38 protein-coding genes are annotated in these 54,381 nt (G+C 34.1%); 30 read left to right on the top strand and 8 right to left on the bottom strand.

What is annotated here, in order from left to right:
- From ERL59_RS16870 to ERL59_RS16860, 3 genes are all read left to right on the top strand, one after another.
- Positions 1–2,620: non-ribosomal peptide synthetase (locus tag ERL59_RS16870; protein WP_160647413.1), on the top strand; the 2,620-nt coding region annotated here is incomplete at its 5' end.
- A 35-nt stretch (positions 2,621–2,655) separates the two neighbouring features.
- On the top strand, positions 2,656–3,501 hold the full coding sequence (locus tag ERL59_RS16865) for a 3-hydroxyacyl-CoA dehydrogenase family protein (RefSeq protein ID WP_160647412.1): 846 nt from the start codon (positions 2,656–2,658) through the stop codon (positions 3,499–3,501).
- Between the two features lie 23 nt (positions 3,502–3,524).
- Entirely contained in the window at positions 3,525–4,664 is a 1,140-nt protein-coding gene (locus ERL59_RS16860; protein ID WP_160647411.1) for an acyl-CoA dehydrogenase family protein, read from the top strand.
- Between the two features lie 74 nt (positions 4,665–4,738).
- Here the strand turns inward: ERL59_RS16860 and ERL59_RS16855 are convergent, their stop codons facing one another.
- Genes ERL59_RS16855 through ERL59_RS16830 form a run of 6 tightly spaced genes read right to left on the bottom strand, consistent with a single transcriptional unit; the run spans position 4,739 to position 8,362 of the window.
- Entirely contained in the window at positions 4,739–5,248 is a 510-nt protein-coding gene (locus tag ERL59_RS16855) for a DUF4178 domain-containing protein (protein WP_160647410.1), read from the bottom strand.
- Between the two features lie 19 nt (positions 5,249–5,267).
- A complete protein-coding gene (locus tag ERL59_RS16850; RefSeq protein WP_160647409.1) occupies positions 5,268–5,657 on the bottom strand; it encodes a DUF350 domain-containing protein in 390 nt (129 codons plus the stop codon).
- Positions 5,654–6,310 (bottom strand): hypothetical protein, encoded by a 657-nt coding sequence (locus ERL59_RS16845; protein ID WP_160647408.1) that lies wholly within the window; start codon positions 6,308–6,310, stop codon positions 5,654–5,656. The genes ERL59_RS16850 and ERL59_RS16845 overlap by 4 nt, the downstream gene beginning before the upstream one ends.
- A gap of 1 nt (position 6,311) precedes the next feature.
- On the bottom strand, positions 6,312–7,505 hold the full coding sequence (locus tag ERL59_RS16840; RefSeq protein ID WP_407925732.1) for a glutathionylspermidine synthase family protein: 1,194 nt from the start codon (positions 7,503–7,505) through the stop codon (positions 6,312–6,314).
- Positions 7,498–8,136 carry a hypothetical protein gene (locus ERL59_RS16835; RefSeq protein ID WP_160647407.1) on the bottom strand — a complete coding sequence of 213 codons (639 nt, stop codon included), beginning with the start codon at positions 8,134–8,136 and terminating at the stop codon, positions 7,498–7,500. Before ERL59_RS16835 ends, ERL59_RS16840 begins: the two co-directional genes overlap by 8 nt.
- 16 nt (positions 8,137–8,152) lie before the next feature.
- Positions 8,153–8,362, bottom strand: coding sequence for a hypothetical protein (locus ERL59_RS16830; RefSeq protein ID WP_160647406.1), 210 nt, complete (start codon positions 8,360–8,362; stop codon positions 8,153–8,155).
- A gap of 337 nt (positions 8,363–8,699) precedes the next feature.
- Here ERL59_RS16830 and spoIID point away from each other — a divergent pair, with 337 nt between their 5' ends.
- The 20 genes from spoIID (at position 8,700) to ERL59_RS16730 (ending at position 39,742) form a co-directional block, all read left to right on the top strand.
- The gene (spoIID, locus tag ERL59_RS16825) at positions 8,700–9,713 is read left to right on the top strand and encodes a stage II sporulation protein D (protein WP_160647405.1); all 1,014 of its coding nucleotides are present in this window, start codon (positions 8,700–8,702) and stop codon (positions 9,711–9,713) included.
- Between the two features lie 72 nt (positions 9,714–9,785).
- The gene (locus ERL59_RS16820; protein WP_160647404.1) at positions 9,786–10,511 is read left to right on the top strand and encodes a M23 family metallopeptidase; all 726 of its coding nucleotides are present in this window, start codon (positions 9,786–9,788) and stop codon (positions 10,509–10,511) included.
- Positions 10,512–10,816: 305 nt separating this feature from the next.
- Positions 10,817–11,089 (top strand): sporulation transcriptional regulator SpoIIID, encoded by a 273-nt coding sequence (gene spoIIID / locus ERL59_RS16815; protein WP_160647403.1) that lies wholly within the window; start codon positions 10,817–10,819, stop codon positions 11,087–11,089.
- 179 nt (positions 11,090–11,268) lie between these two features.
- Positions 11,269–12,270 carry a rod shape-determining protein MreB gene (mreB, locus tag ERL59_RS16810; RefSeq protein ID WP_160647402.1) on the top strand — a complete coding sequence of 334 codons (1,002 nt, stop codon included), beginning with the start codon at positions 11,269–11,271 and terminating at the stop codon, positions 12,268–12,270.
- Positions 12,271–12,297: 27 nt separating this feature from the next.
- Positions 12,298–13,230, top strand: coding sequence for a flagellar hook-basal body protein (locus ERL59_RS16805; protein ID WP_160647414.1), 933 nt, complete (start codon positions 12,298–12,300; stop codon positions 13,228–13,230).
- 17 nt (positions 13,231–13,247) lie between these two features.
- A complete protein-coding gene (locus ERL59_RS16800; protein ID WP_160647401.1) occupies positions 13,248–14,114 on the top strand; it encodes a flagellar hook-basal body protein in 867 nt (288 codons plus the stop codon).
- 195 nt (positions 14,115–14,309) lie between these two features.
- Positions 14,310–14,549, top strand: coding sequence for a DNA-directed RNA polymerase subunit beta (locus ERL59_RS16795; protein WP_160647400.1), 240 nt, complete (start codon positions 14,310–14,312; stop codon positions 14,547–14,549).
- An 86-nt stretch (positions 14,550–14,635) separates the two neighbouring features.
- Positions 14,636–15,160, top strand: coding sequence for a CDP-alcohol phosphatidyltransferase family protein (locus ERL59_RS16790; RefSeq protein ID WP_160647399.1), 525 nt, complete (start codon positions 14,636–14,638; stop codon positions 15,158–15,160).
- Between the two features lie 190 nt (positions 15,161–15,350).
- Positions 15,351–15,806, top strand: a complete 456-nt coding sequence (gene fabZ, locus ERL59_RS16785) for a 3-hydroxyacyl-ACP dehydratase FabZ (protein WP_160647398.1) — start codon at positions 15,351–15,353, stop codon at positions 15,804–15,806.
- Positions 15,803–17,530: a phospho-sugar mutase gene (locus ERL59_RS16780; protein ID WP_160647397.1), complete on the top strand. Its 1,728-nt coding sequence runs from the start codon at positions 15,803–15,805 to the stop codon at positions 17,528–17,530. The genes fabZ and ERL59_RS16780 overlap by 4 nt, the downstream gene beginning before the upstream one ends.
- A 17-nt stretch (positions 17,531–17,547) precedes the next feature.
- On the top strand, positions 17,548–19,560 hold the full coding sequence (locus tag ERL59_RS16775) for a DUF5693 family protein (RefSeq protein WP_160647396.1): 2,013 nt from the start codon (positions 17,548–17,550) through the stop codon (positions 19,558–19,560).
- Complete coding sequence (gene csaB, locus ERL59_RS16770) at positions 19,536–20,711, top strand: polysaccharide pyruvyl transferase CsaB (RefSeq protein WP_160647395.1); 1,176 nt, start codon at positions 19,536–19,538, stop codon at positions 20,709–20,711. Before ERL59_RS16775 ends, csaB begins: the two co-directional genes overlap by 25 nt.
- Complete coding sequence (locus ERL59_RS16765) at positions 20,712–21,473, top strand: WecB/TagA/CpsF family glycosyltransferase (RefSeq protein ID WP_160647394.1); 762 nt, start codon at positions 20,712–20,714, stop codon at positions 21,471–21,473.
- A gap of 43 nt (positions 21,474–21,516) precedes the next feature.
- Entirely contained in the window at positions 21,517–22,617 is a 1,101-nt protein-coding gene (locus ERL59_RS16760) for a glycosyltransferase family 4 protein (RefSeq protein WP_160647393.1), read from the top strand.
- Between the two features lie 244 nt (positions 22,618–22,861).
- Positions 22,862–26,923, top strand: a complete 4,062-nt coding sequence (locus ERL59_RS16755; protein WP_160647392.1) for an S-layer homology domain-containing protein — start codon at positions 22,862–22,864, stop codon at positions 26,921–26,923.
- A 350-nt stretch (positions 26,924–27,273) separates the two neighbouring features.
- Positions 27,274–30,096 (top strand): Ig-like domain-containing protein, encoded by a 2,823-nt coding sequence (locus tag ERL59_RS16750; protein WP_160647391.1) that lies wholly within the window; start codon positions 27,274–27,276, stop codon positions 30,094–30,096.
- Between the two features lie 412 nt (positions 30,097–30,508).
- The gene (locus ERL59_RS16745; RefSeq protein WP_160647390.1) at positions 30,509–33,442 is read left to right on the top strand and encodes an Ig-like domain-containing protein; all 2,934 of its coding nucleotides are present in this window, start codon (positions 30,509–30,511) and stop codon (positions 33,440–33,442) included.
- A gap of 610 nt (positions 33,443–34,052) precedes the next feature.
- A complete protein-coding gene (locus tag ERL59_RS16740) occupies positions 34,053–37,976 on the top strand; it encodes an S-layer homology domain-containing protein (RefSeq protein ID WP_160647389.1) in 3,924 nt (1,307 codons plus the stop codon).
- 191 nt (positions 37,977–38,167) lie between these two features.
- Positions 38,168–38,662 carry a hypothetical protein gene (locus tag ERL59_RS16735; protein WP_160647388.1) on the top strand — a complete coding sequence of 165 codons (495 nt, stop codon included), beginning with the start codon at positions 38,168–38,170 and terminating at the stop codon, positions 38,660–38,662.
- Between the two features lie 117 nt (positions 38,663–38,779).
- Entirely contained in the window at positions 38,780–39,742 is a 963-nt protein-coding gene (locus ERL59_RS16730) for a cell wall hydrolase (protein WP_160647387.1), read from the top strand.
- A gap of 37 nt (positions 39,743–39,779) precedes the next feature.
- On the opposite strand, the gene ERL59_RS16725 is transcribed toward ERL59_RS16730, so the two are convergent.
- Complete coding sequence (locus ERL59_RS16725) at positions 39,780–40,058, bottom strand: hypothetical protein (protein ID WP_160647386.1); 279 nt, start codon at positions 40,056–40,058, stop codon at positions 39,780–39,782.
- 2 nt (positions 40,059–40,060) lie between these two features.
- Entirely contained in the window at positions 40,061–40,330 is a 270-nt protein-coding gene (locus ERL59_RS16720) for a hypothetical protein (protein ID WP_160647385.1), read from the bottom strand.
- Between the two features lie 181 nt (positions 40,331–40,511).
- On the opposite strand from ERL59_RS16720, the gene ERL59_RS16715 reads away from it, so the two are divergent.
- The 7 genes from ERL59_RS16715 to ERL59_RS16685 form a co-directional block, all read left to right on the top strand.
- Positions 40,512–40,997 carry a GNAT family N-acetyltransferase gene (locus ERL59_RS16715; protein ID WP_160647384.1) on the top strand — a complete coding sequence of 162 codons (486 nt, stop codon included), beginning with the start codon at positions 40,512–40,514 and terminating at the stop codon, positions 40,995–40,997.
- A 794-nt stretch (positions 40,998–41,791) separates the two neighbouring features.
- Positions 41,792–47,479 (top strand): S8 family serine peptidase, encoded by a 5,688-nt coding sequence (locus tag ERL59_RS21460; protein WP_160647383.1) that lies wholly within the window; start codon positions 41,792–41,794, stop codon positions 47,477–47,479.
- A gap of 141 nt (positions 47,480–47,620) precedes the next feature.
- Positions 47,621–47,827, top strand: a complete 207-nt coding sequence (locus tag ERL59_RS16705) for a hypothetical protein (protein WP_160647382.1) — start codon at positions 47,621–47,623, stop codon at positions 47,825–47,827.
- Between the two features lie 12 nt (positions 47,828–47,839).
- Entirely contained in the window at positions 47,840–52,645 is a 4,806-nt protein-coding gene (locus tag ERL59_RS16700; protein WP_160647381.1) for an RHS repeat-associated core domain-containing protein, read from the top strand.
- Positions 52,645–53,403, top strand: coding sequence for a hypothetical protein (locus ERL59_RS16695; protein ID WP_160647380.1), 759 nt, complete (start codon positions 52,645–52,647; stop codon positions 53,401–53,403). The genes ERL59_RS16700 and ERL59_RS16695 overlap by 1 nt, the downstream gene beginning before the upstream one ends.
- A 362-nt stretch (positions 53,404–53,765) precedes the next feature.
- Positions 53,766–53,945 carry a hypothetical protein gene (locus ERL59_RS16690; RefSeq protein ID WP_160647379.1) on the top strand — a complete coding sequence of 60 codons (180 nt, stop codon included), beginning with the start codon at positions 53,766–53,768 and terminating at the stop codon, positions 53,943–53,945.
- A 256-nt stretch (positions 53,946–54,201) separates the two neighbouring features.
- On the top strand, positions 54,202–54,381 hold a 180-nt coding region (locus tag ERL59_RS16685; RefSeq protein ID WP_160647378.1), incomplete at its 3' end, for a hypothetical protein.

Below are 54,381 nucleotides of genomic sequence, written 5' to 3'. Positions count from 1 at the left end.
AGCGACAATTGCACGGATGGTGCAGCACTTTCAAGTGTTATTGGCAGGGATTGCAGCGGATCCAGCGCAGCACATCGGAGAACTGCCGTTATTAACAGCAGAGGAACGCGAAGAGATGCTGGTGAAGTGGAATGATACGGAGCAAGCATTTCCACGTGATGTATGTGTGCATGAGCTCTTTGAAGCACAGGCAGCACGCACGCCAGAAGCAGTGGCGGTTACGTTTGAAGGTGTATCGTTAACTTATAGGGAGCTGAATGAGCAGGCAACCCAGTTAGCAGTATATTTGCAACAGCGTTTAAACGTAGGACCAGATGTACTGGTTGGCGTGTACATGGAGCGATCGTTAGATTTGATCGTTAGTTTTCTTGGGATATGGAAAGCAGGAGGAGCTTATGTTCCGTTAGATCCATTTAATCCTAGTCAACGTCTATTGCATATGGTAGAAGACAGCAAGGCGAAGATCATATTGACGCAGCGACATCTACAAGGGAAGTTAACAGTAGGGGAAGATGTTGTAATGATCAATATGGATGCAGAAAGTAGGAAGAAAGTATTAGAGAAAGAGCGAGGTGTACCACTAATAGAGCGTAAAGTTCAGTCACATCATCTTGCTTATGTGATTTATACTTCTGGTTCTACAGGACGCCCAAAAGGAGTTATGGTCGAGCATCGTCATCTTTCTCATTTAGTATTTGGCCATCAACATACGTACCATATTACTGAAAAGGATAAAGCTTCCCATCTTGCTGGATTAGGATTTGATGCTTCGGTAATCGAAGTGTGGCCTTATTTAACCATAGGAGCATTGGTTGTTCTAGTAGATGAACAAACACGTCTTTCTCCAGAGAAATTGAGAGACTGGATGGTGAAGGAAGAGATAACGATAGGTTTTGCGCCTACACCGCTAGTAGAACTAATGATAATGTTGGAATGGCCTGCAGATACTTCATTGCGATATCTCATGACGGGAGGAGAAAAGCTTATCAAAACTCCCCCAACGGTTCTATCTTTTAAATTGATTGACCACTATGGACCAGCAGAAACGACGGTGATAGCAAGTTCCAATGAGGTAAGTTCAGGAAGGGCAAATAAAGCGCCTACTATTGGTAGGCCAATATCAAATGTACGCATATACATTTTAAACAAGCATTTGCAACCTGTACCGATTGGAGTGCCAGGGGAAATTTGTATTGAAGGCCTCGGAGTATCTCGTGGTTACATTAATCAAGAGTTAGAAGATCAATTTATCGCTAGTCCATTTCATACAGGTGAACGATTGTATCGAAGTGGAGATATTGGTAAGTTCGCAATAAATGGAGAGATTGAATATATTGGACGAATAGATGATCAAGTGAAGATGAACGGGGTAAGGATTGAAAAAGGGGAAATAGAAACGGTACTGCATCGTCATGATCAAGTAAAAGAGGCAGTTGTGATTGTGCGAGAGGATGACGATATAGGGAAGAAGCTAGTAGCGTATGTGGTAGTAAATGAGCCACAAGAACATATGGATCATATACTGCAACATTACATGGCAGAGCGGTTACCACAAGTGATGGTACCTTCTCTATACGTGTTCCTGGATGCACTACCAATAAATGCAAACGGGAAAGTAGATCGAAAAGCACTGCCTGTACCTAAAAATAGCAGCCAGGAAGATATTGTATGGCCTCAAGATACTATTGAGTGGAAATTAACTCAAGTTTGGCAGGAGTTTTTCCAACAACAAAACATTAGTATAAGAGATAATTTCTTTTCATTAGGAGGGCATTCTTTACTTGCTTTGCGCCTACTCTCAAAAATGGAGAGGGTATTTGGAGTTGAATTTCCACTCCAGTCTATTTTCAACATGCCGACAATAGAACAACTTGCAAATGTTATTCGTAAGAATGTATCTTCGTCGTGGTCTCCACTGGTAAAAATGAAAGAAACAGGTTCCAAAAATCCTTTGTTTATCATTCATGGTGGTGGCGCAAGTGTTGTACCTTTTATGGATTTTGCAAATAAATTTGATATGGATCATCCCATTTATGGACTTCAACCTCTTGGATTAGAGAAAGGACAAGAGTCACATACATCGATTGAGGAGATGGCAGTATATTATTTAAATGCTATGCAAAGTGTTCAACCAGAAGGTCCATATTTAATTGCAGGCTGGTCAATAGGGGGTATTGTGGCATATGAGATTACGCAACAATTGATAAAACAAAAGCAAAAGATAGATGTATTAGCTGTTTTGGATAGTTTCTTTTTGGATCCTGCTTCTGTTGACATGAAAGAAATAGAGAAGAAAGCTCATGCTGAACTCAATGAGTTTGAGTATTCGAATATAGATGAAGATGGCCATCTTATGCAGCGATTATTAGATTTAAAACTTTCTCATATTAAAGCACAATTAATTTATAAACCTGAGCCATATCGTGGGAGCATTCATTATTTTCAAGCAGAACATCACGATGATAATATGTTAGAGAAAAATAACAAGATATGGAGTAATCTTACTACACAGCAATTTAAATATTCTCATGTGCCTGGTGATCATCAATCTATGTTTAATGTAGTGACAGAAGACGGTCTTAGAGCACAATTACAAAAAATCATTCAGACTTTAAAATAATCGATGAAGATAAATGTTTCATGGGAGGTTGAAAAATGAAGATTGGAATTATTGGAGCAGGTGTAATGGGAATAGGTGTAGCCCAAAGTGCTGCTGAAGCCAATTATAACGTAACTGTAATCGATCTGACGGAACAAATTTTGCAGCATGCTGAATCTTTACTATATAAAAATATTAAATTTAATTCACTTTTCCAAAAACAAAAAACGATAGAAGTGCAAGATATAAAGGACAAAATAACGTTTTCAACGGACTATGATTTACTGCAGGATGTCGACTTGATCGTTGAGAATACAACAGAATCTTGGGAAATAAAAAAAGAAGTTTATAAAAAATTAAATCTTATATGTAAAAAAGATTGCATTTATTTAGTTAACACATCATGTATCTCGATTACAAAAATTGCTTCTATCATGCATACACCATCAAATGTAATTGGTGTACATTTTATGAACCCTGTACATTTAAAACCAACAGTGGAAGGAATAAGGGGTTATCATACAACAGAGGATACAATTCATCGAACAAAGGAATTTTTAAGCAGTATGGGGAAAGAAATGGTCTTAGTGAATGACTATCCTGGTTTTGTTTCTAATCGAATATCCCATTTATTTATGAATGAAGCCGCCTTTGTAGTTCAAGATGGTGTAGCAGATCCTAAGGAAGTAGATGAAATATTCAAAAAATGCTATGGACACAAAATGGGGCCGCTTGAAACTGCAGATTTAATAGGAATTGATACAGTTGTCAATTCATTAGAAATATTATATGAAAGCTATCAAGATCCTAAGTTTCGATGCTGTCCACTTTTAAAGAAGATGGTAGATGCGGGATTGCACGGAAAGAAGACAGGGGAAGGTTTTTATAAATATACAATATAACTAGGAAGTTAGGTGTGGGATAAATGCTATTCGAACTTAATGAAACACAACGGAATAATAAAAAACGCTTTCGTAAATTTGTTAATGATGAGATTATACCTGTCGCTGGTCAACACGATAGACTTGAAAAAATTGATGAGATTGTCATCTCAAAAATGAAAGAAAATAGATATTTAGGATCTATGATTCCTGAAGCTTACGGTGGTTTAGGAATGGATATGATTTCTTTAGGGATTTTAAATGAAGAGATTGGTAGAGGGTGTGCCTCTGTTCGAAGCATGCTTACCGTTCATGGTATGGTTGCGCTAGCAATTCTTAGATGGGGCACAGAGGAGCAGAAGCAATATTGGCTGCCTAAAATGGCTGCCGGTGACATTATAGGTGCTTTTGGCCTGACAGAGCCAGACGTTGGTAGTGATGCGAAAAGTATTAAAACAACGGTAGAGATGACCGAAAATAGATACATTTTAAATGGAACTAAAAAATGGACGACGATGGGTCAAATTGCAGATATATTTCTTATATTTGCTCAATTTGAAGGAAAACCTGGAGCGTTTATAGTAGAAAGATCTAACGTTAATTTACAAATAACAGCAATGCATGGTTTATTAGGGGCAAGAGCTTCTATGATAGCAGAATTAAATTTTAATGATTGTATCATACCAGAGAACAATCTGATTGGGAAGGTGGGAATTGGATTATCACATGTAGCATTTTCTTGTTTAGATTACGGAAGGTATACGATAGCTTGGGGGTGCATCGGAACTGCACAAGCTGCTTTAGAGGCAAGTATAGACTATGCTGGTAAGAGAGAGCAGTTTGGAAAAAAGATTAAAGAAAATCAGCTTATTCAAAAAATGATAGCAGAGATGTATGTGCAAGTAAAAGCAGGGCGACTTTTATGTTATCAAGCGGCATCGTTAAGAGAAAAAGGCGATCCCGATTCTATTATGGAAACATGGGTTGCAAAGTATTTTTGTTCTACTATGGTGAATAAAGTAGCAGGTGATGCTGTTCAGATTCATGGGGGGAATGGATGCTATAACGAATATGATGTTGAGCGATACTATAGAGACGCTAAAATAAATGAAATTATAGAAGGTACAACACAAATACATGAGATTTTAATATCCAAACATTCATTCAGTAAGATTAAAGTGTGAAAATTGAGGTAGGGGGCTAACACAGCCCCTCCTACTCTATTATTTGTTTGAGGATTCCTAACTTATATAAGCAATTATTCCTTCCCTTGCAATATATCTATGTCTCCAGTGAGAACATCCTCGCCCTCATAAAACATAAATCGTCCATCTTGCCATTCGATTCGTAAATATTTTCGATCATCTGATTGGAATATCCAGACCGATTGTTCACCTGCACTTGGAAAAGCAGTGTTTCCCTGTACACCTGATCTTCCACTATATTGTTCCTCAAGATAATATGTTGTCTCTTCTAAAGTAATAGTTGAGGGAATCTCATGATAGGAATCCAACCTTCCATCTATTTCAGTAAATAAAATAAACGTAGGTTTATCACGTTTCTCAGTGTATAAATATTGAATGTCTCTTCCATCTTTTAATGTAAGCATGGCTTCATTACGCATGAAATTTGTTGTTTTTCCTATAATTTCATACATGACTAAAGAAACTTCTACAAAGTCCCCAGGAACCACAGTATGAATTGTTTTTTCAGGTCTAGGAGCTTCAGGTTTTTTCATTAGATTTGAAATTCGTTTAAATAAACTCATCTTTTTCACCCTTATTTTGTTAAATGATCAAGCTGCTTACTGCGAAGCCAATACCTAGATATACAAATGCAAGCAATACGCCTATAGCTAGATTTCCTTTTTGTAAATGTTCAGAAAGCTTTAAGCCGGGTGTAACCCAGTCAAATATATAATATGTCATTAATAAACAAAGGTAACCAACTAAAAACCATAAAGACATATGCAAAATGGATGTATTTGTGTAAGCTGAAACACCTAAAATAATAGCTGTACCTAAGAACTTACCACCAAAGGCTAATCCTACAGCAGTATTTCCTTTTTTTAATTCATCTAAATCATTAAAAGGAGTGATTAAACTAAACACAACCATACCTAACAACTGAAGTACAGCAATCACAATCACACTAATCAATAAATCTACTATTATCACTCTACCCACCCCCGAAATTTGGCCATAGCCAAGTCATAATTCGTATAACTATGAATTTCTTCTAAATATACTTCTACTGTCTTTTTCTCTTTTAGCGAGTTATATCTTTCTTCATCAATTGGTTGTTTAATATCGTGTCCTGTCGGTAAAGTAAGAATTGCAAAATATCTATACTCTCCTTCAAACTCAGTTTTATATACACCAACCAAATCCACTTCTGTTTTAATTTGAACTTTTAATTCCATTAAATCTTTTTCAGCTGTTTCTAACGATTTATATGACTTAATGCCTTTCCATGATGATAAATGAACCTGATTACTCCCATTTTCTAATACGTCCATCTGTGCATTCATGTATTGAAGGGTCCATATTTTATCTCCTGTAGCATAATTCTCATCGTTAGGTAATAGTAAATTATCTGGTAAAACGGTCATATCTCCACCGATTAGATCTCCCACAGTTCCTTCTTCTACTCTATAGTCCCAAGGTAGAGTGTTGTTTGTATTGGTTTCAGCTTCTGAGACTGTTCCAGAACTGCTGGAAACTGGATTGGTCTCAAATACTTGTGAATCATTATCAAATAAATTCCCGATAGAATATAACGCTCCAAAAAGAATCAATCCAAAAATTATAAATAGTAATATCCGATTCAAATTATCTCACCCCCATTGCAATAAAATGACTGGAGTTTCCTGTGATTAATCCACCTGCACGGCCGAGTAATCCACATGGTTCCCCGTTGATTATAAAAACACCTGTTAATAAATGAAATGCTCCATTATGCATTTCTAATTTTGGTAAATCAATGCGTTTTTGATATACTCGGTCAAACAGAACGCTAGTATCGTATCCTTCTTCATCTTGTGTTTCTAGTGTGCCTTGATGGTCATATAAACGAACGGACCCACCCTCACGTCCAAACATGGATTTAGATACATAGTTCCCATCAAAAATGGGTTTGTTATACGTTGGCAGCATATATTTTTCAATACATTCATGTTCTTCTTTAGTAAAGATTTCAGATTCTAATTCATGGAGCCCCCATATAACCGCCTGTAATCCTTTAGACTGTAGAATAATAGCATGCAAGGAATTAAAAACCTCTATGTTTTTGGATTCAATGGAGTAAGCTAAAGCTTCTCCACCATCATCAACCGCCATCCATTCTTTCGGATACAATGCAAACATACTGTTAATACGGTTTAGCTCTTTATCTCTAACAACACCCTCGTCTACGGACAATTCTAATGTGTCAATACATTTAGCTTCTAATCCACTATGTTTAACAAGCATATCGATTGTACCTGAATCTTCTAAATGCTCTCCATAAGCGATACACGTAGCATAATCTGGCTTCTCTTTCTCCCAGGCTAAACGAATTTGCTCCTTCATGGATACATTAGGTGAATTTAAATCATATTGTTCGCAAATCCATGGGGTGACAACGGAGGACTCAACATAACCAGTTGGTGTATCCGCATTGAGCTCAAACAATTTAATCTCACCTTGCGTAGTAATTGAATAATCAAATCGAGCATATCTACTTAATTCCTCTGCTCCATTAGGAAGTAATAAGTCTAAACCATCCCATAATACCTCAGGGATAGAGAGTAAGGCATATAAATCTCTTTTGCCAAACGTAAAGCGGGCAGCTTTATCAAAAATCGTCCATAATTGCTGAGAAGCAAATTTAATTTCATCCCATATCTGCTGATCAATGGATACGACTTGATCTATCCAATAATGGTCCATATCTCCCCATGTAAAACCTAATTCCTCAAGCTCTTTCATTCTTTCTTGACGATTTGGATGAGGTGAGCCAACAACATGATATACAGCTTTATCCACCGAAACTTCCTCCTGATTTGCTTGAAGAGCTTAGATTACTGGATTTATTTCCAATGCTTCCTGATGAAGTAGATGTACTTTTATTGCTACTCCTCTTTGTAATCGTCCCTTGGCTGTTGGTCGTTTTTGGTCTAACAGAAGAATTGACAACAGGTTTATTTTGAAATTTGCCAGAATCATATGATTTAGGTTTGTACGTTTGGTTTGTTTTAGGATCATAAACAGGTCTTGAGTCATACCACCCTCTAGTTGAATAAGAACGTCCACTATTAAAGATTAAGTGATATAATAACAAATCGTCCCATCCAAAACCGTTATTAATGTATACTGGTTGATTACTACTTCCTGATTCTGATTGAGCTTCATTCGTAGTCTCTCCTTCGGACTGTTCTCCCTCTGGTATCACTAAAGGAATATTCCAGTCCATATTGGCATCAAAATATTTTTTGACATCTTCTGAGGACCACTCCACAAGCTTCGGTTCAGCACTGCCTGTTGCATCTCCTTCTGCATATACAAACGGTGTCAGAGCTAAGTTTGCGACAAGAGCAATACCTAATGTTGTTGATAATGTTTTTAATGGTTTTCCTTTATAAAATAATTTGTCTGTCATCTTTTGATCTTGCTTCATGCCGTTCACCCCCCTTTTAAGGTTTTTTTGAAGCGATGACTAATATTTCTAGAACTTCTTCATCTATGTTTAAGCGCCCTTCTACCATTTCATACTCAATTTCCTTGATGGTAATGTAATTTGCATGCTCCAATGATTTAAGAAGAGGCTCGCTCCAAGAACGTTCATCTAATTTACTCAATTCTCCACTTTCTAGTTTTTCATATATAATCACACGAGTACCCAACCTTTCTTCACCTCCTTAAATAACATACCACATTCTCATTCATTCAACATACGAACCACCCCAAAAAGTGAAGTTATACTTTGAAGTTTAAACTTAATACTTTCCGGGACCTCGAAAAACACTAACTTCTGCGAGTTAAACCATCTTTTTGTTTTTGAAAACTGAACTTTATGATCTTATAGTATTTTTCTTCTTATTAAAACACATACTTATTATTACGTCACAGACACAAATAGGTTTCAATGGTAAATGTTGAATTTGACTTTCCAGTTGTAGTTCTATCCTAGTAATTGTCCACATATGATAGTGGTAGTTTTGGATTATCGGAGGGAAGTGCATGAATATTCATCGCTATATTTTGTGGTTTGTTTTGTGGGCAGGTGTGCTTTTGCTCGCTAGTTTCATTATTCCTGTCATTCTAGTAGATAATGATGAGAATTCCAACAAGAAAATTACACAGGATGAACGGAATGGAATCATAGAACAAGAGAATCCAATATATGTCCCCATTTATTTGACAAATGAGAAGAAGATTGAAGTACTTCCACTTGAGAGGTACGTTAGAGGAGTGATTGCTGCAGAAATGCCGATTGATTTTGAACTGGAAGCTTTAAAAGCGCAAGCGATAGCGGCTAGAACTTATATAATTAGAAGAATGGTAGAACAGGATTTTAGTAACGTACCTGTTAAAGGAGCTTATGTCACAGATACAGTTTCCCATCAAGTCTACATATCTGAGGATAAGTTGAAACAAAGATGGACAGGAGACGTTTATGAAAAAAATATGGAGAAAATCAATCGAGCCGTTATTGAAACAAGAGGCCTAGTAGCGACTTATGAAGATCATCCAATAAATTCTACTTTTTTCTCAACAAGTAATGGTTACACGGAAAATTCTGAGGAATATTGGAATATAGAGCTTCCATATTTACGGAGTGTACAAAGTCCGTGGGATGCTGAGATTTCACCTAAGTTCAAAAATACAATGGTGTTATCTTCTAAGGAATTTTTTAACAAATTAAACATTAATCCTGTACAGCCAGCTTCTACAGGTCAATCGTTGTTTAAAATATTAGAATGGACAGAAGGACATAGAATTAAAAAAATAGCGATTGGAGATGTGATTTTAACAGGTAGAGAAGTTCGAGAGAGATTAGGTCTTTCATCCTCACAGTTTGAAATGAAAATGATAGATAACCAAGTTCAAATCACTTCTTACGGTTATGGACACGGGGTTGGCATGAGTCAATGGGGAGCTAATGGAATGGCTATGGAAGGAAGGACTGCACAAGAAATTTTATTATATTATTATCAAGGAATTGAAGTTCAGAGAGTGAATCCAACTCTCTGAGACAAAAAATCTAGTAAACATAGGTATAAAAGTATATCATCTGGCAACAATGATTGCTGAGGTGATGTATCTATGAATGATAATAAAAAAGAGAATCAGCATGAACAAACTCCTGAAAATAAAGAGGGAGTTACAAATGCTCAAGCTGGATCATGGAAAAGGTTTTTTGGTAAGAAGTGGGCATTCCCGGCCATGTATATGGCAGCGGTTGTTTTAATTGTCAGTTTCATGGTATATTTTCAAGCCAATGACGAAACTAGTTTAACAGAATCAGAGTTAGGATTAGAAGTTTCAGAAGAAAATCCGTCTGAAACAGACTCACAATCAGGTTTAGATGTCCCAGTTAACTTATCAACCGAATCTATTGCTTGGCCAGTAGAGAACAGAGATGATTTAGAAATTATTCGTCATTTTTATGATGAGAATGGCGACAATGAAAGCAAACAAGCAGCGGTTGTTGAGTTTGATGGAACGATGACTCCAAGTGTAGGGATTTCTCTATCACATCCTGATGATGAATCTTTTGATGTACTAGCAGCTTTAAGCGGAAAGGTTACTAGAGTCGAAACAATTCCAGTTGCAGGAAATATAGTAGAAATTACACATGAAGATGGTTTGAAAACAGTATATCAAAGTTTAACTGAAATACAGGTTGAAATGGATCAAGAAGTTGAACAAGGAGATAAAATTGCAGAAGCAGGAACAAATGAGCTTGATAAAGATTTTGGGGTTCATTTAGATTTTGAAATTTATCAAAATGATGAAGCAATAAATCCAGAACAACTTATTCAAGGCTAATTTTGAACAACTGAAATTGAGGAACTTTAAAAAACCTAATTTCCATGAATGAATTGTAAATCCCATTTTAATAAATGGGATTTTTTTTATTGAATAAATTTAATTTTAATTCATTAAGTATTGATTTATTTCCCAGCTGAAAATTTTTTAAATATTTTTGTTAAAACCTCCTGTATTGTTTAACTTCAGCACTAAAATGATCCTGTTTTGTAAATTTAACAGCTTGTCAAGCTTGTATTCAAAGAATATCTAAGTTATCCCCTCATATAATGTACCAAACTAGTTCGAGTAGGGAGGCGAGGGGAGTGCACGATTACATCAAGGAGCGAACCATTAAAATTGGTCGTTGCATTGTGGAAACCAAGAAAACGGTTCGTACGATAGCTAAGGAATTTGGAGTTTCAAAAAGTACGGTGCACAAGGATTTGACAGAAAGACTGCCCGAAATTAACCCGGATTTGGCCAACCAAGTAAAAGAAATTTTAGAGTATCACAAATCAGTTCGTCATTTAAGAGGAGGTGAAGCGACTAAGATCAAATACAAAAAGAACAAAACAAAGTCCGCCTCAACTTCTTAGAAAATTACGCAATTATAAAAAAGTTTATTAAAAATGAGAAATATGCAGGAATTATATGGATCTATATCGAAAAAAATAAATAATAATTCAAAACAATGATTGTATTTTCCGATATATCTAAAAAGTGTAATTTTTATTATAAATCTTTGAACTAATTCTATAGGGGGAAAAAACTATCTATGTTCAATAAAGATATCGGTATAGATCTAGGAACTGCAAATGTTCTCATTCATGTTAAGGGGCGTGGCGTTGTTTTAAATGAGCCTTCTGTAGTCGCGGTAGAAAGTGAAACGAAAAAAGTAATTGAAGTGGGGGAGCCTGCCAGAAAAATGGTAGGTAGAACCCCAGGTAATATTATTGCTATTCGACCATTAAAAGATGGTGTCATCGCTGATTTTGAAATTACTGAGGTGATGCTCAAAGGTTTTATTTCACGAATCGGAGGAAGGAAATGGTATAGTCACCCTCGGATTTTAATTTGTGCGCCAACCAACATTACTTCTGTTGAACAAAAAGCCATTAGAGAAGCAGCACAACGTAGCGGGGCTAAGGATGTTTTTCTTGAGGAAGAGCCAAAAGCAGCAGCTATTGGTGCTGGTATGGATATTTTTCAACCTAGTGGAAATATGGTAGTGGATATTGGGGGAGGAACAACAGACATTGCTGTACTATCTATGGGAGATGTCGTTGCTTCTTCTTCTCTTAAAATAGCAGGGGACAAACTGGATACTGCGATCATGAAGTATGTAAAGGATAAATATAAAATATTGATTGGGGAACGTACTGCAGAAGATGTGAAAGTGAAAATTGGTACGCTAGATCTTGAGCGAAGTAACGAGGAAATGGATATTCGTGGCAGGGACTTAGTGAGTGGATTGCCTCTGACAGTAACCATCACCGCCAAAGAAGTCAGAGAAGCCTTGTGGGATCCCATTACATCTGTCGTTCTTTCTGCTAAAAATGTTTTGGAAAAAACACCACCTGAATTAGCCGCCGACATTATTGATCGAGGTATTATTTTAACTGGTGGTGGTGCTATGCTTCATGGATTAGATATTTTAATGGCAGAAGAGTTAAAAGTGCCAGTATTAATTGCGGATGATCCAATGGGATGTGTAGTTAAAGGAACAGGTATCATGCTGGACAACCTTGACAAAATGTCAAAAAGAAAATTAGGATAACATAAATGATGACAGGAGCTATAGTATATGATTAAAGGACTATACACAGCAACCGCGGGTATGCTTACACAACAGAAAAGACATGATACGATTACGAATAATGTTTCTAATATAAACACACCAGGGTTTAAAGAAGCTGTGCCGATCTCCCGCTCTTTTCCAGAGCTTTATATTTCAATGATTCAAAAAGGCTCATCAAATGAAATCGGCAGTTTTCATTCAGGCGTTATGATCGAAGAAACGGTGAATGTCTTTACCCCTGGACAAATTATTGAAACAAAAAATGCCGAGGATTTAATGATAAGTTCAAACCTTCAACCTGTTGATGAAGATGGAAATCCACATACGGATGAAAATGGGGATTTAATTGAAATTCAGTTTGATGCCTTTGGTAAAGGGTTAACTCCTGATGGCATAGAGGTTTATCAGCCAGAAGTTTTTTTTACATTATGGAACGCTGATGAGCAGCCAAGATACATACAGAATGTGAAGTTATTTATTAATGATCAAAAACAGTTGATGACTGAAGAGGGTTTTTTATTTTTAGGTCAGGATGGACAACCGATCACATTATTTGATGATGATCTTTCTGTCCAGCAAATTCAAATACAAAAAAATGGTCAGTTGTTATATAATGGGGAAGAGGTAACAGATATTGTGGGACAACCAATCACTTTACTTCTTTCTAAGGTTAACAATCCGCACCACATGGCTCGTGAAGGAAATGGTGTTTACACAATAATAAATGATGAGAAAGCTGCTGTTACAAATTTAGATGGTTTAGAAGATCAATCGATTGAAGTTTTACAAGGCTATATTGAAGGATCAAATGTAGATGCAGCTCAGTCTATGGTTGATTTAACCAGTGCAATGAGAATATATGAAGCAAACCAGCAAGTGATTAAGATGTTAGATGACACGCTTAGTAAAACGGTAAATGAGATCGGACGAGTGCAGTAATCTACAGAGGTGAAATAATGAATAAATCCATGATCAACGCCATGGTTTCCATGCAAAATCTACAGCAAAAATTGAATATTCAATCCCATAATATTGCAAATATAAATACGACAGGATATAAAAAATTAGAAGCCTCATTTCAAGACCTGTTAACAACTAGAGTTAACCAAGTGAATGATTTTAGTTTAGAAGGTAGAAAATCCTCCTTGGGTGTGCAAGAGGGAGTAGGAATTAGAATGTCTAATCCTTATCTTAGAACAGAACAAGGAACGATGGCCAATACAAACATATCAACCGATTTGGCAATCCATGGTGATGGTTTTTTTGAAGTTGGGACGTTGGATGGTGAAGATCGTTTGTTTACTCGTAATGGTTCATTCCAATTAGTACCGTCTTCAGATAACTTAGATGAGTTATATTTAGCAACAAGCGGGGGGCAGGTAGTGAAAAATAATGAAAATGAGCCTATTTCTATTCCTGTAAATCATGAATTGACCATTGACGATATGGGGAATGTTTTTGCATATAATAAATCTAATCCTGGTGAAGCACCCCTAGAATTGGGACAGTTAAAAATTGTTCGTATTTTATCTCCACAGTACCTTCAGCCAATGGGCAACAGTTTATATACACTGAGCGAGGATAAATTGACGGACCCTAGTTTAGTTCAAGAAATGGATTTAAACGCAAATAGCGATTTCACTGCAAATCCTGATGATAAAGTTAATATACAAATACTTCAAGGATTCTTGGAGCAATCAAATGTAAATTTATCGGAAGAAATGACAGAAATGATGGTTACACAGAGAGCATTTCAGTTAACTTCCAAAGCATATAGTAATGCTGAGACGATGATGAAATTAGCAGCAAATCTAAGATCATAGGTGCTCATGTAGCTTTATCTACACTGTGCTCCTGCTAATTCAGGTTGATGTAATCTTCTCAGTGCTGAAAACTGAACTTTTTGAACTATTATTTTAATAAAATAATTAAATATAACAATAGGGAGTTGAGAATCCGTTCATGGACGTAATCATGTTATAAAATTGATTATGTTACATATATAAACGGCAAAAGCTATGGATACAAATGCAAATGCAACAAAAACAGCTAAAAAAAAGAAAAAAGCTTCATCAACTAAACCGGCAAATTCAACTTTAAAAATTTTAAGATTTTTTCTTGTTCCTGTTTTATGCATCATTGCCCTCTATGTTGGTGTTTTAATTGGATATGTTGCACTTGGTGGTGAATCAGCCTCCGATGTTTTGAATGTGCAAACATGGAAGCATTTAATTGATTTGATTTTTGCAGACCGATAACATAAAAAAATAATTAACTCCCTTTTGGGAGTTTTCTTTTCTTCTATTGCTCGGTATAATGAATAGGGATGGTAGGAGGGATTTAAATGAATCTTCCTAATTTGATTACGTTGTTTCGTTTTACTCTCATTCCAGTCTACTTAATTTTATTTTTTAGTGGTAAAATGATGATAGCCTTTATTGTTGTTGTGGCTGCCATTTTAAGTGATATTTTAGATGGGTACATTGCTCGTAAAAGAGAAATGGTAACTGAGGTTGGGATCATGCTTGATCCATTGGCAGATAAGCTAATGATGATTACTGTATTCATTTCTCTTTTGTATGAACAGCTCATCCCCTGGCAAGCAGCCATAGCCATATTTTTAAGGGATATCGGAATGGTAATCGGCGGTTTTTTCTATCACTTTCAAGGCAAAAAAACCGTACCCGCAAATGTGATGGGGAAGCTGACAACGATTTTATACTACTCCGCCATTTTTTTTATAGTACTCAATTTGAAATTTTCAGTATCATTTCTTTGGATCGTCATCATTTTTTCTTTTATAACTTCAATTATTTACATATTTCAGTTTAAGTCACTAAATCAGAATATACCCAAGAAAGTCAATTAAGATAGGTACAAGATTTATAAACCAGTAAATAAAGAGCATATTTACAATCGCATTTAGCTGCGCTTTATAAATATGCTCAAATTATATCAACCTTCACTACTGCAGATCGTGAAGGGGATCATTTCTAGTTTCACATTTCTGAGCACTTTTTATACATGGACTAGACTTAATAATGGAGGGCAATATTACTATGTTAGATATCAATCAAATTCAACAAATCATACCTCATCGTTATCCATTTCTATTAGTGGATCGTATTTTAGAGGTGGATGAAGGTAAAAAAGCAGTCGGAATTAAAAATGTCACGATGAATGAACCTTTCTTTGAAGGTCATTTTCCTGACTATCCAGTTATGCCAGGTGTATTAATTACTGAAGCGTTAGCTCAAGTAGGTGCCGTAGCCATTTTGAAAATGGAACAAAATCAAGGCAAAATCGGATTTTTAGCAGGTTTAGATAAATTTCGTTTTCGTGGTCAAGTAACACCAGGAGATACACTTCGTCTTGAAGTAGAAATTATACGTGCTAAAGGAAGTATTGGTAAAGGGAAAGCGATCGCTTCCGTAGATGGAAAAACCGTTGCTGAAGGCGAGATTATGTTTGCGATCTCAGATCCTGAACCAGCTGACGGAGGAGACAACGCATGAGTTCAGATCAAGAATTAGAAATCAAGGCCATTGAAAATTATAGATCTTGGTTGCAGGATCCATTGATTACAGAAGAGACTAAACAGGAATTACGAAGTATTGAAAATGATCCAAAGGAAATTGAAGATCGTTTCTATAAAGATTTAGAATTTGGTACAGGTGGTTTAAGAGGTGTCATTGGAGCCGGTACGAATCGTATGAATATTTATACTGTAGGTAAAGCTACACAAGGACTAGCTCAATTCATTCTTGAGTCGCAAAATGCTAATGAAAAATCTGCAGTGATCGCTTATGATTCTAGACATCAATCTCCAGAATTTGCTTTAGAAGCTGCACTTGTATTAGCAGGCAACGGCATTAAAGCTTATTTGTATGAGTCTTTACGTACAACACCGGAGTTGTCCTTTGCCGTACGTGAATTAAAGGCGACTGCAGGAATTGTGATTACAGCAAGTCATAATCCTCCAGAATATAACGGATATAAATCGTATGGGTCTGATGGAGGACAGCTAGTACCAGATGATGCCAAAAAAGTCATTCAACACATCCGTCAAATTGATTCTCTTGATCAGGTAAAGAAGAGCTCACAAGAAGAGGCTGAGAAGACTAATTTACTAGTTATGATTGGCAAAGAAATGGATGAGAAATTTATTCATGCTATTACTTCAATGAGTTTAAATACCAATACCATTAAACAAATGTCTGAACCACTGAAGGTCGTTTATACGCCCTTACATGGTACGGGTAATATTCCAGTAAGAAAATCATTAAAACAAATTGGTATTACGGAAGTACACGTTGTGAAAGAACAAGAAAATCCTGATCCAAACTTTTCCACTGTAAAATTCCCGAATCCAGAAGAAAAAGATGCATTTACATTAGCGATACAAAAAGCAGATGAGATTCAAGCAGATATTATTGTGGGGACCGATCCAGATTGTGATCGTATGGGTGCGGTTGTGAAAAACAAACAAGGTTCATATGAAGTGTTGACGGGAAATCAAACAGGTGCAATCATTTTAAATTACCTATTAAGTAATTTAAAACAGCAAGGTAAACTCCCAGATAACGGTGTGTTGATTAAAACGATTGTTACAAGTGAATTAGGGGAGAAAATTGCAAGCCATTTCGGACTAAAAACATTAAATACTTTAACTGGGTTTAAATACATAGGTGAGAAAATGACTCAGTTTGAAAAAACGGGCGAGGCAACTTATGTGTTTGGTTATGAGGAAAGTTATGGATATTTAGCAGGCACACATGCACGTGATAAAGATGCAGTTGTAGCATCCATGTTGATTTGTGAAGCAGCGGCTTATTATAAATCTCAAGGGAAAACACTTTATGATGTTCTTCTAGAAATTTATAAACAATTTGGTACATTTCTAGAGGTGTTACATTCCAGGACGTTAAAAGGAAAAGCCGGGATGGAGCAGATTCAAACGATTATGAATGATTGGCGAACAAATGCACCACAGCAACTGAATCATACTTCTGTAACGGAAGTTTTAGATTACGCTAAAGGGTTAGACGATTTACCGAAAGAAAATGTATTGAAATATAAATTAGCAGATGGGTCTTGGTTTTGTTTAAGGCCTTCTGGAACAGAGCCCAAAATCAAAGTGTATGTTGCAGTAAACAGACAATCCAAAGAAGAAGCACAGGTCCTTTTAGAACAGTTGTCAGAAGTCATCATGAATAAGGTTGACCAAAATAAGGGTTAGAAAGGGAGATGAACTCATTGCTAAAAACACTTACAGACTTGAACCCTTTCATGAAAAAAGCACTTTGGATTCTTGTGGTGATCGGTATGATTGCTTCAGTTCCATTGGGAATGGTCCGATTTGCAGCAGAAAATACATCTGATCAAGTAGAAATTGTTCTAGATTACAAAGACATATTACAAATTGCAGAATACGAACCTAACCCACAAAGTTTTATTGAAGAGCAATTAATCAAGATCAAAGAAGCAGGTATTACTTCACTAGCAGTGTTTGAAAGCAATTTAGAAGACTTAGAATCGAGTGGTCGAGTAGAGTTGTTTTCTTCTTACGAAGCATCATTAATTGAAGGGGTTCAACCAGACCCAAATGAAAATTTCACTTATGTTTTATTTCCAGATATAGTGACAGACATTAAAATACGCCCAATTATTGAACAAGCTTTTAGGCAGTTAGATATTAAAGTGCGTGATTGGAACCTTCTTGATCAAACGGGTTTGATCATTGAATCTTCAAAAGTGACTGCAATCATTGAACCGATGGATCCGGATCCAATGGTCATGGATCAGCTCATCAAAGCAGGATTTCAAATTGTAGTACGTATATCGGATAATCGACCTTATGATCCAGTACATATGGAAAAAATGATGGACCAGTTTAGCAAACAGGGTGTGTTCAGAATTATTTTTACAGGAAGTGCGGTGACTGGTTATGAGGAAGAAGCAAACCAAGGTTCACTAACACATATGTCTGAACTTATGAACAAGCACTACATAGGATTTGCAATAAACGAGTTTTCTGCTAAAGAAAAAGGATTGAATGAATTAGCTTATTTAACGGATTATAACGTCGTACGCCTTCATTCGATCTTAGATGCAGAATCCTCCGTGTTATCTCCAACTAAAATATCTGATCGACTGGTATTAGCAGTCACTGATCGAAATATCCGGATGATTTATTTAAATGTGGATATTCTTAAAGATGAGTTGAAAGCGGAAGTTACCAATTCATTAGGCAATATTTATGATAGTTTGACAGGACCTGATGGAGCGATTCAACGTATTCAAAACGAAGGTTTTCAAATTGGTATCGCAGGACCATTTGTATATGAAAATGAAGACTGGCAAAGATTCGCAAAACTTATTTTGTGGGTTGGAGCGGTTGCACTGATAGCATTAATGATAGCAAGGTTTGTACCTACCTTACTTACACCTATATTTGTAATTGGCATGATCGGTTCTGCTGGATTATTTGTTTTAAACTCATCTCTTTTATTACAGACAGCAGCGCTAGGTGCAGCAATTTCAGCACCAACTTTAGGCATTATTACCGTCATACAACAACTAAGAAAAGAGTCTTTGCAGGTCGTTTCACCCATTAAATCAACGATTTTGTTATTTGTAATGGCTACAGGGATATCCCTTATTGGAGTATTTTATGTAGTTGGATTACTGAATGCTGCCACTTATATGCTCGTTTTAGAGCAATTTAGAGGAGTAAGCGTGCTTCACCTTGCACCTATCTTTTTGGCTTTCGTATATTATGCTTTTTACGGAAAAGAAGGTGGATTAAGAAATATTTTTAAACAAGTGAAAAATGTATTCATGATGGACTTAAAAGTCGGTTATGTAATTATTGCAGCATTCATCGCGGGAACAGCCTTTTATTACTTAACTAGAACTGGAAATGCTGGACAAGTTTCTTCCATCGAATTAGTTTTCAGATATTTTCTAGAAAATGTACTTGGCGTTAGACCACGATTAAAAGAATTTGGCTTAGGTCATCCCATGTTATTGTTAGGTTTATATTTTGCTTTAAAATATAGAAAAGGGTTGTTTTTAATCATTATTGGAGTCATAGGTCAATTATCGATTGTGGATACTTTTGCTCATTTGCATACGCCTATGATGATTTCAGGAATTCGTGTTTTATACGGTGTAATTTTTGGGGTAATGATCGGTTTACTATTAATTATCATTTGGGAAATTCTTGTAAGGAGTTGGAAAAAGTGGGGTCCTCTGTTAGAAGATTAGTCATCTCAGGATATTATGGATTTAACAATAGTGGGGACGAAGCGGTATTATGTTCCATTTTAGCAGCCTTAAGAGACCAAACAGTTCAAACTAACGTTAAAATTGAACCGATTGTATTGTCTGCTAATCCAGTTCAGACAACCCAAATGTATGGTGTACAGGCTGTACATCGCATGAAATTGAACGAAGTTTTTAGTGCAATTCGAAAAAGCGATGGGTTGATTAGTGGTGGAGGAAGTTTACTTCAAGATGTCACAAGTAACAAAACAATTCCTTATTATTTGGGGATTCTCAAATTGGCGCAATGGTTAGGAAAATCAACCTTTATTTATGCTCAAGGGATTGGCCCTATCCAAAAGCCACTTTTTCATAAATGGGTCAAGAAGGTTTTCGAACGTTGTCAGTATATTTCTGTTCGGGATACTGCATCCTTAGCGCTTTTAAAGAAAATGGGCTTAAAGAACCATTTGCAAGTCGATCAAGTACCAGATCCAGTTATGGGAATGTCAGAGGGAGTTCCCTCAAAATATTCAAACGATGTGAAACAAGCAGAAGAACAAGAAAAAATCAAAGTTTTATCCAACGATAAACAGAAAAAAGTGATTGGCGTATCTGTCCGTTTTTGGAATGAGGATCGATCAGAATTAAATAAAATAGCAAAGGCTCTCAAATTACTTCGTGAAAAAGAAAGTGTAATTATCAAAATGCTTCCCTTTCATATGCCTCATGATCAGGAAGCTTCCCTTTATATTATTCAGCAAATGGGGTTGTCTGATAAGGAACTTCCTCAAGATATCCAATTTTCTAATGAAGATAACCCTATAGAGATGCTCAAAGAGGTAAGCACGTGTGATGTGTTGATCGGAATGAGATTACACTCATTAATCTATGCAGCGAATAATTACGTTCCTATGGTTGGTATTTCTTACGACCCAAAGATTGATCGATTTTTAGAACAGATGCAAATGACACCTGTGGGTAGTACAACCAGGTTGGATGAACATCAAATCGTTGATAATGTATACAAGCTTATGGTAGAATATGATGATTGGTTATTAACAAAACAAGCTCTAATTAACAATTTAAAGGAGATGTCCCAAAAACCAGCGCAACATATCGGCAACTTCTACGTATATAAAGATGGTGAGTAAATGGATAAAACTCAAACTAAATTCCCTACTTTATCAATGTATGGAATTGACGTTTCCAAAATGAATATGCAAGAAACCGTTCAGTATTTAACAGAAGCCATACAACAAAAAAGAACACATCAAATCATTACAGCAAACCCAATTATGATTATGGCTGCTTTAAATAATGCAACGTTTGCAAAAGCAATGCAAAGTGCAGAGTTGGTCGTACCTGACGGAACAGGACTAGTATGGGCTGCAAATTATGTGGGTCAGCCTGTGAAGGAAAGAGTACCGGGGTTTGACTTAATGTTTGAATTGTTAAAAGTTGCAAACGAAAAACAATGGAAAGTGTATTTGTTAGGTACAACGACTGAAGTAATTCAGGAAAGTTCAGAGAAGTTGAAAGCCCAATTTCCTAAAGTTCGTTTCGTAGGTGCTCGTGACGGGTTCTTTTCGGAAAATGAAGATATGCAAGTAGTTGAGGAAATTCGCAAGCTTTCACCTGATCTCTTATTTGTTGCTAGATCGGTTTCTACACAGGAGCCTTGGATATATAAATATAAACATCAACTAGATATTCCTGTGATGATGGGCGTAGGTGGAACTTTTGATGTTATTGCTGGCAAGCTTAAACGTGCACCTAAATGGATGCAGAAGCTTAGGCTAGAATGGTTTTATCGTTTGTTGCAGCAGCCTTCCCGTTATAAAAGGATGCTAGATTTACCTAAATTTGTTTTTAGAGTGAGAAAAGATAGAGATATAATTACACAAAAAAGGTAGACTCTCTTATTTGGATAAGGGAGAGAGGAGGAAAGACCAACCTATGGTTTATATTTTTGTAACAGCCTTCGTCATAGCCATCATTTTATCCTTTGTCATGACACCGTTTGTTAGAAAGTTTGCAATTTTGGTTGGAGCTGTAGATCAACCCAATCACCGAAAGGTACATACATCCTTAATGCCACGTTTAGGTGGATTGGCTATATATATTGCTTTTGTGATGACTTTAGGGATCATGCTGCCTATTTTGATGAAAATAGGTGTAAATATACAGTTTAATGCTGTTTTTGCAATTTTAATTGGAGGCTCCATCATCGTTTTACTTGGAGCTTTAGATGACAGAGTTGAAATATCTCCAAAGGTAAAGCTGCTAGGACAAATCATTGCAGCTTGTATTGTTGTGTTTGTTTTTGATTTAAAAGTATCATTTCTTACGTTGCCGTTTGGGGAAGCGTATAACATTAACGGCTGGTTCAGTACTTTTATCACCTTATTTTGGATTATTGGTGTAACAAATGCAATTAATTTAATTGATGGATTAGATGGTTTAGCCGCAGGGGTTTCAGCGATTGCCACAGCTACGTTATTAGTGTTAGCGATCATGATGGGGAACGTCACTGTTATCATCTTAAGCTGTTTATTGTTAGGCAGTATTTTAGGGTTTTTATATTTCAATTTTCATCCGGCAAAAATTTTTATGGGGGATTCAGGATCGTTATTTTTAGGCTTTGCGTTAGCTACCTTATCAATATTAGGTTTTAAGCAAGCAGCGATCGTATCCTTAATTGTCCCAATCATAATATTAGGTGTACCGATATCTGATACCTTTTTTGCAATCGTACGAAGAATTGTGAAAAAAGAACCAATCTCTATGGCAGATAAAAGTCACCTGCATCACTGTTTGCTGCAAATTGGTTTAACACATCGTCAAACCGTACTTGCTATCTATGGTATCGCGATTACATTTGGTTTTAGTGCCATCATTTTATCACAAGCAAGTTTATGGATTCTTATATTAACCGCAGTCGTATCCATTTTGTTAATCATGGCTGCACAGAAATTAGGACTCATACAAAAAAGAGAAAAAACGGTGTTTCGTTCTGTTGTGAATATGACCACTCAACTCCTCGGATTAAAATCATAGAGAGGAAGTTTATCAGTGTAGAACGTTAACATTAAATTAGAAATTTAATTTTAAAAGGGTACAGGTTTTGGCTTTTACCAAGCCATCACCTGTGTCTTTTTTTATTTAGGCCATTCTACTATGATTTTAGTTATTTTTTACTATTTTCACTAAATTTCTTACCTATTTTTACCGATATACATAATATCAATGTGTTTAAACACATATAAATTGTACGAGCTACTTAAAAGGAGAGAGAAGTCAGATGAAATCATTCAAACGTTCGTTAAGTATTGTCATAATTTTTGCCATGTTCATTTCTTTGCTTCCACCGCTTGGAAGTACTTCTTATGCGGCAGTTAACTTGGAGATTCAAGGGTTCCCAACATCAGATGAAAGACCATCCAACCCTTATTCAACGATACAAGAATTAATAGAACTAAGAGTAGGTTATACACAAATAGATGATTCGGATTTATCTGATTTATATTATGTCATTGAAGAAGTAAATACAGGTGTTTTTAAAGAAGTGAAGAATAATCAACCTGAAAAAGATGGTGCGGGATTTGTTAAATTTAGCGATATTCAATTATACGAGGGTTTAAATAAAATCATTGTTAAATTGGATTCAGGAACAAACCCACAATCATTACCAGCATGGATAAATTACACGGAGATCACTACCGTAAATGAGTTGACGATAGATGAGAGACAGTTCATTAACGGCATGATTGTGCCTTTAGAGAATCCAGCTTCTAATGACAAAACAATTTTTATTGAAGGGATTGCACCAAACGCTACTTCACTATTTGGTTATACCACGTTAGATCCCCTAGGTGTATATGCTAGCTTTTTCCGTTCAGGGACAGGTCAATTTTCATTTTCAGCAGGAGAAGATGAAAATGAAGATTTACATTTAAGACCTGGAGATAATGAATTAAAGATACTTGCTTCAAGTGCAGATACAACATATAACACAAAAAGAACGTTTGTTTATAATAATGGAGATAACTTCGTATATAACACTGAGGTATCTGAAGCAACAAATCTAAATGAACCGACAGAATCGATGTTATTCAAACAACCAACCTTTAGCGCAAGTGACAGTGCAGATACATATACAATTGATTTTATAACAGACGTAAAAATAAACAGAAATGAATCTAATCCAACACATGATAAATTAAAGATTGAAATAGACGGGATAGATGAAACCTATGAAGTGACTTTTAATATTGATGAAAGTACTCCAGCATATAGTTATACTATGGATGCAGGTATTACTAATGTCCCAATACCAGCTGAAGATATAGAAATTGAAGACGAATATTATTTAATCAAAAATATAGAAATTGAAGGTATATCTATTAATCACGCAGAAAATGAACAAACATTAACAGCTACATTTCTTCCAAGTCAGACTGGATATTCTCAAAGTACTCATGACTTCGTTTTTTATTTTATAAACGAAACTCAGCCTTTTGTAAAAGAAGTATATGAAACCATTTCATCTACAAAATTATTTAGCGGAATTGAAATCACTGTTTTAACGGAATCTCTTCTATTAGATGTTGTGACTGAAAAAGACGCAGATGGCGTGAAGGTATATAGTGTAGATTCCTTTGGGCAAGAAATATTATTAACTAGTTCTTCGACAGTATCTCAAAATACTGATAATGACCCTGAAACAATTATATATACAGTAAACTTGGACAAGGATGATTTACCTGAAGGTAGAAGTAATATAAAATTCGTTCCATATCAAGAAGATGGTTTAGGAGTTCAAACTGACTTTGAAGTAGGTTCCAAGGAGTTTGAAATCAATTATAATCCATCTCCTTACGTATACTTAACGAATATATCTAAAGCACAAGATTTTACTTCACTTGATGAGCCAAGTGGGATTGATTTAGACGGTGATCCGATTACAGGTCCAATTTTTCAAATCAAACCCGTGAATATTCCAGAAAGTCAGTGGGGAGATATTAGAATTGTATTTAATGATCATGTAGATAAAATAAGGGAAATTGATGAACATCATGTTAGTGGTAAATTTGAAGAGTTCCGTTTTTATTTTGGATCAGAGGATAAAACAGATGATGATGCAGATATAGATGATAATTTACGTGAGGATTGGCAGCTGCAAAATGGACTAAATGAATTACTGATAGAGGTATATCCTGAAGGCACTTTGAGTGAAACTGATCCAGATGTTGATCCGGGTACTGACCCAGGGTTAACAGAACCGATTACTACATTTAAATATGAGATGTTTTATTATACTTCTGAATTGCCTGAAGTTTTATTATTAGAAGTAGATGAAGATTTCCTAGATGATTATAACTATGTTCAAGAAAGCAACTATCGTTATTACACACAAGAAACAAAGTTTCAATTTAAAAGCTCAGTTGCCAGTGCAAATGAAGTTGAGTTTAGATTTAGTGGTATAAATGAAGAAGGAGAATATGAGCAGCATAGAGAGTTATACTTATGGGATGATAACAATTTTGAGAGAATGTCAGAAAGTGCTTATGAGGCAAAGTACGGTACTGAGCAAGAATTAGGGTATAAATATGTGGACTTGATTGATGAAGATGGCGTGAGTGAAGATTCTATTCCTCTTGGTTCTTCAAGTGGCTGGGCTACGTTTTCCTCAGAAATACTAGATCTAGAAGGAACGGGAACCTTTGCTGTTGAAGTGATTGCAAGAAACGATAATGGTTTAATAAATACAAGAACGATTGAAATTGGAAGAGATCCAGCTACTTTTGTAGTTCATTATCCAACTATTGATCCTGTAACCAAAACAGGATTTGTCAATGGAAATTATACAAGAATCTATGTAGAAGCTGAAAATGCAGATAAAATTATTTATGATAAGAAAAAAGAAGTGACAAAAACAGAAGTGATTGAGTTAGATGGTGAAGATTATGATTTATTCGTTTTTGAAATTAATGATTTGAAAAATGGAGATAATAAAATCAAGTTTACTGTCGTTAGAGGTACACAGGAAGATGAAGCTGAAATTATGTTAATAAATGCAGATACTCCTGTACCTGGGGCAGAACACAAAGAAAGTATCTCTAAACGAAAAATTGATGCATTTGATAAATCCATTGAGTTATCTTTTCCTAAAGGCACTATCTTGCTTCAAAATGAAGCAAGAGGAGTACAAGCTTTATCTCCAACTAGAGATATTGTATTAGCTATTGCTGATCCAGATGATGGAAGGGTAAATAAAGTATTACATCCATTCTTTGGAGAGGACTCCAAATTTAATAATGTAGATGATAACTTTGTTAGAATATTTGAAGATCCTGCGGAAAGGTTTAGAACCATTAGTAACTTATATTGGATTGATGGGGGAATCGTTTCTTCCATTGAAGATCAACAAGAAATATTGTATGGTAGTGGGATATATCCATATGAAGATGGACAAGAATTTTATGATCGTGATGCCTCAGAAATAGATGAGCAATATGTTCCATCCAATCCAGGAGAATTAACACTCAAGTATGATCCCAATGTAGTACAGTCTGCATGGAGATATGTAACAGTATTTCATTATGGTTATAATGTTGATTATTTAGATAATGAGTCATACGAGTGGGTTAATATTGGAGGTGTTGTTGATCAAAAGAAAAACACAATTACAGTACCTTTTACTGAATTTGGGTATTATGTAGTGATGTACATGAACGAATCTTTTGACGATGTCATTGGACACCCTTGGGCTAAGAATTATTTAGATACTCTATATTCAAAAGGCATAATGAACAATAGAGCATCAAGCAATCAGTTATTTGAGCCTGATGAACCGATCAGTAGAGGAGAGTTCACTTCTTTAATTGTAAAAGCATTTGATTTACCTCTAAACTATGAAGGAGACCGAACGTTTGCAGATGTAAAGAGAAGAACCTCATCTTCAGATGGATTATATGAATATAAATATATTGAAACTGCAGCAAGAGCTGGAATTGTTAGAGGTAAAATTGATGATCAATTTTTACCAGATTTAAATCTAACACGTGAAGACGCAGCTACAATTATCGCCAGAGCAGCTAATTTACGGTTAGACTCCAATGAAAGCAAAATAAATTCTTCTTTAAGTAAAGTGTTTATTGATGCTGAAGATATTAACAACTATGCAAGGGCTTCTGTTTTGGGTGTTTATAAAGAAGAAATCATTCAAGGCAAACAAGTCATTTCAGATTCTAATGCGAAAGAAACATTTTATTTCGATCCACAAGCAAATATGACTCGTGCGGAAGCCGCAGCCATTGTTATGCGCATCTTATTAAACGAGAAGAAGGTACCGAATTTATAAACAGATTACAATATATATTGTTCCAAAAAGCAAAGCACTTATTCATAGTGCTTTGTTTTTTTGCATTTCAATTTATAAATATTTATACAAAAAGAATAAGAGACAATATTAGTTCAGCAAGTTTTTTCTTTATTTTATTCACTTTTTGGTTAATTTACTGGAAAATCTTTATCAATGACTTTATGAATATTTTAAGATATACTGGTTTCTGTAGTTGGTTGATAGAAGACAATACACTAGAGTTGATAGATTGTACAGTACACGACAATATATCAATGTGTATTCGTATCAATCCTTTTTCTACTTACTCAATTTTTTAGCTCACACTCTGGAAAGGGGGTGCATCGTGAATGAGGATAACGAGCTCACATGATTTAGTGTCACATGACAGTAAATTGAATAACCAAACAAAAAAACAACATCCAGGAGGAGACATAAAGGTTATGAAAAAAAGTTTATCTTTATTAGTTGCAATCGCAATGGTGTTCTCAATGTTCGCATCTGTGGTTTCAGCTGAAGAAATGACAACGGAAGACAAGTTTTATGATTTAAAAGAAAAAGGTATTTTTGATGGATATTTAGATGGTTTGCCACATCTTGAAGACAACATGACTCGTGAGCAAGCTGCAAAAATTATTGCTTTAGTATTTGGACTTGACATTGATGAATCAGCAGAGTCTACATTTTCTGATGTAGCTTCTGATCGTTGGTCAACTAAATATATCGAAGCATCTGTAGAAGTTGGAATTATCGAAGGTATGGGCGATGGTACTTTTGCTCCTAAAGCAAACGTAACTATCGAAGAATTCGCTAAAATGTTAGCTGTAGGTTACGCTGACCTTACGAATGTTGAACTTGATGAAGAAGCAACAGTAGACAACGAAAACGTTAGTGAATGGGCACAACATTATATTGCAGCTGCATTAGACTTAGGTTTAATCGCTGAATATGAAGACTACACAATTGATGCAGACCGTACTTTCTTAGTAGATTCTGCTTACACAACTTATGCTAATGTAGTTGAAATCACTACTGAATTAAATGTAGTATCTGTATCAGCAGATAATTTACGTGAAATGGTAATTAAGTATAGCATTGCTTTAGACGAAGAAACAGCTGAAGATACAAGCAACTATGATCTTTCTGATTCTGCTGATGTATTAAAAGCAGTATTACAAGAAGATGGTAAAACAGTAGTATTAACAGTTGGTGATGTTGAAAACCAAACAACTTATACGCTTGAAATTGACGATGTAATGAGTGCTAGTGGTAAAACATTAGTAAATTACTCTACTGATATCAAAGTATTTGACGCAGATTTACCAGTAGTTGAGAAAATTGAATTTACAGGTCCTAAATCTTTTGTAGTAACATTTAACGAACCAATGCAATCAGCTGAAAAAGGGAATGTAACTGTAAAAGAAGGTTCTAGAAGTTTAGCTGTTAAGAGTGCAGTTATTGATGCTAATAACGAACGTGAAGTAAACGTAGAACTTCATTCAAAATTAGAAGATGCAACTGATTATGAAATCACAATTTCTAATGTAAAAGACTATGCAGGTTATGTAAATGTAAGTTACAAAGAAGTTTTCACTTATGAAAAAAATACTACACCTCCAACAGCTTCAATCGTTGATGCTGATCAACAAGTAATTGAAGTTAAGTTTGACAAGCCAGTTAGTGGTTTAACAGTAGATCATTTCTTCCACACTTATACTTCTTGGGAAGCAGCAGGAATCTTTACTGATTCAGCATTAACTAAAGATGCTACAGGTGAAAAAGTAACAACTGTATTTGTACAATTTGATGAAGATCATGCTTTACCATCTGGTGATGTTGAGTTTACAATCTTAGGTAAACATGGTGACGATGAAATTACTGATAACTGGGGTAACGTATTTGAAGAAACAACATATGTGTTAAATGTTGTTGCAGATCGCGAAGCTCCAACTGTAACAGATGTAGAAGTTGTTTCTGGTACTGAAATTAAAGTAACTTTTAGTGAAGCAATTGCTAACTTAGAAGATGGAACTTATACTTTATTAGATGAAGATGGCGAAGAGTTAGATGTTAAAATCACTGTAACTCCTGCAACTGATAAAGAATCTGTAACATTAACAGTAGATAAAAGCTTAGAAGGTGAAACAGTAACTTTAGAAATTTCTGATCTTGTAGACAACACTTTATACGAGAATGAAATGGAAAAATACTCTGAAGAATTAACATTTAGTGATTCTACGTTCTCTGGAATCAATCGTGTAGAATTAGTTGAAAGAGAGAGCGAAAATGACTTACTTTATGTTATTTATAACGAAGAAGTAACTGATTCTGCAATTGATGCTGATAACTATCGTTACCAAACTGGTGAAGATGAGATCAAGAAATTCAAAGGTGAATTTGATTTCTTCTACAATGAAAAAACAGTAAGAATTGAACTTCATGAAGATGATAATGTTAAGATTGGTTCAGACGTTATAGTATCTAAAATTGAAGATGTAAATGGAAATAGCCTTGATGAGTTCCAAGCTTCAAAAGAGGTAAGTAAACAACTAGGTGCTAATGCAACAGAAGTTAAAGCGATTAGTAAAAGTGAGATTGCAGTTCAATTTGATCAAGAACTTACTGAAGTAGATGAAGCAGATTTCACATTAACTAATGGCGAAGTTACTGGTACTTTCAGTGGAGTTGAAATTGAGTATAATGAAGAGGGTACTTTAGTTACTTTAACTCTTGATGATGCAAGTCAATTAACAGTAACTAACCCAGAAATTACTCTTAACCTTGAAGAAACTGGATCTACAGTTAATGCTTTTGGTAAAGATGCTGTAGAATTTAATGGTATGGAAATCAAAGATGGAATTGCTCCTGAGTTAGTTGAAAATGCAGTAACAGTACCAGATAAAAATACAATTAAAATCGAATTTACTGAAGATATGAATACTACTGAACTATATAAAGGATTCTTCGAAGTAAATGGTGATGCTCCATCTCAAGTAAGTATTGTTGATGGTAATTTCATTCAATTGACAGTTACTGAAGATCTTGTAGAAGGTGAAGAATTAGAAATTACAATTGAAGAGGAAAAACTAGCAGATATTTCTAATAACTTCTTTGCAGGTGAAGATTTAACTGTAGATGCAATTGATTTATTAGACAATAATACACCACAATAAGAATAAGATTTAATTAACAAGAAGGTCCCATGTTTAACATGGGGCTTTTTTTATCACTTGAAGGAAAAAAATTTAAAAATAAATATTGTACAACTTAAGAAGGAATGATGAATTCTTCCAAGGGTGATTTTTTAAATTGTTGGACAATTTTTTTAACAAAATACTTATTTTTTATTTAGTATCGCAACTTTTTTAAAACTTATGCGTTTAACTACTAGTATGTTAATTTTATTACATAGATTTAAATAGAATAATTCACCAAAAAATAACTTTACGACAAGGCACCACCCATGTATAATGTTTAGAGTGGTTAAACTTGTCTAGTAATTATTTACTAGTTTCTGTAACTTTTTGTTACAGACATTAAATATAAGACAATTACAGCTCAACTCTAGGAAGGGGGTGTATTCAGATGAGAGAACAGAGCTCAAATGATTCAATAACTCAATCTAGTAAAACTAAACAAACAAACGTATTCCGAGGAGGAGAAACAAAGGTTATGAAAAAGAGTTTATCTATATTATTAGCGTTAGCTATGGTTTTCTCAATGTTCGCTTCTGTAGCAGTTGCTGAAGAAACTGAAATGACAGCTGAAGAGAAGTTTGATACATTGAAAGAGAAAGGTATTTTTGAAGGTTATGATGATGGTCTTCCACATTTAGAAGACAATATGACTCGTGAACAAGCAGCAAAAATTATTGCACTTGTTTTTGAACTTGACTTAGACACTCCAGAAGCTCCAACATTTTCTGATGTAGCTGCTGACCGTTGGTCTTATGAATATGTAGAAGCAGCAGCAGCAGCAGATATTATCAATGGTGTTTCTGAAGGAGTATATGCTCCAAAAGATAACGTAACTGTTGAACAATTTGCTAAAATGATCGCAGTTGGTTATGCAAATGCAACTGACATGGAAATTGACATGGAAGCTACTGTAGACAGTGAAAATGTAAGTGCATGGGCTCAACCATATGTGGCACTTGCACTAGAAGCAGGTTTAATCGCTGAAGCAGACGATTACACTGCTGATGCAACTCGTACGGTTTTAGTTGAAGGTGCTTATGTTGCTAATGCAAAAGTAGAAGAATTAGCTGAAGCAGCTAAAGAATTAAAAGTAAAGTCTCTTTCTGCTGACAGTCTTGTACAGGTAGTAGTTGAATTCAATGCAGCTCTAGACGCAGAATCTGCTGAAGAAGAAGGTAATTATGATCTTTCAGATTCTATTGATGTTGGTGATGCAGAATTACAAGAAGACGGTAAAACGGTTGTTTTAACAGTAGAAGAATTAGACAATCAAGATGAATATAAAATTGAAATTGATGGTGTGAAAAGTGCAGGTGGAAACACATTAGAAGATTACGAAGGATTATTCACTGCATTTGATGCTGATCTTCCAACTGTAGAAGGTCTTGAATTCACTGGACCGAAAAGTTTTACAGTGACTTTTAGTGAACCAATGGATCCTGAAGTAGAAGGTAAAGTTGAGGTTAAAAAAGGATCTAAGAAATTATCTGTAGATAAAAATGATACAAAAGTTAGTGGTAATGAAGTATTTGTTGAACTTAACTCCTCTTTCAAAGATGGAGAAGAGTATTCGATTTCAATTAGTAAATATGAAGATTTTGCTGAATATGCAAACGTAAGTTTTAAAGAAGCGTTTGACTATGAAGATTCTAAAGATGCTCCAACAGCATCAATTGAAGATGTTACTCAAACAGTTATAGAAGTTAAGTTTGATAAACCAGTATCTGGTGTGAATAAAGATGACTTTAATCATACATATACTGGATGGAAAGCTCTTTACATCACTGAAACTAAGGGAGAAGTTCCAAGTAATGTAGAAGCATCATTAGATAAAGTAACTACATTATTTGTAGTATTTGATGACGGTGAAGATGGTGAAGATGGTGATCATGCGTTACCATCAGGTACAGTTGAATTTACAATCTCTTCTGGAGATATCGAAGACAACTGGGGTAATGAGTTTGTGAAAACTACTTATGAACTTGAAGTAGCAGCAGATCGTGACGCTCCAACTGTAACAGGTGTGGAAGTTGAATCTGGTACATCAGTTGAAATTACATTTAGCGAAAGCGTTAAAGTTGATTCAGATAACTATAAGTTTTTAGATAGTGATGGAGATGAAGTTAAAATTGACATTACTGCAGAAGGTTCAGATGATAATAAAACAGTAACGTTAACTTTCGAAGACGATAATCAAGAAGGTGAAACTCTTACTTTAGTGATTTCTGACGTAGTAGACGATACTTTATATGAAAATGAAATGGAAGAATATACTGAAGAATTGGTATTTGATGACTTAACATTTGATTTAGTAGACCGTGTTGAGTTTAAAGATGCATTAGATTCAGATGATAACCTAGGTACTTTTAATGAAGGTGATGACCTATTATATATCATCTTTAAAGAAGCTGTAAGTGATTCTGCTGTTGATTCAGATAACTATCGCTTATATAATGATAGTACTTTAGCAAAACTCGATGGTGAATTTGAGTATTTTGAAGAAGATCACATTATTCAAGTTGAATTAACTGAAGATGATTTTGATAAGTTAACAACTGGTTATAATAAACTTGTACTATCAGATATTGAAGACATAAATGGAAATGGCATGGATGATTTCCAAATTACTGAAGGTATAGTTGCTTTTGATAGTGAAGATACTCGAGCTGAAGCTGAAGTATCAGTAACTGGAAGTAATGAAGTTACTATTGAATTTGATCAAAGATTAGAAGATGTAAATGAAGTTGGATTCACTATTTTTGTTGATGGTGAAGAAGCTGTAATCGATGGAATTGAAGAAGATCTTAATGATGATGGATATACAGTATTGAAATTAACTCTTGATGATGAAGATGTTGACGGAGATGATCTTGCAATTGCAACAGATGCAAGTCTTGTTACAGTTGAGTTTGATCGTGATGCTGATGACGTAGAAATTGCAAACATTTTTGGAGTGAAGCCTGCTGATTTTACTGCAGATAGTACTCCAACTGGAACTGAGATTGCTGTAGAAGATGGTTATGCTCCAGAATTAGTAGCTGTAGATCCAGTAGTTGTTACTGGAGCAAACACAGTTACTATCGAATTTACTGAAGATATGGATTCTGATGAATTGTATAAAGGATTCTTCGAAGTGAATGGCGAGACTCCAACTTCAGTTAGTGTAATTGATGAAGTAATTACTTTAACTGTTGCAGATGACGTTCTTGTGGCTGGTGAAGATTTAGAAATCACTATTGATGAAGATAAACTTGCTGATGAATCAGGTAACTTCTTTGAAGGTGAAGATGATTTAACTCTTGAGGATATTGTAATACCTTAACCTTAATTAAAATTAACGTACTATAACAAAAAGTCCCATGAAATTTCATGGGACTTTTTTTATTGTATCCATAAATTAAAAGAAATCACTTAAAGAACTAAACACATAAAAATATCTTTATTAATCCGTATGAGAATATTTAATTCAGCATCCTTATTATTTAATAGTGAATAAATAAAAAATAACTGCAACTTTCTTGACTTACACATCGTTAAACTTAGTATGTAAATTTAAAAAAACAGGAAAAAACATATCAGTTTATTATAACAATTTTTTATAAAAACTAATTTTTACTAAATTAATATTTTTTTACTAAAAAAGTTTAGAGAAATCCGAAACCTTTTAATATCAGTAGTGTATAACTATATAGATAATTAAATGAACCAATGTCATAATAGTTTAGGTTAATTTTCTCGCTAATATGCATAGTAAGTCACAATGTTAATTACCAGTTTTCTGTAATATTTGTTACAGAGAAATAATGATATAAAACTGAATTCAATACTAGAAAAGGGAGGGAACTATTATGTAAGAGATATAATGTATTTGCGAAGAATTCTATTACAAACAAATATTTAAGACATAATTCTCAAGGAGGAGAAAAAAGGTTATGAAAAGAAGTTTATCTATATTACTATCTATAGCTATGGTCTTTTCAATGTTTTCTTCAGTTGTTTTTGCAAATGAAATGGATGCTGAAGACAAATATCGTGAATTAGAAGACAAAGGTATTTTTAATGGATATGATGATGGTTTACCTCATTTAGAAGACAATATGACTCGTGAACAAGCTGCCAAAATTATCGCATTAGTATTTGATTTAGATTTATCTGATGTTCCTAATACACCAACATTTTCTGATGTATATAAAGAGCGTTGGTCCTATAAATATGTTGAAGCATCAGTAGATGCTGGCATTATTGAAGGTATTGGTAATGGTAAGTTTGCTCCGAAAGATAATGTAACACTTCAAGAGTTTGCAAAAATGTTGGTTGAAGGGTATGTATTTTTAACAGACAAAGAATATGATGAAGATGGAACTGTAGAGGATGGAGAGGTTAGTGCTTGGGCGCAAGAATATGTTGCTGCAGCTTTAAATTGGGGTCTAATTGGTGAGTATGATGATTATACTTTAGATGCTGACCGTACATTCCTAGTGGAATCTGCTTATGTTAGTGTAGAGAAAGTTGAAGACTATAAAGAATCACAAAAGAAACTAGAAGTAGAAGAAATTAATGCAGATACTCTTCGTGAAGTAGAGATTGAATTCAATGGACTATTAGACGAAGAATCAGCTGAAGACACAGGCAACTACGATTTATCTGATGGTATTGATGTTGAAGGTGCTGAATTGCAAGAGGACGGCAAAATAGTCGTATTGAAAGTAGAACCAATGGAAAATCAAAATGAGTATACGCTTGAAATTGATGGCGTAATGAACATTGGTGGAAAAATCCTTGAAGATTATGAAGATGAATTTGAACCATTTGATGCTGAATTGCCAGAAGTAGAAGGCCTTGAATTTACTGGACCTAAATCCTTCAAGGTAACATTCAATGAACCAATCATGGATAATGAAAATCCAGAAAGCGACTTTGAAATTGATAATTCAACGATCGTTGTGAAACAAGGATCCAAAAAATTATCTGTGAAAGATGTGATCATTGACCAAAACAATGAGCGTGTGTTAAACGTTACACTTAATTCAAAATTAAAAGACGGTGAAGAGTATACTATCACAGTTTCAAAAGTAGAAGACTTTGCCGGATACTCAAATGTAAGCTTTAAAGAATCTTATGATTATGAAGATTCCAAAGAAAACCCAACGGCTAAAGTCGTGAACGCAGATCAAAAAGTGGTGGAAGTTGAATTTGATAAACCGGTTAGCGGTTTAACACCAGATCATTTCTATCATACGTATAGTTCTTGGAGAGCGGTAGCGATTTATGCAGATGAGGATCGTGAAGATGAGATTGATGAAGATCAAAAAGTAACGACTGTGTTTGTAGTCTTTGCAGAAGATACAGATGATGACAGACCACTCCCTTCAGGAGATGTAGAATTCATCATCAAAGATGAAGCGGATGACTCTGAAATTGTAGACAACTGGGGTAATGAATTTGAAACATCGACATATGACATTGAGATTGATTCCGATCGTGAAGCGCCAACGGTAACAGATGTAGAAGTTATTTCCGGTTCTGAAATTGAAGTTTCCTTCAGTGAGCGCATCAAAGAATTTGATGAGGACAACTTTGAGTTCTTTGATGAAGATGGAGACGAGTTGGATGTAGACCATGAAGTAGATCCAGGCAGCAACAATGAATCCGTCGTTCTTGAGTTTGACAATCAAGAAGGCAACACGATTATTTTAGAAATTTCTGATCTTGTAGATGATACGTTATACGAGAATGAAATGGAGAAATATTCCATTGAATTAGACATTGATGATTTAACCTTTATGCATGAGGGCATTAGAGTAGAGTTCGATGATGCTGAAGAAGATGGAGAATATGAAGGTGATGAAGTTTTATATATTATCTATAAAGAAGATGTAAATGATACCGCAGTAGATCCAGACAATTATCGTTTTTATGATGGAAGAAATACATCTAGAATTGATGGAGACTTTGAGTTCTTCGAAAATGATAAAACAGTCATGATTGAGTTAACAAGAGGCGACTATGAAGAGTTACTTCAGGCGGAAAAATTATTAATATCTAATATTGAAGATATAAATGGAAATAAATTCAATGCTTTCCAACTTTCCTTGGATATTGAAGATTTTGGAAATTACAGAGCCGAAGTAGAACCGGATGGAGTAATTGCGATCAGTAGAACACAAATCACAGTCCAATTTGACCAAGAATTGATATCTGTAGATGATGATGATTTTAAAGTAACTGATTCATTCATCGATAGTAATATTGATATTGATGGGTTGGACATCGAATATAACGATGAGGGTACGTTGGTAACACTATTTCTAGAAAATGAAATTGAACACACTGGAGATATTGATGGAAACGAATTAGACATCAAAGTATCATTTGAGGCAGATGAAGATAATCCAGATACGTACAATATATTTGAAGTGGCTCCAGCGCCATTTAAAGATGAAAATGCAAGAGTTGCTGTAGATGGAATAGCACCAGAAGTGGCATTTAGAACACTTGATGGTGATCAAGTAGAAAACATCTTTGCGCTTGATGTAAATGGAAACAATAAAACAGACCACGTTGTGGTTGAATTTACAGAACCTATAAAAGATGGATCAGTCTACAAGAAGGCCTTTAAATTCGATGATAGTGATTATAACGATATAATTAGAGCTTATGCAACGGATGATTATACAACAATTCCTGCTGATCTATCAGAAGGAAATGATACGGATGGTATCTATGTAGTAATCCGAGTTGAAGAGCAAAACAGTTCTGATTTGGATGTTGATTTAGAATTAAGTACTGTAAATGACTATGATATTGAAGACGTATATGGTAACATCCTTGAAGAAATTGATGATGTTGAAGTCATTAATATAGAGGATAATGATTTTGGATTTACTGGATCTGTTTCTTTAGACAAAGGTAGCTATGAGATAGATGAAACAGTCACTGTAACTGTAACAGACGCTGATGAGGACACTACTAACTCAGAAGATCAAGTGAATGTAGTATTAGCAGGATCTGGAAATCCAATTCAAGTTACATTAACAGAAACAGATGATAACTCTGGAGTATTTTCAGGTACTGCAACATTAATTTCTAATGGTTCTAATAATAACGAAGTACAGGGGTCTGTAGGTGGGACATTAACAGTTACTTATGAAGATGATTTAGATAGTTTTGGAAACACAAACGTTAATAGAACAGATGTAGCTAATGTTGTTGATGTTACAGGTGTATCCATCAATAGCGCTTCAACTGTTCAAACAAATGCATCATTAGTTTTATATTCTGGAATACTAAACCAAGAGATTACAGTAACTATAGATGATGCATCATATGCAGGAGCTATAGGTAATAATTTGCTATTAGAAATAGTTACAGACAACGCTGATGGTGAAGCTGACGTATTAAATGCAGTATATGATGATATTAATAAGATAACAGTCACGCTTGCAGATGATGGAACTGATGTATTGGGTAATACTTCTACTGAAATTGCTACAGCAATTACTAATTTATCTAATTTTAGTGCTACAGTGACAAATGGTGATGGTTCAGTTACTACTTCTGCTACAATAGACCCAATTAACTTCACTGGTGGTTCTGATGTAATCACTGTGGTACTATCTGAGGGTGTTGGTGCTGGTGAAATCAATGCTGATGCAACTGATTTTGAATTTGTAACTGCTACAGTATCTAATGCCGTATCAAGTTTTGATGCTGGAACTCCAAATGAAGTGGTTATAACTATCGATGAAATGGATACTGATACTCAAATTAAAGGCCTTCTAATTAATATTAGAAGCAATTCAATTAATGACTTACAAGGTAATGAAAATCAGGAAACTTCAGTTACTATTAATTAATTGGAATTAGAGATTTATTGAAGATATATTAATGATTGTATGTAAGAATCTTAGTAGGTTTTATTCTACTAAGATTCTTTTTATTTAAATTATTTAAATATAGCCTAAGTGAAAATAAATTCTTCGAAACATTAATATAAGTATAGAGTATAATAATATAAAAATATACATACCCAAATCGGAGGAAAATAATGAAAAAACACATAACAAAAATAGCTTTATCCGCTCTATTATTAGGAGGAGGATACTTAGCTGGTACCACAATCCCATCCCTAGCAAACACTTTTAATTCAGAACAACCCGGTTCAGCAAATGATCCATTAGTAACAAAAGGTTACGTAGATCAGACAATTGATAAATTGATTGAAGAGAAATTAGCAGGTACAGATTTAACAATTGGAGGAGGATTATCTTCTTCCTTGGAAGTTGTTAAATTGCAGCCTGGACAAGCTTTATATCCTAATGTTGGGACTGAGATGATAGTTAGAACTGGTAAAACAGTCGCTTTTAGTGATACAAGCAACGGATTAGCGGATGTTACTGGTGCTAAAGATGTTTTAAACGGAGTCGCTGTTGAGAATAATCATTTATTAATTAATCCAGGTGTAGGTCGGGGAATTAAACCACATGAGAGTGTAGATTACACGATTTACGTCATGGTTCGTGGTGGATATACGATTAAATAAAAAGGCTCATATGAGTCTTTTTTTTGTTCTTTAAAAGCACTTCCATTAATTGAGAATTTGTGATTTGCATTGCTATGTTATAATAGTAGATGTGTTTCATAAATTTTAAACTAGGAAGTGATTTTTATTCGAAAACTAAAAGCTGTAACGATAAGTTTATTTTTATTTTTTACAATGATGAGTGTTAGTTTCGCACAGTCAAGTCATGCGATTAAAATTAACTCTCAAGAAGTAAATTTATCTAAGCCTATAGTAGAGAAAGAAAGTCGTATTTATGTACCAATTCGTATAGTAGTTGATGAGTTTGGCGCAACAGTAGAGTGGAAAAAGGATACAAAAGAAACCATTATCCAAATGAATTCTGGAGACCAGATCACATTTAAATTAAATGATGTAAGTGTACTACTAAATGGTGAAAAATATTATATGGATGCTCCAACGATTATAGAAAATAATCATATATATATACCTGTTCGTCATCTAACGGAATTTTTACATGCAAATTTTCAATACGATGTAAATACCAAACAAATGAATGTATCAACTATTCCACTACATACCATAATAGCTGGTGAAACTGTACAAAGTATAAGTGAACAATATGGAATTACGATTGAACAATTAAAAGTCAGAAATAATTTACAATCGGATGAGCTATTTATCAATGATAAATTAAAAGTAGTGATACCATCTATTATGTTATCAAAATTAGCTCAAAACTTTTCTGAAGAAGAAATTGAACTCTTAGCTAAAATTATATCTGCAGAAGCAGGATACGAACCTTATGAAGGTCAAATCGCTGTGGGTAATGTCATATTGAATCGAGTAAATGATTCACGTTTTCCAAATACGATTAAAGACGTAATCTATGCGCCAAATCAATTTACACCTGCAAGAACGGGTAAGCTTGAAACGATTCAACCTTCTGCCCAATCAATCAAGGCTGCTCAAGAAGTGTTATCAGGTAAAAATGTTGTAGAAGGAGCTTTATATTTCTTTAATCCTAAAGTATCCAAAAGTGGATTCTTTAATAGTAAGGAAGTAGTCAAAGAAATTGGTGGACACCGATTTGTGAAGTAATTAATAAAAACATAATGAATCACTGACCTTTTGTGGGTCAGTGATTTTTATTATAGCGCCATCTATAAAAGAGTTGTTGAAACCAACTTCTTTTCTTATTTTGTTTACTCATGAATAAAACGATAACCATTGGAATTATGATGGCAGCAGTGATTAGTGAAATAATGATGTTTCTTTTTTGTTTCTCTTGAGAATATTGCTGTAAAGTTTTCAAAGTTTCACTTGGGTACTCTGAAGACAATTTTTTAATTTTATATTTTTGTAATTCTTTAAATCTCTGCTCTATATTAGGGTCTTTATACGATTTGAACATCATATTTATTTATCCCCACGATCTACATGTAAACGAGGTTTGTTTTGATGGTTGGATTCACTAGTGTTGTCTAATCTAAAGCGTGGATCAACCGTTTCTCTTCTTTGCTGATCTGGAGGAAAAGCACTTAATACCCATGCTGTAGTCCCCATTTGCGGATCAGCAGGGAATATATCTCCTCGCTTAAACATTTCTTCTCTCCCCCATTCATTTTTATATATGCCTTCAGTTTCTACAGGATCTCCTGACATTGGACTCATATCTTTATTGGTCATTTTATCCCTCCTTGTTAAAATTAGTATTTCCCAAAAATCTGAAAAAACTAATTGGATAATTTAAGCAAAAAATAATTGTACATTTTGAATTTATTTACATTGATTTTTAAAGAGAATTACAATACATTTAAATATATTCTTTTTTTATTTTTAATGTTTTTTTATGGAGATGAATGAACAATTGATAATCAGAGACGCAGTTGAGACAGACCTTCCTGAAATTTTAAATATTTATAATCATGCCATTTTAACAACAACAGCAACATTTGATTTAGAAAAAGAAACACTAGAGCAACGAAAACAGTGGTTTTCTCATTATGGGAAGAAACATCCAATCTTAGTAGCTTGTATTGATGATCAAGTTGTGGGTTACTGTACTTTGTCCCCTTATAGATCAAAAGCTGCTTATAATCGAACAGTGGAGTTATCCGTATACATAGATGAAAATTATAGGGGGAAGGGCATTGCCAAACATTTAATGACTGAGATTATCAAACGTGCTAAAGAATTAGGTCACCATGTTATTATTTCTGGTATTACAAAAGGAAATGAAGTCAGTGTAAAAATGCACGAGCAGTTTGGTTTTGAATACATAGGTTGTTTTAAAGAGGTTGGTTATAAGTTTGATACTTGGTTAGATGTTTTGTTTTATCAGTTGATATTTTAATATTGGATCTGAAAATTCTAATTTTTTAATCTATGACTAAATTGATAAAAATACAAATATTTTAAGACCCAATTCTGATCGTACATAATGTGAATCCATAGTTTTATTATATTGTGAGATATAAAAAGAAGGACGCATTTAGAAATAACTTATCATTGGGATGTGGTTACTATAAGATGGGGATAATTATAAAATTAACTTTGAAAACGAGATTTAGTGAAATAGATATAGTTTGGAATGAGAAGAAAGGGAACTAAAAATTATTAGAAATGACTCAAACAAGGATATAAAGAAAAAATTATCACAGCACAATGCAGTATTTCATTTGTAGTATTAATTTAAGTAAATAAATGATAGCAGAAGGGTGTTACTTCTGCTTTTTTTTGACTATAAATTTGACCAACAGTAACTTTTAACCTTTAGAAAAAGATTATAAAGCATAGAATATCATTAATCTAGTTAGAGATCTCCTCAAATAAATATTGTTTTTTGTGTAACAGAATGTCATAGAAAGTGTTTACGGGAAGGAGAAGAGTTTAGATAAAAAAATGCAACTATTGAAAAAGTGGAAAATTCACAAAGTAATTTGAATACGTAAACAAAGGTATTACAAACAAAATTCTAAATAACTCAGTTTCTATACATCATTTGGAAAAAATGTATAGCTCCCCCCTATTTTTATGTAAATATTTTAAATAGAATGGTTAATACAGGTTTTAAATAGAGAGGAGTAAATTTAATCAGGTTAAAAGTAAGAAGTAGTAAAAAAGATATAAATTTTAGGAGGAATTATTTTGCTTATAAAAAAAGTAGTAGTTATATTGTGTATATTCTTATTATTATTCCCATCTTCTCTATCATTAGCAAACGATAATCAAAATGAATTTTCACACTCGTACATCATTGGCTTAAATGAAGAAGTAGTAGAGGATGACTTTATTGAAAAGAAGTTAAAAGATAAGAAAACAAAGAAAATAAAAACAAAGAAAAACAATTTATTAGTGACAGACTTAAATTTAACTGAATATGCCGAAATTGTTTTTGAAGATGAAGTTTTATTTGTGGAAGAAAATGCGTCCGTCCAAATGGCATCCATTAATAAAGCAAACAAAAAAGAAATCCATGAAAGTGAACAAATGATGCCGTGGGGTTTAGAGGCTATAGGAGCAAATATTGCTCTTGAAAATGGGAAAGACGGTAAAAATATTAATATTGCTGTTCTAGATACAGGAATTTCTGAGCATCCAGACTTAAAAATTAAAGACGGTATATCTTTTGTTGAAGGTACAGATTATCAAGATGAGAATGGTCATGGTACACATGTAGCTGGAACAATTGCAGCGCTCAACAATGAGTTTGGCGTTGTAGGGATCGCGCCAGCATCTAATATATATGCCGTAAAAGTGTTAGATCATGAAGGGAATGGATCATACGCACAAGTGATCGAAGGTATACAGTGGGCGATAGATAACAAGATGGATATCATCTCTATGAGTTTTGGAGGAGAATTATACAGTCAAGCTCTTCATAAAGCGATTCAAGAGGCTACAGATGCAGGTATTTTAGTGATTGCAGCAGCAGGGAACTTAGGATTAGGGGATGAAACTTTAATCTTTCCAGCTGGATTTTCAGAAAGTATATCCGTTGGTGCTGTTAATGAAAACTTAGAAAGAGCAGAATATTCTAGTACAGGTTCCGAATTAGATTTAATCGCTCCAGGAACATCGATTTTGAGTACTTTAAATGACAATAGATATGGTGAAATGTCTGGGACATCTATGGCTGTGCCGCATGTAACAGGTTCAGCAGCAATACTTTGGGCTAGAGATAAGAAACTAACTTCTGAAGATGTTAAAAATCAATTATTTGCTTCAGCTGTATCTTTAGGAGATATCACTGAATATGGTCATGGATTAGTAACAATACAAGAAGGTTTCCAAGATGTACAAGAATCAAATGAGATAGATGAGGAAATTATTCAAGTCGAAGAAGAACCATTGAGTGATATAGAAGAGGAAAATTCAGAATCTGAAGTATCAGTCTTTGATCAAATTAGTATTGCTACCGTTAAATTAACTTTAGATGATATGATACGTTCGAACATTAGTGGTGCTAAATATACTACAGTAGGTTTGAAAAGTGATGGAAGCGTAGTGGCTGTGGGTAGAGATTACGGACAATTGGCGGTAAGTGATTGGACAGACATCGTAGAAGTAGCAGCAGGATTATATCATACTGTGGGCTTAAAAAGCGATGGAAGCGTAGTGGCCGTAGGAAGTGATAATTACGGACAATTAGCGGTAAGTGATTGGACAGGCATAGTAGAAGTGGCAGCGGGAAGTTATCATAGTGTAGGCTTAAAAAGCGATGGAAGCGTAGTGGCAATAGGAAGAAATGATAACGGTCAATTAGGAGTTGAAGGTTGGACAGGCATAGTAGAAGTGGCAACAGGATTATATCATACTGTAGGTTTAAAAAACGATGGAAGTGTAGTGGCTGTAGGAAGTGATGAGTATGATCAATTAAAAGTTGAAAGCTGGACGGACATTGTAAAAGTGGCAGCAGGGGATTATCATACTATTGGGTTGAAAAGCGATGGAAGTATAGTAGCTGTCGGCAGAGATGATTATAATCAACTAGGAGTAGAAGAATGGACAGAAATTGTAGACGTGAGTGCAGGATTATACCATACAGTGGCCTTGAAGAAAGATGGAAGTGTAGCAGCTGTGGGTAGGAATAATTATGATCAAATAGAAGTTGAAGGTTGGAGAGACATTGTAGCAGTGGCAGCAGGAACTTATCATACCATAGGTTTAAAAAGTGATGGAAGTGTAGTGGCTGTAGGTAGGGATTATGATGGTCAAGTATTAGGTGTATCAAGTTGGACAGATATAAAAACGCCTTCTGGAAGTGTGGTGGATAATTCACCTTTGAGTCTTGAGAGGTCAAAAAGTAATAATATTAGTGCAAAATCTCATACGGTAGGTTTGAAAAGTGATGGAAATGTAGTGGTCGTAGGAAGAGATACCTATGGTCAATTACAAGCCGATGATTGGACAGACATAGTAGAAGTGACAACAGGATCTAATCATACGGTAGGTTTAAAAAGCGATGGAAGTGTAGTGGCTGTAGGTAGGGATAACTATGGTCAATTACAAGTCGATGATTGGACATATATCGTGGAGGTGGCAGCAGGGGGTTATCATACTATAGGTTTGAAAAGCGATGGAAGTGTAGTGGCTGTAGGAAGGGATACTTCTGGTGAATTAGGAGTAGAGAATTGGACAGATGTCGTAGAAGTGGCAGCAGGATATTATCATACGGTAGGTTTGAAAAGTGATGGAAGTGTAGTAGCCGTAGGGAGTAATGAATACGGACAAATAGGAGTAGAGGGTTGGACGGACATCGTAGCAGTGAGTGCAGGATTATATCATACGATAGGCTTAAAAAGTGATGGGAAAGTAGTCGCGGTTGGTCAAAATGATTCCGGTCAATTAGGAATTGAAGGCTGGTCAGATATAGTACAAGTATCCGGAGGATATTATCATACAGTAGGCTTAAAAAGTGATGGGAGTGTAGTGAGTGTAGGCAGGAATGACGATGGACAATTGGGAGTCTTTTTCTGGACCGACATAGTAGAAGTGGCAGCAGGAAGTTATCATACGATAGGCTTAAAAAGTGATGGCAGTGTAGTAGCCGTAGGTAGTAATGATTATGGTCAATTAGGAGTTGAAGACTGGACAGACATAAATATTCCTTCCATTAATGGAGTAGATAGTACACCTAATACTCCTCCAGAGATCATTTATTCTTCTATCTCCTCTAGTGATGGAGAGAGTTTTGCAGGAGTTGGAAGCCAAGTATATTTAACAATTAAATTAAATGAGAAAATAATTGAGGATCCCTATATAAGTATTATGGGGAAGAAAGCTGATCTGTTTTATTACCTTAATAATGTAGTTGCCTCCGTCACAGTAACAGAAGAAGATCCAGTAGGAGACATTGAATTTTCCATACAAGGTCTAGAGGACTTCTCTGGAAATATTGCAGAACCTATCAATTCTACTATTGCCATGGATGGAACTAAAATTACAAGAGTACTTGACACTGATTTAATATTAATGACAGAACCTTTAGGCTATAACGAAGATTTAATATTAGAAAAAGCACAAGATGTATTAATTCCTCTTTTAGAAGAAAGAGATATAAGATTGGACTTATCTGTAGACACTTTAGGTGGATATGTGCAAAATCCTGTAAGTGTATCTACTACCATAACAAATGATTACTATACTACCAGCGGAGACGAGGGAACATATGGGGTTTCTATAGGGTTTAAGGCGATCCCTGCTATTAACACAATTATATTAGATCGTATGGATTTGACAGCTAAAGCGACCGGATTTACTTTATCTACCAATAACTTAACTATGGAAGTTAAAGCAATTGATAATAATGGGAATATTATTACATTGTATAAAGACATAGTTTGTGATGTTAACAATGATAATCCACAGAGTCAATACAGTAATTATATGTGTTCTGACGCATCCTACGATTCATCTGCACTAGGAAGGAAATTATACAGTAATTGGGGAGATATGAAAACTTATTTAAACCCAGATAAATTACACTTGTATTCTATAGGCTTTATAGCTGAGGCATTTGATTCTAGAGAACTCATTAATCAAGAGACAGAAAATTATATAAGCGATGAATATATATACCAATATATTTTTGATCAAGAAGATATAAGTTATAAAGATTCAATCCAGCATAACCTTTCAGTGGATGTGATAACAGACAGTACTGAGTACTATTACATCAAAGATACAGGAGAACACAGCAGTGGAAGAGCGATTAGTGGAAGAGCTAAATTTACATTAGTTCCAGAAGGAAACTTAATTTATCAACCAGAGATTGGGGATTCATCTCATGTTTTAAACCCAAGTTATACTTATTCAATAGATGGTCTTAGTTTGAGAGTAAATGCACAAGATAGCAATGGTGATGAAATAATATCTAATATGGATATTTATGAAAGAGGAGAAGGCCTTATAGACCAGGTTATCTCATATTCAAGTATAGGGGATGATTTAACTGTTGATACTGTTTCTCCTTACATAAGAGGAGATTTTTGTCTGGATAATCACCTTAACAATACTGATTGTGATGATAAAACAAGGTTATACAATACCGAAACAGGTATTCGTATGGAGGATGATGATGCGATTTATAAAGGGACTCCAGATGTAGAATATCTTGATTACGAAATGAATTTAAATAATGCTGAAGGAAGTTTTTACGGATTATTTTTAAATAATAACGTGGATACATCTTTTATTATGGAAGGTATGGATTCAGCAAACTTTGATTTTATTGGTTTAGGTAACGAGGACAATAAATCTAGTATTCAATCCTTAATAGAATATAATAACGGAAATGGGAAGTATATAGATAACTCAGATATAGATACTGCTATGAGAAATTTAGCCGATTATATTATAGAAAGACACTATGGTATTAACCAACCTATGAATCTACAAGCAATGACTAGTGACTCTAAAGTTGATCTAACATGGGATGTAGTAGAAACGGCAGAGAATTATATTGTGAAACGTTCATCTTCATTAGAAGGACCTTACGTAACCATAGCTGAAAATTTAGTTGATCCTTACTTTAGTGATACAACTGTGGTAAATGGGAACAGCTACTATTATGTTGTATCCTCCATTAGTCATATTGGGGAAAGTCCAAATTCTAATAGTGTTTATGTGAAGTTGAATAATTTACCAAATTTAAACATCACTTCTCATTTCGATGGACAACAACTAAACGAAAATATAATCACTTTTCATTGGGACTTTAGTGATATAGATACGGAAAAACAAATCGGGTATCAGGTGATCGGGTCACAAGATAACTGGGAAACATGGTCCTATTTTTCTGACATTATTTCTTCAGATGATACAACACATACGACTCCACAATTAGCAGGAGGAGAATGGGATTTTGGGATCCAAGTATATGATGGAACAAATTGGTCTGGATGGAGTTATGTTAATGATCTTGTGTTACCTATTTCTTATGAGCCTAACGATGATGCAACGACAGCATATCCGATTGCTTATTATAGCAATTATACATCAACCATAAGTTCAGAAAATGATTCGGATTTCTATAAGTACATTCCAACTCAAACTGGAGTTGATACTATAACATTTCAATCACCTGAGACTGCCAAATATAGTCTATATGTATATGATGCTGAAATGAATTTAAAAGGAATTTTAGCTAGTGAACTCTATTATTTAGTAGAAAGTGGACAAACCTACTATATAAAAGTTTTTAGTGAGGACGGTAGTTTTTCAGAGGAATCATATTCTTTTACAGTTAGTCCCTTGAAAATAAACTTCCAAACACAATATCAATATGACGAGAATGGAAATTTAATCAATAAACAGACAACAATTGAACATTAATTTTACTTATAAAGATAAAGAAAAAAAAATATGAAATCAACTTGGATTAATAATGATTTTGTGTTTTACGATTATTCCATTCCCTAATACACAGATTTTTACGATGCAAATGAAACAGATGAATGGGTAGAAGTAGATAGTATGAACTACTCAAGACAATTGAATAATAGGAAAATCTATGTTATGGGTGGACGAGAACGTGTAAAGACTTCAGTTAGTGATAAAATTATTAAAATTATCAGTTCAGATGGTAGTTTTTTAGAGGAATTCCTTTACAGTAAATCATTTAAAGCTAAACTTAAAGAAAATGGAAATTTAATAAATAAACAGACTACCATTCAAAACTAGAGGTGAAATCAGATGAAAAAGAAACTATTTAAATCTATAATTATAACGTTAATTTTAACCTTATTGGTTACTAGTTTTAATATACAAGCATTATCTCCATCCGTTTATGCCAAAAATGATAAAGCAAAATCATTTGAGGTTAAAAAGCCTTTAAAATCAGCAAAAAAAGACAAGAAGAATCTTGAAAAACGTTTTAATATCTCTCAAGAGTTTATTCAAAATGAGCTAAATAAAGGTTATACATTAAAAGATATTGAAGAAGCGTTGAAATATCAAAAAGAAAACAGTAAAACCTACCAAGATAGCATGAAAAAGATTAAACCAAAGTTTATTAACCCATCTAAAAACGCTCAAAGTATCATTCGTAACGAGCTTACTCATCAAGAAGATAAAAAAGATAAAAAGAACAAAGAAGATAAGAAAGATAAGGATAAAAAGAAAAATAAAGTTTCAGTTTTAGAAGAAGAGGAATCACCAATTGAACCTGATGAAGAGACATTAAATAATGTCAATTTACAAACGAATGAAGCACCGTATTCTATTGATTTAAAACATGAAACGGTGTCTACCTTATCTGGTAGTTTATCGATCCAAGAAACAGATTTTGTTCTACCAGGTAGAAATGGGTTATCTTTTGCTTTAACTAGAACATATAACAGTGGCTCCTCCCAATTTTATAAATTATCTACTTCAACAGGTAAAGGCACCTATGAAGATGAGATATTCCCCATTGGTAAAGGATGGAGTTGGAATCTTCCTTATATTGAAGAGATTAATAACAAAAAATATTTAAAACTAGTTGTTGGGGGAAGTTACCAAATTACTGGGAGTAGTTCTTCTGGGTATCAGCTACAAGGATACAAATTAAATGATCTCACATTTGAATCAGATAGTACTGTTACAGTAAATGGAGTTACATCTCGGTATGTACTTAAATCCATCTCTGGAATAAATCAATACTTTGATAGCAGTGGTAAACTGATTCAAATACAAGATACGTATTCAAATAACATTGATTTTACGTATAACGATTTTGTACTTAGTTCAATTACGGATGCGATTGGTAACACAATTACTATAACGAATACATCATCACAAGTGGTAATTCAATATGGAGAAAAAACGATCACATATAAAAAGATAAAAGAAGGTAGTGTGACGCTCTTAAGCCAAGTGATTGATCCATTAGGTAGAGTGACGACTTACGATTATGATTTAAAACCAGCAGAGTATAGTTTAACAAGTATAACGCCTACAGTAAGTAATCCATATGCTCTACTTACTGGGGTAACTCACCCAACAGGATCTAAAAGTATTTATGTGTATGGTAGTCCTGTAAAGAGATATCTTTCAAAAAGTTCCGTAAATGAAGCTTATCGAGTGAATTCAAGAGAAGAAATCGTATTTTATGAAAATGGGACACAAGAAAGTAAGAATATCCAAAAATTCTCTTACAATGGGGACCTTAGCAGTTCGTATGATCAAGACTTAACATTTTCAACGACCTTGAATAGTGGGCAAAAATCAACAACATTCCATTATAAAAAAGATTACATTGATTCTGATAACCCAGCTGATTATTACAATACAGAAGTGGTCACAGAAGCAGGGGACTTAAAAGAAACAACAACGTATACTTATGATGAAGAGCGTCGTTTATCTTGGTTACCAATAGAAACAAGTAGTCAAACGACAAATATAGTAAATAATACTACTTCAGAAATGGTGACCACCTCAGCTGAATACGATGATTATGGAAATGTGATTAGTGAAACGAATCCACTAGGTATAACAACGACGTATACCTATGACACGGATACGAAATTACTAAAAAACATCAATCAACCTATCAATGATACAACCAGTCTTCATACTGTATTTGAGAGAAATGGGCTGGGAAGCCTCACTCAAATGCGAGTCTTTGAGAATGATGAAACAGGTGAGTTATTACAACAAATAAACTATGAAAACTATGATGCCTATGGGAATCCAACTCAAACAAGAGTTGAAAATGGGGAAAAAGATATCCTCTCACAGACGCAATACAGTGAAGATGTTCAATTTGCATATCCAACGATGAAGTCAATGGATGTCACAGATATCGATGGTGTAGTCTCTACGATTTCTACTGAAGCATCATACGACTTAACATCTGGACAAACCACGCAATATATAGATGGAAATGGAAATGTGAGCACCTATGAATATGATGCACTGGGTAGAGTGATAAAAGCAATTCATCCAGATGGAAGCCATATCGGAATGGACTTTGATGATGTAAATAATGTTATTGTGAAAACAGATGAAGAAGGAATCCAAACTGTTACAAAGTTTAACCCGTTAGGGTGGATGACAGAAATAGGCATCATGGAACACGGTGTATATAAGTCTAAAGAAAAATATGGTTATGATGAACTAGGGAATCAAATTTGGATAGAAGATGCTCTAGGAAATAGAACGGAATTTATTTATGATGCTTGGGATCGAAATATTGAAACAATACAAGCAGATGGATATTCTTCAACTACCCAATATGATGATATTCAACATACAGTCACAAATACAGACCCTGAAAATAATGTACTACGTACTACGGTAGATAAATTTGGCAGAACTATTAAAGAAGAAGAACTTACAAATGGAGGACAAGATTTAGCAGGATATAAATATGATAATGTAGGTAATTTAATTGAAACGATTGATGCAAACGGCTACTTAACGACATACGAATACGACTTTTTAGGTCGATTAAGAAGTGTCACAAATGCTAAGTCGGAACAAACGACTTATGGTTATGATATGGTTGGAAACCTAACAACGATTACCTATGCAGATACAAAACAATTACAGAAACAATATGATGAAATGGGACATTTAATTCAACGTATTGATCCCAAAGGTCAAATAGACTCTTATGTGTACGATTCAAATGGAAACCTCACAAATAGAACGGATCGAAATGGAAATTCTTTTTGGTTTGAATATAACAATCGCAACTTGTTAACGAAGAAGACAAGTGCAGATCAAATAATTCAATTTTCATATGACTTAATTGGAAATCGTACATCCATGATTGATGTAACAGGGACGACATCCTATAATTATGATCTTTATAATGGATTATTAAATAAAGTAACTTATCCAGACGGACGAAGCATTCAATATTTTTATGATGAATTAGGTAATAGAAAGCAAATGATTGGTCCTTTTGACTTAAATGTATACTATAATTATAATGAAAAAAATAGAATAAGTTCAGTAGGTAAAACAATTCAAGATGCGGAAGCAGAATATACTTATTATTCTAATGGATTACTACAGAAGATAGAGCAAAAAAATGGGGTTGAAAGTGTATATACTTACGATGGACTGAATTTAGATACGTTGACCCATCAAAAGAAAGATGGAACGGTCATTAATCAGTATCAGTACGGATATGATGCAAATAGAAACATTACATCTAAAATAGAAAATGAAAGATCTAATGAGTATGAGTATGATGAGTTAAACCGTATCTTTTCTACTGATGATTTTAAAAAAAATTACAAATATGATTTAAGAGGAAATAGACAAGAAATTGTAAGTACTTATGTAGGAAATGATCAAAATACCCAATATGAATATGATGATTATAATAGATTGACACAAGTAACTGTAGAAGGTAAAAGTGTGCAATATAGATATAATGGAGATAATTTACTAGTAGAGCGGATTGAAGATGGAGAAATAACTAGATATTATTACGACGGTCCTGCAATAATAGCTGAAGCACAAATAGTAAACGGTGAAGCAAGATTAAAAAATCAATATATTCGTGGAAATGGTCTAGTTTCTATTGAAGATGCGTATGCTAATGAGTATTATTATCTTAGAAATGGTCATGGAGACGTGGTAGAATTAAGAGACAAAACTGGTAATACAAGGTTAAACCAATATGAATATGATATTTGGGGCAATCCAATAAAATCTTATGAGATGATCCATAATTCATTTCAATACTCAGGAGAGTTATGGGATAACACTACAAGTTTGCAATATCTACGTGCACGTTGGTATGATCCAAATGATGGTAGATTTGTCTCTGAAGATACGTATGAAGGAGATATTAACAATCCACTTAGTTTAAATTTATATACATATGTTTATAATAATCCATTGATATACCATGATCCTACTGGTCATGAAGCTCTCCTTGATTTTGACAAATTTTATAATCAAGTAATAGAAGAAAAGACTAAAAAACAACCTAATATATCGGTAAAACCTAAACCTTCATGGGGGCTAAGAATATTTACTAGCATCACTTTATTCTTCTATAATCCTATAGTAGCTGGTGAAACAAATAGTGATTATTTTAGATATGCAGAAATACCAATATTACAAGCAGAACATGTTGAAGAGCTTAGAAATAAAGAATATGAAAATATTGTATATAGAGCAATAAACAGTAAAGATCTTTCTCATGTAATTGCCCTACAAGATATTCAAGCTAAAAATCCTAATGGAAAATGGAGTTTAACTGATCATGTAGCATACGGATCAAATAAATTATTTAAACCATGGAAGAATGATCCATGGATATCTACAACTAAGAGTTTAGAAAGAGCAATTTGGTATAATACTCAAGAAACTTCAGAGAATAAAGGTATAATAGTAATAAATCTAAATAAAGTAGATTCTAAATATGTGGATGCACTCACAAATTTAGATCCAAATCATTATGACTATAAAAAAGCGTTTAATTTTGCAACTATAGATCAAGAAATATCCATATATCAATCCATACCATTAGAAGCGATAGAGGGGTATATACCATAATGAATAATAAATTAGAAAAGCTTGAAGAAAATTTATATGATTCACTAATAAAAATTAGTGTAGCATTAAGACCAGGATCGTTATTATTACATGATGAAATCGAATCTATGTTTAATTTAATTGAAGAGATTACAAAAATTAATTCAAATGGATCAATGCTCAAAAGAAGGTTTGCAGGCAACTTATTATCTACTTATACTGATATTGTGTCTCAAGCGATTTATAATACAACTGCAAAGAAATTAAATGAAAAGTTAACCAAACATAAATATGAGATGTTATTGTATCTAAAAAAATATGAAGAAATCACTTTAAAAGGATTATCTTATAATGATACCATGGGTAAAGATTCTGATCTTTTTCAAAGTCAGAGTATTCAATTGGATAAAAAAAGTTTGTATGATGCATTATTTGATATAAATAACATGGAATATCATGATTTTAATACAATTTTGAATAAAATTAAAAATGCTAATTTAAAAATATTAAACTCCATTATTCAACTAGAAGGTAAAATATATATATCAAAAAAAATAGCGTACGAATTGTTTTGCTATCAAAAAAATATATTTTGGTTTGCAATAGCGATTGAAAAGGATTTGTTCTGGAGTGATTTAGAGGACGAGAAGGGCATAATTAGTGATATCTTTCCTAAACATATTTCATTAGATCAATTTAATGAACTATTTGATACGTATAATGATCTAATTCTTATTATAGTAGATATTTATTTTAGAAAAGGATTTATTCAATTATAAGTTTATAAATAAATAAAGATTCATCTACCTTAAGGGATAGAACTCTCTTAAGGTTCTTTTGTATGAACTGGGAATGTACGGGAATCAGTAGATTTCTCTCTAAGAATAAGTATAATTACAGAATCAATTGCCTCTTAAAAGGCTTGATCTAGATTCAAGTCCTTTCATGTACTTATAATTATTTTCTAAACTAACTAAAGGTATTACAAACAAAATTCAAAATAACTCAGTTTCTATACATCATTTGGAAAAAATGTATATCTGCCCCCTATTTTTATGTAAATTTTTTAAATAGAATGGTTAAATACAATCAGGTTACAGGTAGGAAGAGAAGAAAAGAATATCAATTATAGGAGGTTATTTTGCTTATAAAAAAAGTAGTAAGCTTACTATGCATAATTTTATTAGTATTCCCGTCTCTATCAATAGCAAATGAGGATCATGAAAAAGTTACACACTCGTACATCATTGGTTTAAATGAAGAAGTTGCAGAAGATTATTTCATTAAGAAGAAGCTAAAAGACAAAAAAATTAAAAAATAAAAACAAAGAAAAATAAATTACTCGTTACGGAATATTTTGTTTGACCCTTTCTCTTTTTTATGAAAGGTTTTTTTATTGTTTAATTATAAAATTATCAACAAAGTATCAAGAATTTATTTCCATTAGAAATGACAAAAAACTTTGTATATGATTTAAAGGTAAATTAATGAAAGTTTTATTAATTGAAGGGGGAAGTTTGTTTCAAGAAGTGTAATTAAGAATTTACATAAATACATAAATATTAGGAGGAATCATATTGAATATTAAAAAAACAGTAACTTTTCTATGTATATTTCTATTAGTATTTTCAACTCTAGTAATAGCTGAAGAAATGGTAGATTTGAATCAAATGAGTGCATCCTCGTTATCTTTGACTCAAGAAGATGTGAAAAAGACCCATATTGATGGGGGTGCAGATCAAACAGTAGGTTTGAAA

The organism is Chengkuizengella marina, assembly GCF_009910845.1.
GTDB classification, from domain to species: domain Bacteria; phylum Bacillota; class Bacilli; order Paenibacillales; family KCTC-33759; genus Chengkuizengella; species Chengkuizengella marina.
This window is presented reverse-complemented; position numbering and strand designations above follow the sequence as displayed.

Coding starts and splice junctions, on each gene's coding strand:
- ERL59_RS16865 (WP_160647412.1), top strand. CDS start 2,656: ATGAAGATTGGAATTATTGGAGCAGGTGTAATGGGAATAGGTGTAGCC.
- ERL59_RS16860 (WP_160647411.1), top strand. CDS start 3,525: ATGCTATTCGAACTTAATGAAACACAACGGAATAATAAAAAACGCTTT.
- ERL59_RS16855 (WP_160647410.1), bottom strand. CDS start 5,248: ATGAGTTTATTTAAACGAATTTCAAATCTAATGAAAAAACCTGAAGCT.
- ERL59_RS16835 (WP_160647407.1), bottom strand. CDS start 8,136: ATGAAGCAAGATCAAAAGATGACAGACAAATTATTTTATAAAGGAAAA.
- spoIID (WP_160647405.1), top strand. CDS start 8,700: ATGAATATTCATCGCTATATTTTGTGGTTTGTTTTGTGGGCAGGTGTG.
- ERL59_RS16820 (WP_160647404.1), top strand. CDS start 9,786: ATGAATGATAATAAAAAAGAGAATCAGCATGAACAAACTCCTGAAAAT.
- mreB (WP_160647402.1), top strand. CDS start 11,269: ATGTTCAATAAAGATATCGGTATAGATCTAGGAACTGCAAATGTTCTC.
- ERL59_RS16805 (WP_160647414.1), top strand. CDS start 12,298: ATGATTAAAGGACTATACACAGCAACCGCGGGTATGCTTACACAACAG.
- ERL59_RS16800 (WP_160647401.1), top strand. CDS start 13,248: ATGAATAAATCCATGATCAACGCCATGGTTTCCATGCAAAATCTACAG.
- ERL59_RS16795 (WP_160647400.1), top strand. CDS start 14,310: ATGGATACAAATGCAAATGCAACAAAAACAGCTAAAAAAAAGAAAAAA.
- ERL59_RS16790 (WP_160647399.1), top strand. CDS start 14,636: ATGAATCTTCCTAATTTGATTACGTTGTTTCGTTTTACTCTCATTCCA.
- fabZ (WP_160647398.1), top strand. CDS start 15,351: ATGTTAGATATCAATCAAATTCAACAAATCATACCTCATCGTTATCCA.
- ERL59_RS16780 (WP_160647397.1), top strand. CDS start 15,803: ATGAGTTCAGATCAAGAATTAGAAATCAAGGCCATTGAAAATTATAGA.
- ERL59_RS16765 (WP_160647394.1), top strand. CDS start 20,712: ATGGATAAAACTCAAACTAAATTCCCTACTTTATCAATGTATGGAATT.
- ERL59_RS16760 (WP_160647393.1), top strand. CDS start 21,517: ATGGTTTATATTTTTGTAACAGCCTTCGTCATAGCCATCATTTTATCC.
- ERL59_RS16755 (WP_160647392.1), top strand. CDS start 22,862: ATGAAATCATTCAAACGTTCGTTAAGTATTGTCATAATTTTTGCCATG.
- ERL59_RS16750 (WP_160647391.1), top strand. CDS start 27,274: ATGAGGATAACGAGCTCACATGATTTAGTGTCACATGACAGTAAATTG.
- ERL59_RS16745 (WP_160647390.1), top strand. CDS start 30,509: ATGAGAGAACAGAGCTCAAATGATTCAATAACTCAATCTAGTAAAACT.
- ERL59_RS16740 (WP_160647389.1), top strand. CDS start 34,053: ATGAAAAGAAGTTTATCTATATTACTATCTATAGCTATGGTCTTTTCA.
- ERL59_RS16735 (WP_160647388.1), top strand. CDS start 38,168: ATGAAAAAACACATAACAAAAATAGCTTTATCCGCTCTATTATTAGGA.
- ERL59_RS16725 (WP_160647386.1), bottom strand. CDS start 40,058: ATGATGTTCAAATCGTATAAAGACCCTAATATAGAGCAGAGATTTAAA.
- ERL59_RS16720 (WP_160647385.1), bottom strand. CDS start 40,330: ATGACCAATAAAGATATGAGTCCAATGTCAGGAGATCCTGTAGAAACT.
- ERL59_RS16705 (WP_160647382.1), top strand. CDS start 47,621: ATGAACTACTCAAGACAATTGAATAATAGGAAAATCTATGTTATGGGT.
- ERL59_RS16700 (WP_160647381.1), top strand. CDS start 47,840: ATGAAAAAGAAACTATTTAAATCTATAATTATAACGTTAATTTTAACC.
- ERL59_RS16695 (WP_160647380.1), top strand. CDS start 52,645: ATGAATAATAAATTAGAAAAGCTTGAAGAAAATTTATATGATTCACTA.